Genomic DNA, 57,671 nt, shown 5'->3' on the forward strand with positions numbered 1-57,671 from the left:
TTATATTTCGATCTATGAATATTTCAGGATAGATAATAATTCCTAAGATGATTTCAAATAATTGCAAAACAGATCCTGTCCAACTTCCTGTCGATAACCATCCTGAAATAATCGGTGGTGTCGTCCACGGTAGTAGTACACCGTTTGTATGTGGCACCCATCCCCACGACATTACTAATCCTGAAATTAACGTGTTTACAGTCGGGATAATGATAAACGGAATCGCAATAATTGGATTTAAAACGACTGGTAATCCAAAAATAATTGGTTCATTAATTCCAAAAATTCCAGGTACAATTGCTAACTTTCCTAACTGACGGACACGGTTAGACTTACAAATTACCAACATGACAATCAGAAGTGAAAGTGTACTACCGCCACCACCATACGTCGTGAAAATATCAATGAATGGTTGTGTAAAAATATGTGGTAACGGAAGATGTTTTTGAAACGCCTGTAAGTTGTCCTGAGTCAACACGAAGAAAATTGGTGACCAAACTGAATTGGTGATTGTGGGGCCATTAATACCGAAACACCAAAGCAGACTGGCTAAAAAGTTATATAGAAGTACAGACGGTAAAGAATTACCCACGTTTTTAAGTGGCGCTTGGAGCATTGTATAAATAAAATTGTAAACGGTATCAAAACTGGTTAAACTAAACACAATTCGAATTAAGAAAAATACTAAAATTACGAGTGCACTTGGCAATAAAGCATCAAATGATTGAGAAACAGCTGGTGGCACGCCATCTGGCATTTTGATAGTCCAATGACGTTTCAGCGCAAAACGATACAACTCAACACTAATCAAAGCAATGAAAATACCTAAGAAAATTCCGTTGGGGCCAAGATATAAGGTTTGGACTGCACTAACCGTTTGTTTGCCCACTGTTACAGATGTTGGTGTCAAAATTAGAAAAGAAATAATGGCTACAGCACTAGCATTAACGGCCTGCAAACCTCGATTCTTTCCATAGGCATAAGAAATACCAAAACATCCCAATAATCCTGTAAAACTAAATACCGAGTTAGAAACTGAGCTAAACCATTCGCTCCAGTGGGAACCCAAAATACCGGTCCAAAATTCACTCCATCCTGGAATAGGGAAATTACCGATTAACAGAAAAAATGACGTAACAATAATTAAGGGCGTAATGATCAAAAAGCCATCACGCAAGGAACGAAGCACAACGTTATTACCTAACTTTGTAGCGACTGGCATCAAAATCTTTTCCATTTTATTTTGCATGAGTCTCACTCCATCTATTGATAACAGTATTGTTGTTTAAATTCAGTCATATCCGCCTTGTCTGAAGCTAATTTACACCCCTCGACAATATGGTTTAATGAATCAGACAAACCAGTTCCACCTTTTTTTGGTACCTTAACAATGGTCAATTGTTCTTTATATTCAGCAATTAAATCCGCATTTTTTTCGATTGCTGTCGCCACAATAGCAGGAACTTTGGTATGCGTTTGAAAATGCTCAGCAATTTCACAGGCCATTGTTGAAAATTCCGGATAATCATAAGTTGGACCTAAGACAACCACATCAGCCTTCATTTTTTCTGCCATTTTGGTAAACTTAGTTTGCACCAATTCCGAATTATTCTGATAATAATCTGTCCCACAGTAAAAGGTAGCAATAACTTCTCCTTGTTGACGTTTTAAATTTTTCTCCAAAGTCTCCGCGCTACCCATTGCAATTCGTTTACCACCCAGCTCAGTATCAGCGCGTTCCTTACCACCAAGCCCGGATTGAATTTGATCTAAGATAACGATAACCTTCATAAGATAACCTCCTCAAAAATCAGATTAATTAATATTTTTCCATTCCACTTAATTGATTGGTGCTTTGATTCTTTTTTCATAAGCGTCTAACCACTCCTGCGTAATTGGTGCAATACTTGTTGTATGATCAGGTCCAGGATTGGCCATTAGAATCCGCGGAGCTTTTGTTTCATTCCCAACACTAAACGTGAATTCAACATTAGTTGCTACTCCCCACTCACCATTATGATTCATTGCGACCAGTGAGAACTCACCCGCTTTTCCATAACGCTTTTTAAGTTTTTCAATAAACGGATAAACAGCTTGATCACATGCTTGCTGTGGGCTCTTACCTTCTCCCATTAATCTGACAATCTCATAGGACAGACACCCCTTCATAATGTCTTCACCCAATCCAGTAGCAGCCGCACCCCCAATCTCGCTATCTACATAAAACCCTGAACCAGATAATGGTGAATCTCCAATGCGTCCAGCTTTTTTCATAAACAAGCCCGATGTTGACGTTGCCGCTGCCATTGAACCTTGTTTATCTAGCGTAATTGCACCAACTGTGTCATGTCCATCGTATGGGTTTAGATTTTTCTCTCTCATTTCCGCTAACCGATTTAACCAAATTTTTTTTGCCCGCAGCGTCAACATATTGACAATTTCAAAATTGTTTTGCATTGCGTATTGCGTTGCACCGGTTCCCACTCGAAAACTATTAAAATGCTCGTGACTAAGACTACGGGCTACTGATACAGCGTGTTTGACGTTTTGAATGCCAGCTACTTACTGCACCAATCGCAAAACTATCACCATCCATATAAGCCGCATCCATCTCTACGATGCCTTGTTCATTGGGTAAACCACCATAACCCACTGATTTATAGTACGGATAAGCCTCCACTGTATTTATTAAAGTTTCGACCGCATCACCTGCTTTACCTTGCTTTTTTAAAATATCTTGGGCTTTAATTACCCCTTCATGTGCCATTCGCCAAGTTGCAATTGTTCCGTATGTCATTTAATCATCCTCCATTTGCCCTAAAACCATCATTGATTTCATATAAATTTCCATATTTGTAAAAAGATCCTGTTCGTCCATATATTCATCCTGCTTGTGTGCGATTCCTTTTTGACCAGGGAAAGATGGTCCAAAAGCAATAATATTTGGTACTTTGCGTGCATAAGTTGCACCCGTTGTCGTTACAGGTGTCCCATCTAAACCAGTTACTTGTTCATAAACCTTCGACAATTGTTTAATCCAAACTGCCTCTTTTTTATGCATAACTCCTGGCATTGATCGCACAATTCTAATCGTGCTATTTGGCAAAACATGCGTCTGAATTGCTTGAGTTACTTGATTTTCAGATACCGAAACTGGATAACGAATAGCAATAGACAATATCAACTTACCTGATTTTTTTTCGAGTTGGTAAGGTGTCATAATTAGTTTTCCACTATCATGATCTTCAAATTCAATTCCTAAATTATGCCCATAATGTTCATTGTGCAGACTTGCTAACCAATGAAAATAAGCTCGCATATTTACCGATACATCTGGAATACCATCAATTTTTTTAGCTAACAAAGTAATCGCATTAACGCCTAACTCAGGCGCATTAGAAGGTGATCGTTTTCCAGTAACTTCAATCTCTTGATGTGTCAAAACTGCCTTTATGAGATCAGGCACGTGATCAGAAGATTGTGCTTTCGGATTTAGTATTTGAAAACTATCTAGTTCATCATTCGGAATTGGCGTGGTAATTTCATAACTAACAATGCCCCGCTCACCATACACGGCAGGATACTTACAATCTGGCGTAAATCCGATATCTGGTGCTGACATATGCTTTAAATACCTTTCCATGTCAGCGCTTTCATTTTCCTCGTCAGAACCTAACACTAAACGAATTGTTTTGGCGGGCTTCATACCCATTTCTTTTAATAATTTCATTCCATACAAACAAGCCATACTGGGTCCCTTATTATCTAGAATTCCGCGGCCAAAGAATTTTTTCTCACGTTTAGTCAAATCAAACGGTGAAACAGACCAGTTGCTACCAGCAGGAACTACATCTAAATGTCCAAAAATACCAACATAATGAGTGTCGTCATCCCCCCATTGAATAGATACTGCTGAATTGTCAACAATTTCTGTTTTGAATCCATAACTTTTACCAAGTTGAGCGGCAAACTGCAACGCTTCTTTGGGGCCCTTCCCAAAAGGTGCTTCGAAAGCTGGTTCTCCTTTAACACTTTTAATTTGCAGCATTTGGCGTAAGTCATGTAAAAAATCAATTTTGGTACTATTAATTTTTACCTTTACATCTTGCTTCATCCTCCTGACCTTCTTTCCTAAAGTTTGTTTCGAATCAAAGTTGTCTTAAATCGATATTTGTCCGCCCGATAATAGGAAATATCTAAAAAAATTGGTTTGGAATCCACCGTGTAGGTAACCGACCGTACTTTTAGTAATGGACCGTCGACTGGTACTTTTAGCAATTCACCCACCCGTTTGGAAGTTAACATAGCTTCAACTTCTTGTTGTGAATAGGCAATTTGTTCATGCTTTTCAATAATGGCAAATAATGAACCCGTAAAATCCTTTGCCGATAATCCCGCAACTAAAAACTCTGGAATATAAATTTGTTCTATCGTCATCGGACTATCATCCCAATACCGTCGACGAATTAGTTCGTAAATATTTTTATTCAGATCATCTTTCATTTGCAGAGTAGTTAGAATCTCATCAGTCGGTTGTTCAACTTTTGAAAAAGATAATACTTCCGTATGACTCTTTTTTCCATATGATTCAGATGCCTCGGTAAACCCCTGAAGACCAAAACGGCCACTTTCTACTTTTGGCGTATCCATCACATAAGTACCCTTATGACGACTTTTTACAAGAATTTGAGCTTCAATCAATACATCAATTGCTTTACGAATGGTTAAACGACTGACTTGAAACTCATCAGCTAAGTCATACTCAGAGGGTAATTTTTGTTTTGTTCCGTAACTTCCATCATTAACACGACGCCTGATCACATTGGCAACTTGCTTAAATTTAGCTTCTTTCACGACATCCATCCTTTCTTATATAGTATATACTTTCTAGTATATACTATCACATTTCCATTTAAGTTAAAATTTTAAAGTTCATGAATTTTATCATGCAATCACTTTTATCTTTTAGCTTATTTTGAATCAAAAAATTATTTTAGTTAAATTCTTGCAAAACTTTATTTTTAGATTTATAGTGTATTAGTAAACTAAAACACTAATAAGGAGGAACAATATGAAATTCAATGATAAGATTCCTATTTATTACCAGATCAAACAATATATTTATCGCGAAATTATCATTAATAACTTGCAACCTGGGCAAAAAGTACCCGCCGTGCGTCAATTGGCCGTCACCTTAACTGTAAATGCCAACACCATTCAGCGCGCCTTAAGGGAATTAATCAATGAAAAAGTTTTAATTTCTAGACGTGGTAAAGGCAATTTTGTTACAACTGACGCAGAAACCCTGACTAATTTGAAAAGAAATGTCGTTGAAGATCAGGTAAGCAATTTGTATGATCAATTAGCTGCCTTAAAAATAACACCAGACGAAATGTTGAAATATCTAAATAACTACATTAATTCGCGAAAGGAAGTACACCATGACTGAAATATTATCGATTAACGATCTTTCTTACAAAAGGAACCTAACTAGTATCCTTAAACAAGTAAACTGTTCAGCAGAAAGTGGCAGTATTATTGGCCTTCTAGGTGCTAACGGAGCCGGTAAAACGACTCTCATGCGATTAATAAGTGGCGCAGCTAAAGGGTTTCATGGAGAAATTAGTATCAACGGCAATACCCAAGATATTGAACGCAAACAATTAGTCAGCTTTAGTCATCAACTGGATGGCGTTAACAGTCATGATCGTATGGAAAAAATTGCTGAGTTTTATCAGGCCGTTTATCCAGACTTTTCTGAGAGTGCCTTCAAAAGATTGGCAGAATTTCTTGAATTAGATCTGCACCAACGATTAGGCAATCTCTCTAAAGGAAATCGGATGAAATTTATTATTGCTATCACACTGTCACGTCAAGTTCAGCTTTATCTATTGGATGAACCGTTTGACGGAATTGATAGTATGAGTCGCAAAAAGATCATTGCAAGTATTCTTCAATGGAAGCCCATTGATGCCACAATCTTAATCAGTGATCATCATGTTGATGACGTGGCAAATATTTTGGATGCCGTTTTGATTATTAAAGATAAAAAAATGGTTGTTTCAGAAAAGGCCGATAAAATTCGCGAAGAATACGGTCAAAGTATTGAGGATTACTACGAAAGCATCTATACAGGGGGTAAAGACAATGACTAGTTCAATAAAACTCATGAGAACGATGATCAGACAAAAAAGCTCAAGTGTCCACAAAGTAATTGGTCTTCAATTACTTGCCTTGGTAATTACACTAATTATTCAGTTATGGCAGCAAGGTCATATCAATGCTATGGACCCCGTTGGCTTCTTCGCATCATATGGCATGTTGGCCACCATGGTAATTTTTGTTCTGCTAGCTTTAAGAACTGAGCACATTTGGACAAACAGTGTTTTCCGCCTCATCCCGATTACAGACACGCGCTTATATATTTCTAACCTGCTTTCTACTTTTTTAAATTTTGTGTATTTCTTAATACTGGAAACTATCATTACAGGTCTTCTAGGTTCACTTGATTTAGCTGATTTTAACATGCCCAACACTAGTCATTTATTTGGTTATGTGACCAGTGGAATTGCGTTGATTTTTACCTTACTACTAGTTGGTTGGACTTTTATTAGCATGGTGCACCTTTTGGGTAAAATGATTAGTACTTTTCTACCTGAAACTAAACAAGGATTTATCCAACTTGTACTTTACATTGTCGTCTTCTTTCTCCTCTTTTTCGTTTTAAGTACCATTGATAATACAATTGGAAACTATGTAAATAATTTTTTCTCACCTGTTTACTCTATGGGTACTCTTTATCAAATTATAGGACCCCTCTTTATTTTAAGTGGTTTCATGCTTCTCTGGGTCATCCTGTTTTCACTAATTAACATTTATTTACTTAAATATTGGATTGAAGCCAAATAAAAAAATGAAATGAATTACTCAAACTTAGGTAATTCATTTCATTTTTGTTTGCTTCCAAAATCTCACTTACATTTTGTGTCTAATCAATTTAAGTTTAAAAATATTCCTAAAATCGGACAAATGTAACAGGATAATTGCGTTACTTTTCGCTTCTTAGCAGATACGATAGAAATGGAGGAGAAAATAATGAAATTATCTGATCAATTACGAACATCCCGGAAACAATTACATTTAACTCAACAAGATTTAGCAGTCCAACTTCATGTAACTCGACAAACACTGTCACGGTGGGAAAACGATTTGAGCTATCCTAATCTAGATACTTTAGTTCAAATTAGCCATATTTTAAATCTTTCGTTAGATACGTTATTGAAAGGTGAAAAAAATCCAGTTGTCAAACAAATCAGTACTGATGTCCGTTCCAAGCAAAGGTACAAACATCTATTTGTCGCACTTGTTAGTTTATTTCTACTACTGTTAGCAGTCTTGATTCTTTTAGGCTATGGTCGTGCTACACAAAATGCAGACATTGATCGTCTAAATCCGTTTCTTAAAACGCAAATTGGGTACACGGTTTTACCCACGCCAACTAAAAATCATCAACAAGGCACACGTGTAGATGCATTTGTTTCTGATAATGTTTTTGGCAACGGCAGTTGGTTACAGTTTTATACAGGACAATACACCGCAAAGAAACGTTGGGCTGTAGTTCAACATAAGGGTTCTTATGTTTCTAACACTCGTTTGTTGAAAAAAACACAGATTCCATTAGTCATGCGTGAACAAGCTGGCAGCATTTACACCAAATATAATTATAAAACTGAAGGTCCAAGGACTGGCAAGAAAATTTCTTGGTGGCCATTTGACTAACTTTTAATTTCAAAACTAACCATCTAAAACAAAAAAAGAATTGTTATCGCATAGATAGCAATTTTTTTGTTTTAAGCCACATCCTTTTTAGGATCCTGAGACATCTTCGCTTTCAGTGTCTGTCATAACTCGCGATTTCATCCATGATAAGCCTTTGAATGCTAATGGTTTCATAAATAACCCACGAATAACGTAAGCAATAATAAACGAACGGACCCACATCTGCAATAGTACTTGCATCGTCAAATCATTCAATCCATATCGTTTTAAAACATAGGAATAACGGTATTTTCAATGTCAGTTATTGAAGAACAGAAAAATTCGAAAATTAGAGATTTTGATGTCTAAGTTCCTGTAACGCAATAAAACCAAACACCAGAATGACAACAACTTCGACAACACTACTAAACACATTATCACCACTTAATTGTTGTGTAAAAGAATAATCACTTGTAAACAATGTATTCACAAAAGAAGTTACCATTGCGACCAACATGTTAAAGCCAAAGTACAGTAAAATACTCAAAGTTTTGCCTTTTACAATAATTACTGAAGTCATTAAGATAAACAAACCAGCAACGTAACTTAACACTGCATTAATACTTAATGGTACCATCTGAGGAACCATCAACATACCCATTTCCCTAAACAGTTCATCCCAACCGCCAAGATTACCTACTTGATAAATGATTGTGACAACAGGTACAACCAGCAAGACAAAACTGACGACAATGTTAGCTAAAATCACAGCACCAATTTTGGCAAAAAATAATTTATTACGATTTACACCAGAAGCCACCATCAAAGCCAAAACACGATTTTTATAATCAATCGCAAGTAAGTGAAAGGGATAAATAATACCTAAAAATATTAAATTACTAAAGAATAACAAAATTGCTAAAACGATACTTGTAATCAGAAGTGAAGAATTCAGATGATCATAATTAACGAGTGCAATCGTTGCAATCACGTTTAAACCAAGTAAGATCAATGTAGCAATTAAATAGTATTTATCGCGTAAATATTTAAATAATTCCATCTTAAAAATTAGTCTTGCATTCATTAGTTAATACCTCCTTGTTGATCCAAAACCGATACCTTGGTCATAGCAGTAATCACAATTGCGTTTTCTGCCAACTGAGGGAACACGTTTTGCCACAATTCAGAACTAATATCAATCTTGAAACCAACTTCGGTTTTAACAAACGGAATCGCTTCTGAACTCAATAAAGTTTCAAAAGCTTCATCATTATTAGTTGTAATATGACGATAGGTTTGATGATTATCAGCAGTCAAATCCAGTGTTTTAATTATGCGCCCGTGATCAATTACAAATACCGTTTCACACAAGCTTTCCAAATCCGTTTGAACATGACTGGAAATTAACAATGTATGCTGATCTTTTCCTGTCCATTCACGCAAATAATTCTGAAACCATTTAACGGTATCTTGATCTAACCCACGGAATGGTTCGTCTAAAATTAAAACTTCTGCTGAATTCACAAGTGCAATCAGCAACACCAATTTTTTCTGCATGCCATACGAAAAGGTCTTGACAGGACGATCAAGTACAGACAACAAGCCAATTTCATCAGCCATTTGTTCAACTTTTTTGACATCGTAATGACCCCGTAATCCGGCAAAATATTGAATATTAAACCGTGCTGTATAATCCTTATAAACAGAAAGATCATCAAGGACAATTCCCATTTTAGTCAAAATTGCATTTTCTTTTCTTGGATTATGTCCATCAAAAATAATTTCACCAGAATAATCCGTAATAATGTTAGTTAAACACTTGAAAAATGTGGTTTTACCTGCACCATTGGCTCCCACTAATCCATAAGTATGACCTGGTTCAATTGTTAGTTGATCGATATCTAATGCTTTAAGACTACCGTAACTCTTACCTAGATTTTTAATCGTAATTGTCATCCTATCATCTCCTCGTTATGATTTTATTATATCAGAGACGGATGATCTGCACACTACTATTTAATATAAGTTTTCTATAATTAGCTACATATTTTTAGCATTTTAAGGCTGGCTCATAAAAAATCATTACTCCACACTTTTATACTGAATAGTGGCTCTTGTTTCTAATTTTTTGAATTATTCGTTTAATTAACAATTTACCACGGTAAAGTACCCGCATTCTCTGTAAATGTTCCAGTCTGCGAATCATCTAGTGGTAAACTAGCCAATTTAATAATTTGAGCTGCGCCAGTACCCACATCTTGCATACCAGCCGGTTTATCACTCGTAGTCGACCGTCCACCAAAACTAGTTGCTGTCCACCCGGGATTAACCGCATTAACAGTAATTTGATCTGCAACTAATTCCTTACTCAATAAAATTGTTGCAAAATTAGCTGCGGCCTTTGAAGCTTGATATCATAATGAACTAACCTTATAAAACCGTGAAATCGGATCCGACACAAGACCAAGTGAGCCCATATTACTAGAAACATTAATAATTTTTGCTGGTCTTCCAGCTTTCAATAACGGAATCATAGCCTGCGTTACATCAACAAGACCGAAGAAATTCACATCAAATTCTTTGCGCATCGTATCCGTACTCATTTGAGAAGCTGGTTCATGATTACCTAAAGCAATTCCTGCGTTATTAATCAGGATACTTAAATAACCAAAATCGTTTTTAATTTTTTCAGCAGCCAATTTAATTTGAGCTTTATCTGTGACATCAAGTTGAATAAAATCAGCTTTAATGCCCGCACTGCGCAGTTTTTTGACGGCTTCTTCGCCTCGTTGCTCATTTCTAGCGCCAATCAAAATATGTTGACCCTTTTGCCCTAATCCTTGAGCAGTGGCAAAACCAATTCCCTTATTAGCTCCTGTTATTAACGTAATTACTGTTTTTTTTGTTGTCATAATTTACTACCTCTAATTTTGAATATTATTGTTGAAATTATAGTTGTGCCGGCAATAATCGGCGATATAAATTTAGTGCTTCTGTTTGTGGTATCAGTTTTGGGGGCGAAGCAATTTGTTCAGCAAAATTTAAAATTGCATTTCCCAAAAATTCACTAATAAACTGTTGCCGTGGTTTATCATAGTCTCGTAAAATTAAAATCTGACGAACAACACCACTAAACAGAGCCTGAATTTTTTCATGAGTTGCACTCCATTTTACTAATCTAAGCAACTCAAGATTAGCATAAATTTCAGTAATAATTACCGAACTTGCATTAGTAAAATCAACTTGTTCCAATGCATCAATTTGCTGTTCAAAATCGGCAATCACAATTAAAAATTGTACTTCAATAATGTCGGTTAAGTCCTGATGGTGACGGTAAAAAGTTGCCCTTGAAACATTCGCCATTTCACAAAACTCTTTAACTTCGATTTGATCAAATTTAACATTGTCTTGATATTTTTGAATTAGTGCCTCAAACAACTTTGCCTGACTTCTTTGTTTTCTTCGATCGATTTTCATTTGTGAGTTTAAAAATACTTTTGCCATCTTTATAATGCGACATATATCACGTTATGTCGCTTAACTTCCTTTCAATTATGAATACTGCCCTTTATAATACTAATTGTTAAGTCAAAGTACAAACATTGTCTAATCTAGTAAGGAGTATCGTTATGAAGATTATTACTGTTGAAGAACATTTTGAATCTGCTTAAGCAATTAATCAGCAAATTCTTTTCTACTGAAGAAAATTGGTACCTCTCTTTCTTGAAAGATTAGATGCCTACACTGGTTTAAAAAAACACTTTTCCGATTACTATCGACAAAATGTTTATGTGACTCCTAGTGGCATTTTGAGCAACCCACAATTAAACTTTGTCCTAGCCGAAATGGACGCTGATCACCTTATCTATTCAATTGACTATCCATATAAACAACCAAAAAACTCACGCACTTTTTTAAACAACACAAGTTTAACTTCTACCCAACTTGAAGCCTTTAGTCATGGTAATGCTGAACGTGTTTTTCACTTAAATTAATTAACTAAAAGGAGTAATCATCATGTCATTAAATTCACAACAGGTAAGTAACACCATTAATGAACTACACGAGAACTTTATGCACAGCGGTTTATCAAAACAGCAGGTAGCCGATGACTTACACATTAGTTTAATCAAATTGCAGAAGCTCTTTACGCTCACTCAAAGTTCCTTAAATGATCCCTGGATTTTACGTAATTACCTCATACAAAAAGTTGAAGAAAATGGCAAAAACCCAGTAGCCTTCACTGCCTTGGTTGGTGATTGGCATCAGTACTGGTTCTTAAATAGCCACGTGATTGATCAACGTCAAATGTCAGCAGGTGACAATTAAAGACTGCATTCAACTCTGTTATATAAATAATTTTTTCTAAACGAAAACAGGATTAAGTGAACTGAATATTCACTTGATCCTGTTTTAAGTCCATAGTGTATCATGTTTTAATCTAAAGACGTGTGCTTAACCAATCCATTAATTTATCAGATTCTTGTTGCACATATTTTGGTACCCAATACGTTTGAATATGATGAGCACCCTTGATCAAAAATAATTCCTTATCCATTTCACTAGTTGCTTTAGCATAGGCATCCTCTGTCAAATAAAGTGAATCGGCCGCAGAACCTGCCATCATAAGCAAAGGTACATTAATCAAATTCATATTTGCAGCCGCGTCAAATGCCGTCAATTCTTGTAAATCACTAACTGGATAAATTCCGCCTGCTTTAGGATGCGCATATTGTAAACCATAGTATTCTGCACCCTCACGATACATATCATATGGCAAATTTTTAATTTGTTCTGGGGTCATGTCACCAATACTTGCTGACATTTCAACTTCACCACCCTGAACAGCTTTCTCACGTGCCTTTGAAGCCGCAGTCAAACGAGCTTGAATAGTATTAGCTTCAGAAACACAGAAACCATCCCGACGAACAACACCTGTATTAAATGCAGATAAAGTTGCAATTACTTTAAAACGTTTATCAGTTTGACCCGCAGCTAAGGTATAACCGCCGCCACCGCAAATTCCGAAGGCACCAAGACGAGTATAATCAACTCCAGGAAATACCGAAAGTGCATCAGCCATTCCTCGCACATCTTCAATTCGATATGCTGGTTTATCCGTTAATCGTGGTTCACCACCAGAATTTCCCTGATAAGCAGCATCGGCAGCAATCGCAATGTATCCATTTTCGGCTAATTTTTGTGCAAATAAACCTGCCACCTGTTCTTTCACACCACCATTTGGATGTGCCACAGTCAAAGCCGGATACTTTTTATTGGGATCATAATTTGCGGGTGTATAAATATTAGCATCCACCGTTACATGATTACACAAATAGCTAACGGGGTGGATATTCACCTGACCATCAACGTTTTCAGTGATGGCACCATCATAAACTAATCCCCACTGATTGCCCTTAACTGTCACTCTGTCATTAATTGAAACTGAATTTAAAACAAACTTTGCCATAATTTGACCTCCATTGATTTAATTGTCCTCATCATACGCCCTGTAGTGTGCTACAAGGCAACAATAAAGATTTTTGAATTTCAATCTAGGTTAAAATTAGGATTTTCCCACATTTTTTCAGGTGTTGGGTGTTCTTTATCATTGGCCAAACCTAAGTGATAATCAAAAGTTTCAATTTTGTACTTCAGCATTGCTTTACTTTCTTGCAAAGCAATTATTTTTTGATCAACCTCTGCAAGTTGATTATTGAGAAACTGTTTTTCTTCTTCACGATGATCTTCTGGGGATACTAACATGTCAGTGAATCTTTTTATTGAGGCAACTGAAAAACCAGTTTGACGAAATCGTTTTACCATAAATAACCAATTCAAATCACTTGTTTGATAATCACGATAACCACTTTTGTCACGCCCAACTTTTGGAATGATTCCGGCACGCTCATAGTAATAGATTGTTTCAGTTGGAATACCAATTAATTTTGCTGCATCTTTGATTTTCATTGCTTAACCTCGCCTTACGAATACTAGTCATTTTACAAGTATATCAATGGTATACTCTGGAGCGTACTATAGGTCAAGTGAAACTACTATAAATAAATTTTTGCCAACTTAAACAGCGCTTTGTTTAAATATTGTTTCAGAAAGAAAACGTTAAATTCAATTTTTGGATGTTTGCCGTGAGAATGCTGTTTTTCTAATTTTCAAAAAACAAAAAAGCCGCTATCCCTGTTTTTACGCTGGATAACAACTTTACTTTATTGGGCTCTGGTTGAAAAAAATAAAATACTCACTAATACATACGTAACCTCATTTATAAATTACCTAAAAGCTTTTTTAACATAATGAACGGCTAATATTAACACCGCTACTAAGTATGTTAAAAGATATATAAAAAATTGTACGATTACCTCAAACAAAAAATCATTACCACCATGTGAACTCCAGGCGGGCGCATATTGCATTTGCGCAAAACTCTCACCATTTTTTTCAAAAGCTTTTCGCATATTACTTTTATCTTTATGAATAGTGTGGGTTTGTTTGTAGTGTTCATTAACAATCAAATAAGCTTTGGGAAATAAAAACAAATAATTCAAAAGATTAAGTACATCATATTGACTAATTTTGTAACTAATACCACTAACTTTGCCTACGTGAATAAACAAGAAAACAATTCCAAAATAAACTGCTCCCAAAACTATTGGGATTAAATATTTTTTCAATATTTTTCTCATACATTTACCTATTCTTTCAAGTACGTTGCATTGGTTAAAGCATGATTTCCAAATCTTCCATTTGAAGTCATTATAACATGACATTTATATTTAATTAAGAAAATAGTAATGTGAAATCGCAAAAACGTATTTATAAACATTTGCCCGCGAATAGAAAAATATTTTTATATATCAGGCAAACATCATTGCAAAATCTTTGTGTTAAACCAGTACTAATATTTAGTAATTACTATCCTTTGTGCTTTAAATCAAAGTTTTGACTTTTAGCGTATCAAATTTGGTTAAATGTTTTTACCAGTTTGAATAAAAGTTACAGGATCAAGTTGCGAACTTGAAAAAACTCTTTCCTTAACTTTCAGAACAAAAAAAGCCGCTATCCCTGTTTTTACGCTGGATAACAACTTTACTCTATTGATACTGCTCCGGCTGGGTTCGAACCAGCGACCTCTTGATTAACAGTCAATTATTCTACCACTGAACTACGGAGCAATTACTACGTTTATATTTATATCATAGAATTCACAGACTTGTCAACTAAATTTTAATATTCATTGTTTTATAGCTGCTTTTAAATTCTGCGTTTATCTTCTATGAGATATGATTTTCTTTCAACACTGCATTGAAATCGATCATGATTTTATCGTCTTTTTCCCAAACTTCCCAATGATCCATATCTTCGCCAGGAACAGTGTATCGTTTATTGATATAGTCCTCATAATTAACCACATGGGCAGAATGAGGAATATTCAACTGTAAAATGCGAACCTCTTTAATAAAGTCGCGTTCAGCTGCTAATTCAGCCCTGCCATTCATCATCATGTTTGCAATTTCCTTATACTTTGAACCATCGTTAAGGGTAATTTCTTCAATTAAGGTAAAAGTTTGTTGTCCCATTACTAATCGTACCTCCATCTACTTAGTATAGAGGACTGTCCCGTTATGAAGCAAGTCATTTTTAGATTAATAAAAAAAGAATGTTCCGAATTATAATTCGGAACACACTTTTTGGCATAAGAGAGAAAGAGAATTGATTAAAGGTAGAGGAGATGCACTACTACCTTTCACCAATAATCATACCTTTTTATGTAAGCGGTGTCAAACTATTTTTTGATTTTTATTTCTTGGGTTTTTAAACGTAAAAAAAGAGAATCGAAATAAAATTCCGATTCTCTACCATCTGATGTATACACCATAGAGATGTCCCTCAACTGTGTTCATTTGGGGTAAACAGGAAGAGGAAGTAAATAAATGGTACTTACAATATACCCCATTTTCTCATTTTAGTCTATGATATTTTAATTTTTATTCATAAAATTTTAATGTTGCTAGTTGGTCAAAGCACCACCATAAATCCAGCCAAGCATCTTTCCATTATAATAACAACGATAATACGGTGTTTTGATGCCTTCAATAATTCCTGTCATATCAACCTGAACAGCCTTACCAGCATATGATTTTCCAGAATATCTAAGCTTATAGCCATAGCTACTCTTAGGAATATGCGTAAAGAAATCGTGTCCTGGCACAGATTTAACCTTTTTAGTCATTGACTGACTGGTATACACAGTATTTAAATAGCGCACGTTAGTAAGTGCGCCACCATAAATCCAACCAATTAACTTACCATTTACATAACAGCGATAATACGGCGTTTTAGTACCTGCTCGTTGTGCTTGATCATTAATCGTTACATTTTGCCCTCGATAGGTGGTTCCATAGTGTAATCGTTTTGTTGCGTATACACTATACGTCAAATGATTGTAAAAATCGTTTTTTGGAGCCGTACTTACCTGCGCTACTTTATAAGTTGTTGTATAGGTAGCTACCTGGACAACCGCTGTCGAGTAAATCCAACCAATTAACTTACCATTGTAATAACAACGGTAGTATGGCGTTTTAGCTCCCTGTTTGACACCTTGATCATCAATGGTAATCGTCTTACCCTTATAGGTCGTACCATAATGTTTTCGTTTAGAGCTGTAAGTACTTCCGGGAATGTGATTATAGAAATCGTGACCCGGTTTAAGCTTAACCTGCATCTTTAAATTCTTTTTGGTATATTTAACAGCTGTCCCATCAAGCAAATTATGTAAATTATAGCCCTTAATAATACTAATCAAGGATTTTGCATATGAAGGCGCAGTTGCATAACGGCCCGTTAGATAATTTGCGGCCGCTTCTGGAGTGGAGGCATTCTCTTTCCATGTACCTTTATAATAAGAATGATTCCAATTCAAGCCATTACGCAATACACTACCATTATCGTCCAACGAAGCCTTAACGTTAGGATACTTTCGAAAAGCCGCATTAATATAGTAAAGTTTTCCGCCTGGGGTATACTCAGCTGTCCGCATTGTAACTGACTTACCCTTATATGTACCTTTGATCCCAAAATAATTATTGCCTTGAACGGCTAATTGACTTTGCCCCCAAGCACTTTCACAAGCTGCTTGTGCCATCATCAATGAACCATATAAATTATACTTGGCTGAAACACTTTTTACATCAGGCGTTAACCGCGAAATAAACGCCTGGGGTGAGTCAGCGTGAACTGTTTGTGGACGTAATCCCAAAACAGTTACTGTTGAAAGTAATATTAAAAATGAAACAAATGTTATCCATCGTTTATACATACTGCTTCCCCCGTATCTTAGTCATCTTACGTATAAGTATATAACTTAATTTTTTAAAATTTAATGGCTTTAATTGTTTTGAAATATTCACGAATTATGTTTATCCAGTGAATCGCTTCAAATCAAGCTTTTTCAACCTTCTTCAAATGATTGTAACTAAAACTTAATAATTAAAAATTCTGTTTTTATACAAAAAGAGTGTGGAATAACCACACTCTTAGACTAGTTTAGTTTTTTTCTGATTTTTTTAAATGAGATAATTGTTTGAGAAATTCAAGTTAAATTTATTAAACGAAACGTGCTAAAAGCAATTTTTTCAGCTTAATTCAACTTGTCCAACGATTTAAATAGTGAGTCATTGAATAAGTCGTGTTAATGCTCAAAAATCATTCGTCTTTTTAGCACTCTTTTTATTCCACCGTTACACTCTTTGCTAAGTTTCTTGGCTGATCCACATCATAACCTCGTTCCAAACTTGCATAGTAAGCCAACAATTGTGCCGGCACCACACTCATCAATGGCATCAACAACTCTGAAATTGTCGGAATCACAATGCGATCCTCTTTCTTTGCCAACGCTTCCGACACAATCGTCAAAACCTGGGCACCACGTGACTTTACTTCTTGAATATTGCTTCGTGTATGTCCTGCCGTCTTAGCCTGCGTTATCAGCGCAATAACTGGCGTATGATCTTCAATCAACGCAATCGTTCCATGTTTTAACTCACCCGAAGCAAAGCCTTCCGCCTGGATATATGAAATCTCCTTAAGCTTCAGTGCCGCCTCTAATGCCACAAAATAATCGACGCCACGGCCAATATAAAAAGCATTGCGTGTTTTAGCCAAATCCTGATGGGCAATTTTTTTAAGTTTATCTTTTTCATCAACAATGGATTGAATTCCATTTGCTGCCAAACTCAATTCTCTGCGTACATCGAACTTTTGAGCAAATTCAATTTCTTTGACTTCACCCAACGCCTTAGCCACAACTGCTTCCACCGCAATCTGTGCTGTATAAGCTTTAGTTGAAGCCACCGCAATTTCTGGACCCGCATTCAATAACAATTGATAAGTTGCCTCACGATACAAAGTTGAATTTTCAACATTCGTAATCGTTAAACTTGGTGCATGCCATTCGTTATTCACACGTACCAAAACTTGACGACTATCTGCCGTCTCGCCACTTTGAGTCAAGAAAATAAAAAATGGACGTTGTGATAACATTGGATCCGCATACGCAAATTCAGATGCAACAACCACTTCTGTAGGTATTTGAGTTAATTTTTCAAATAATTGTTTACCAACTAATCCCGCATGATAACTTGTTCCTGCACCAACGATATACAAACGATCTGCGTGCTTCATCGCTGTCAATAATTCTGTAGAAATAGCCGGTTTATCTGTATTTTCCAGATAGGCTTTTTGAATGCGATGCAAAACAGCCGGTTGTTCATCAATTTCTTTTAACATGTAATACGGGTAAGCTCCCCGGTCTGTCTCCTTAGGATCAAGATCCACATGAAATGCTTCTCGTTGAACCTTTTTTCCTGCCTGATCGGTAATTTCAACTGTTTGTGGTGTTACCACAACCATTTCACCATCATGTAATTCCAGAAAGTTCTTAGTCACATGTAGCATCGCCAGTGCATCACTACATACCACGTTAAAGTTTTTGCCTAGCCCAATCAATAATGGACTTTTGTTTTTAGCCACATATAACGTATCAGGTTGATCGCGATCCATTAATAAAAAGGCATAAGACGATCCTTTTAATAAGCTTAAAGTTTTTTTGAAGGCTTGCTTGGTATTCATATTTTCATGAACAACAAAATAATCGACCAATTGAACCACTACTTCAGTATCTGTTTGACTTACGAATTTAACATTATTTAAATACTGTGCTTTTAATTCTTCATAATTTTCAATGACACCATTGTGAACTAAATAAAAACGATTATCTGTAGAAAATTGTGGATGGGCATTTTCAACGCTTGGTACACCATTCGTCGCCCACCTAGTATGTCCTATTCCAGTGGTTCCCTTAATTTGGGAAGTTATTTTACGTTTTAAATCTGCAATTTTTCCTCTAGTTTTAACCAAATGATCTTGTTTTTCACTATTATTTACATAAATTCCAGCTGAATCATAGCCACGATACTCTAATTTTTCTAATCCTGAAACTAAAATTTCAACTGTATCTGTTCTTCCTGTTACACCGACAATTCCACACATAGCTAACATCCTTTACAAATAAGTTATAATTGGTATATATAGATATCAAAAATTGGTACGTTTGAAACATCTACTAATTTATCCCTATTTATAAGGAATGTCAACATATTTTCTTATTTTGGTACTGTTTATTTAAATAATTGGTATAACTAAATAAAACGATAAATAAAATAACCGTTGTGATCAACATTCATTCTGATCGCAACGGTTATTTAAACGGCTCTTAAATACCAACTTCTGTTTTTACAACTTCAACAATTCGATCAACATAAGCGGAAACTTCTTCCTTAGTTGCAGCTTCAGCCATTACCCGTAATAAATCTTCTGTTCCACTAGGACGAACAAGTACGCGTCCCTCACCATTCATTTCAGTTTCAACAGTTTTAATAATTGCTTTAACTTTTTCATTATTTAAAGCTGCTTTTTTGTCTTGTACTTTTACGTTAACTAACTTTTGTGGATAAGTCTTCACTTCTGAAGCTAATTCGGATAATTTCTTACCTGTCTGTTTAACAATGTGCATTAATTGTAAAGCCGTTAACATTCCGTCACCTGTGGTATTAAAATCAAGAAAGACCACATGGCCAGATTGTTCGCCACCCACGTTATACCCATTCTTTAACATTTCTTCAACAACGTAGCGGTCACCAACTTGAGTTTGTACAGAATGCAGATCATTTGCTTCCAATGCTTTATACAAACCAAGATTACTCATAACAGTTGTAACGACCGTATCTTTCTTTAAGCGACCACGTTTGCTAAGATATTTACCACAAATATACATAATTTTGTCGCCATCAACGATGTTGCCCTTTTCGTCAACTGCGATACAACGATCGCCATCCCCGTCAAAGGCCACACCAAGATCAGCACCTTCTTCCACAACAAACTTTTGTAATTGTTCTGGGTGTGTTGAGCCTACATTGGCATTAATATTTAAACCATTTGGCGATGTTGCCATCGTATCAAAATCAGTTTTTAAGTCAGCAAAAATTTGGGACACAAAACCACTAGTTGCGCCATTAGCAGAATCAACACAGATGTGTAGTCCTTCCAAATCATCTGGAATAGTTTGTTCCAAGAATTGAGTATATTTTAATGCTCCTTCTGGATAATCGTTTTCAGTTCCCAAACCTTCTGCAGATGGTCGTGGTAATTCATCTGTTTCTTTATCCAAAAGAACTTCAATTTCACCTTCAAGTTCATCCGAAAGTTTGTAACCATCTGAACCAAAGAATTTAATTCCATTATCCTGAACGGGATTATGTGAAGCCGTGATCATTACACCAGCATCAGCTTCTTGTTTACGAACCAAATAGGCAACTCCGGGAGTTGTGACCACACCCATATTCAAAACTTCAATCCCCACAGACAAAAGTCCAGAGATTAATGCAGATTCTAGTAATTGTCCTGAAATACGAGTATCGCGAGAAACCAGTACCCGTGGTTGTTCATTTTTATTTTCAGCATGTTGTGTTAAAACATAACCACCAGTTCTTCCGAGTTGAAAAGCCATCTCAGGAGTTAAACTTTCGTTTGCGATTCCTCGTACACCATCTGTTCCAAAATATTTTAATGCCATGATTTTCCTCATTCCTATTTTTTAAAAATTTTAATTAACTATTTTTAGAGCTTGAACTACTTGATGAGCTCGAAGATTTTGAACTAGACGAACTTGATGATTTCGTCGAGCTTGATGAACTTGAACTCGTTGTCTTTTGATTATCAGTCTGTGCACTTGTTGATTCATTGCTACTTGAACTACTACTTGACGAAGAAGAACTCGTTGATTTTTGAACCGGAACGGTTACACTAACCGTTTGAGGACTCAAAATAACGTTAACCGTATCGCCCTGATTATCCAGTGCTTGTAATAAGACTTGACTTGTAACATCTTGTTTTGTGTTATTTGGTAAATTAACCTTTGCAACCACTTGTGTAATACGATTAATTTCGGTCACAGAACCTGTTGCCGAAACTGTTTGAGAACGCAAAATGGCTGCTTTGCTTTCATACCCCTTAGCAATTGCATCTTGATTAACTTCCGGTTGAATGGCAAACGTCTTTGTTCGCCGATTAGCAATCGTAACATTGATGCTTTCAGGCTCAAAGCTGTACGAAAGTTCTTTGTTAAGGCCCTCTTCTTTAATACGGACCTTATGTTTACCAAGACCTAATTTACGCAATGAAACATATGCTTTAAAGTTTTGCGTATTGGTAGTTGTCGTCACCAGTGCACTAGGCCCGGTAATTTTAATTTTGACTTTTGACGGGTAGCCACTTACTAAATACTTACTACTGTTTACATCCAATTCAAGTGGTACAGTAAGTGTTTTTGATTTGTTGGCCATTAATGCAGTGTCACTAGAGTTTCCGCCAGTAGACACATTGCCAGAATTCATACGATCTGATTTAACATACGTAAACAGCAGAATAGCTAAAACCAAAGCTAAAATTCGGTAAACCCAACGTTCTTTCCAAAAGCTTTTCATTTCTTTGGACCTCCTTTAAAGAAGGAAGTAACACCCTCCAAGAAGTCTTGAATAATATTATGATTTTCTGGTACTTCATCACTAAGGAATTGATCGCGGAAATAACGTAAGTAATCTTCTTGCGTCATATTACGCAACAATTCATTATCTTTAGTGATGGACACTTCACCAGTTTCTTCAGAAACCACAACCGTGACGGCATCAGTTACCTCACTGATTCCAACCGCTGCACGATGTCTTGTTCCTAGTTCTTTAGGAATCATGGTGCTTTGTGACAAAGGCAGGTAAGCCGCCGCGACGGCTATTTTATTATCTTTAATAATTACTGCCCCATCATGTAATGGTGTATTTGGAATGAAAATATTAATCAACAATTCACCGGTAATATCTGCATCTAGTGCAATTCCAGTTTCAATATAATCTTCCAAACCAGTATCCATTTGAATAGTAATAAGTGCCCCAATTCGGCGTTTGGACATGTATTGAATTGCCTTATCCAAGCCCTCAATCATATGTGTCTCTGCTTCATTTTGTGTCTTGTTTTTGACAAACATTGAGCCACGACCCAAATGCTCCAAGCCACGACGAATTTCGGGTTGAAAAATGACCACCATGGCAATAACGCCCCAGTTGATCACTTGATCCATAATCCACGAAACAGTACTTAACCCAAGCAGAACACTTACCACTTTAATCAGAATAATTACAATTATTCCACGAAAAAGTTGAACGGCTTTTGTCCCCCGCAACAACATGATCAATTCATAAATGACGAACCAAACCACAAGGATGTCGATTAGGTTCATAAAATTATGTAAAGTAATCAGTCGATCCCAAGCAAAATTCATTTATTTTTCCTCCAAACCAATACAAAAATAATTATAGCACAGAGCACCTTAATAAAAACTTCGTAATCCAGTCATTTTATAGCAAAATATTCGTTTGATCTGCTACAATTAAATTAGCGAGGAAAACACTATGACAACAAAGACAAAATGGATCATTCGACTTTGCTATGGCCTGGGATTACTTTACATTGCACTATTTGTGCACCCACCATATCATTTTTTACTTCTTAATACATTTTTAGCCTATATACCAATTGAAATTGCTTTTCATGTTGGTGAAAAACGGCCAAAAAATTCACTAGTTTTTTGGTTGACCATTTTAGTTTGGCTGCTTTTTTATCCAAACGCACCATACTTACTTACAGATCTTTTTCACCTTAGTCTTTTGCATCCCTATGGCAACACTGGATTGATCAGATTGTCCATCTCAATGTGGATTTATTATATCTATATGTTACTGGCAGTTATTCCCAGTGTTATGCTTGGTATGTGGAGTATGACTCAAGTCACGCGATCAATTGTGAAAAGATATCATATCCACCATAAAATTGTCGAAATGGGAATTGTTGGCATCTTCACTACCTTATCCTCAATCGGGATTTTCATTGGCAGATTTTTACGGTTGCACACCATTTACCTGTTAATTAGCCCCGAATGGGTTTTAAAACCCATTTTTAACATGTGGTCGTTACAAATGTTGGCATTCGTTATTTTAATGACGCTCCTTCAAAGTACAATCTATGTTGTCTTACGGGTCATTCGAAATACTAATTAAAAAATATAAATAAAGAGGTCGGAAATTAATTTTTCCCGAGACCTCTTTTAATTTGCTTAAATTTATGGATTAAATGTGTTTAACTGGGAGCTTCCGGCAACGATTCCTAACCTGAATCATTCTTTGCCTTTTTACGTTTATAGCCGAAACGTGTTTAAAAGGGCAGCTTTTTCCGCTTAGCTACGGTGATTAAACGATTCCTAACCCGAATCATTCAACCACCTAGGCTAATGCTCAAAAGCTAAACGCCCTTTTAAACACTCTACTTTTCTCCAATTATCCTAACCTCAGTCTGCAAATGCACACCGAACTTTTCGAAAACCGTCTCCTGCACATGATGGATCACATTCAAATAATCCGTTGCCGTCGCACCACCCACGTTAATAATGAAACCCGCATGTTTTCTTGAAACCTGTGCACCACCAATCTGAAATCCCTGAAGCCCCGACTCGTGAATCAACTTACCCGTAAAATAACCCGTCGGTCGCTTAAACACACTCCCACACGACGGATACTCCAACGGTTGCTTTGAAGCCCTCAATCGATTTAACTCGTCCATCCGAGCCCGAATCTTACCCGCATTTCCGGGTTGCAAATTGAATGTTGCTGACAACACGATATCATCATAATCCTGAATGCTACTGTGACGATAGCCGAAATCTAGCTCGTGGTTTGTCAACGTTCGAATTTCTCCCTGTCGCGTTAAAATCTGTACCTTACTAACCACTTCACTAATTTCGCCACCATATGCACCCGCGTTCATGAAAACAGCACCACCAACACTACCTGGGATTCCGGCCGCAAATTCAACTCCCGTCAAACTAGCTTGATAAGCCACTTCAGTTGTTTCAATCAGCGCTGCACCAGCTTCTGCAGTAACTTGATTTCCAGAAACCTGAATTTCTTTCATTTTAGTCAAAATGACTGTTAAACCACGAATACCGCCATCGCGGACAATCAAATTGCTAGCATTGCCCACCACCGTTAAGGCCATGTCCTGTTGATCAGCCCAGCTTAATAACTGACTAACCTGATCAACAGTTTTAGGAAACGCTAAATAATCAGCAGGTCCGCCAGTTTTGGTATTTGTATATTTCGACAGTGGCTCGTGTTCTAATATTTGAATGTCTGGAAATGTTTCGGTTATCGTTTGCAAAATCATCTGAGTCCTTTCAATTACAATTAATTTCTATTTTAACACTTCAATCTGACGAACGGCATCTCGGCAAATACGGTGACTTTCAATTGCCGATTCTGGTGAAACTGGATTAGACTGTTTACCAGTTATTGCCGCCAAAAACTGACGTATCAGCGGATCAAAACCACGCGTTACTAAAGTTGGTTGCCAATCTGGCGCTACTATTTTTTGCTGTCCCTGCGGCGTATTCAAGGTAAAGGTCTGACAATTTTCAACATTTGCTAAACCATTTTTGGTTTCAATAGCGGCCGTTTCCTCATTTGCACCACCGACTAAATTAATTTCAGCAGTTGCCAAACTATGTTTAGTTTCAAGCGTCACAATTGCTTGATTCAGATTGCCATTAGTTGTAAACAGCTTCAATCTTTGTTCTTCAATGGGTTCATCAAGAAGAAAATTAATCGTATCTACCACATGAATCAGCAAATCATAAATTGCAAATTTAGCTTCTTGCACGCCATTTTCACGTATTTTAGCGCTACGTATGACTTGTTTGTCTGGTAAAGCCTTTAATTTCTGATACAGCGGTACAAAGCGGCGATTGAAACCACAAGTCAAGATTAAATCGTGCTTTTTGGCTAATTCATAAAGTTCTGTCACCTGTTCAAAATTTTCTGAAACAGGTTTATCAACGTATACATTAATATCATGTTCTAATAAACTTTTGATGATTTGATAGTGCGTGAAAGTTGGTGTATGTACAAACACGGCCAACGGCTTTTGAGCAATCAATTCTTCAAGATTCGCTTCACCGTGTGTCACCCCATACTGTTGCATCAATTTAGCTCTTTTATCCGCATTACGCGTACAAAAATGCCATTCAAATTCATCTTGTAATGATGTAATTACTGGTAAATAAGCCTTTTGGGCAATATTACCTAATCCCATAACCCCAATTTTTTTCATATTTCTATCTCCCGTTATTTTTACACTCAGGTTCCTGCATAGTTAATACTATCTTTATCAATTGCTTCAGATTATAATAAAACCACTAGAAATTTTTTACTAAGATTAATTACTTAGCTCAATTTTCTCAAATAACCTCAACTGACTAATTTTGAAAGGATTTTTGTTATGAATTTTGTTGCAATGGATTTTGAAACAGCCTCCGCCAAACGATATAGTGCTTGCTCTTTAGCTCTGACAATTGTGCGCAATAATCAGGTTGCTGATGAATTTTATTCACTCATCAAACCAGATACTGAATTTAACTGGCGCAATGTCCAGATACATGGTATTCATGAAGCAGACGTTGCAGATGCACCAACTTTTCCGCAGATCTGGCAAGTCATTAATCCTCTTTTTCAAACCAACCAATTGATCGTGGCACACAATGCACCTTTTGATAATGGCGTTTTAAAGAGTTGTCTTGAACATTATGACCTTCAACGAACACACTATTTAACTCTAGATACCGTTCGTTCTAGTCGTAAATTTTTCCCGGAATTTGAAAATCATAAATTAGACACCGTTTGTAATCATCTAGGTATTGAACTTAATCATCACCATAATGCCCTCGATGATAGCTTGGCTTGTGCAAATATTCTATTATACGAAGCTAATAATTTTGGTGCCGAACAATTAAAACCATTTGTTCGCATGATTAACTAAATTGCAATTGCATATCTACCGTGGCATAAAAGATTCCATTTTTATCTTGGAATCCTTTTTTATTGGATTGAATTTCTTCAAATCCTAGTTTTTTATAAATATGTCTGGCACCCTGATTTCGTTTCTGAACAGTTAGCATTAATCCAGGTAACCAGCTAAAGCTTTTTCCCCAAGTGATCGTCTCTTCAACCAATGCTGTTCCAAGTCCTTGATTCCAGAAAGATTTCAAAACCGCCACGCCAACTTCTCCTAATTTATGAGTTTCATCTTTCATCACCGTTGCCAGCCCAATTGCTTGATTTTGATATTTTGCCAATAACACCAAGTTTTCGTGGCTTTGCTGAATCAGTTCAAGTTGACATGCTTCAATGTCCACAGTTAATTTTGTCAAATCATCTTCCACGGTAAAGGTTTCCGTTTCCTCATCCAATTGTTTTAAAAGTGTCAAAACTGCACTGGCATCTTCACGAGTGGCTTCTGTAATCGTAACCTCTTCGCTCATTGAATAACCTCTTTTAACTGATCAACCAACTCTTCATAACGCTTGCCTTGTGGTTCAAAAGTTAGAATGCGTTGATTGTCATCCTTTTCATTACGAGCAATCTTTACTTTTAGAAAAGTATCTGGCAAATAATCACGAATAAATTGGGACCATTCAATGACAGAAACACCGCCACCAAAGAAGTACTCATCCCATCCAAGATCATCACCACCACCATCTTCCAGGCGATAGACATCCATATGAAAAAGTGGCATTCGTCCTTCATGGTATTCGTGAATAATTGTAAAAGTTGGACTCTTTACATACCGTTTAATTCCTAAACCTTTAGCCAAACCTTTGGTAAAAGTAGTTTTACCGGCACCTAGATCGCCATCTAATAAAAGCACATCATTGGGATTGAGCATAGGAGCTAATTGCATCCCAATTTTTTCAGTTTGCTGTGCATCATTTGTTTTGATTGTAAACATGAGCTACCTCGTTTGTTGATAATTATGTTTTGCATCGTCCGAAAGTTCCACATGTTCTGGTAATTGCCAATCAATTGGTTTTTCTCCTAAAGCTGTCAAGGCTGCATTCGTTTTTGAAAATGGATGCGAACCAAAAAAACCATGATATGCAGAAAATGGGCTTGGATGAGCAGACTTAATAATAATATTCCGTTTAGTGTCAATTAGTGAAATTTTTGCCTGAGCTGCTTTTCCCCACAGAATGAAAACCACAGGCGTTTCCCGTTCTGAAAGTCTTTGAATGGCAACATCTGTCAGTTGTTCCCAACCTTTGCCTTTGTGTGAGAAGGCTTGACCATTTCGGACAGTCAAAACTGTATTTAACATCAGCACTCCTTGTTTGGCCCACTTTTCTAAATAGCCATGAGAAACTGGTTTAATTCCTAGATCATCTTGCAATTCTTTATAAATATTTTGTAAGGAAGGTGGAATTCGTACGCCAGGCAAAACTGAAAAACTCAATCCGTGCGCCTGATGAGGTTCATGATAAGGATCTTGTCCTAAAATCACAACTTTAACCTGACTAAATGGTGTCCATTCAAATGCTTCAAAAATATGAAACATGTCTGGATGAATCAGTTGCGTACGATATTCTGTTTTTAAAAAATCATGTAAATCTTTATAATAGGCCTTCTCAAATTCGGGTCCTAAAACCTCTTGCCAATCATTATGAATAAACGTTTTCATTTTTACACCTCACCTCCATATTTTAGCATAGCCATAATTGTTTTAATAACATTAAATCCAATGAGTTTTGACTAAAAAAAAACAGGGGTTCATGTTAAACTGAAGATATAAAACCTAGTGAGGACGTGAAAATATGATTTCAATAATTGCTTCTGATATGGATGGAACGTTACTGAATGAAAAAATGGAAGTATCAAGCGAAAACGCTGCTGCCATCAAACAAGCACAAAGTGAAGGCGTCCATTTCATTGTCGCAACCGGACGTCAACGCTCTGAGGCTAAACCTTTAATTGAACAGTTTGGCATTCAAGCACCCATGATTACCTTAAATGGTGCTGCTGTTTATGATGTTGACGGTAAAGCTTTAGATATGGTACCCCTTCATCGCGCTGCAGTTACTCAAATTATGCGTGAACTAAATTTGGCTGACCTCTACTATGAAGTCGTGACAGGTGATGGCGTAGTTTCTAATAGTCGTACTATGCATATTCAAAATCTTGCTCAACTGTTAAGTAATCTTAATCCAGATACGCCTTTCAAACTGGCTGTGTCACTTGCATCAGCACGAGTGGAGTTAATGGATATTTCATACGTTGATAGTTATCAAGAACTAATTGATGATCACAATGTAAGAATTCTAAAGATTATTGCCTTTTCAAATGATGGTCCTAAAAAATTGAAACCCGTTTCTGAAAAAATTAACCAAAAAGTTGAAGTTGCCATAACGTCATCTTCACGAACTAATATTGAAATTAATAATATTCGTGCACAAAAAGGAATTGCTTTACAACATTATGCCGATGAACTAAACATCCCCATGTCACAGGTTATGGCAATTGGTGATAATTTAAATGATGCGTCCATGCTAAAAATTGCGGACACAAGTTATGCCATGGGAAATGCAATTCCAGAAATCAAACAGTTAGCCAATCATCTAACCGTTTCTAACAACGAAAACGGAGTTGGAAAAGCCATTTTGGAACAACTCAAAACCAACCGTCAATAACGGCTTTGTTATGGGGGTAAACACATATGCGCAAGCTTTATGTACGGAACCAGGATGCAACCAATAAGGGAGCTACCGTTGTTCGCGATGACCATAATAATTCGTGCTATTTATTGGTTGGTAAATGGGGAATTCGCCACGATGCTCTATCTGTTTATGATATTCAGGGACATCTCTTAGCTGAAATCAAACAAACTTCAGTGGGCATTTTCCCTAAATTTGATCTGTTCTTTAATGGTAAAAAAATTGGTTCGATTTCTAAGACTTTTGGTGTTTTTCACGAATTCATGTATGTAAATAAATTAAAATGGTTTATTACTGGAAGCTTACGAACCGGTTTACATCATGTCTATAGTGGCCGTAAACGCATTATGACAGTCACACCTGTCATTTTATACGGGGCTGGCTATAATGAACTGTTGATTACTTCTAAGGCTACAGAACCCGTTTGTATTTGTTTAGCTGCCATTCTTGATCATTGGACTCGCAAAGGATCCAAGTCTGATATCAAAAAAGGAGCTGCTCTGCCTGGCTGGCAGCTTTCAAACGGAGAAACTAGTTTTAATAACATGCATAAACACAAAAAAGATAAAAATAAACTTACTGAATAAACGGAGGTTTGCTTTGCAAATTCAAGCAGCACAACTTAAAGATGTTCCACAAATTGTTAAATTAATAAAAGTTATTCTTGAAGAAATGGAACTACCTGCTCTTCATGAATTATCGAATACACAACTTACACAGCTCTTCGAAAAGACTTTTGCTTCTCCAGAATATCAGGGTCAACTTGCTAACTTAATTGTTGCCAAGGATCAAGATGAGGTTTTAGGTGTTATGTTTGGTTACATTGGTCAAAATGAACAGGCACTATTTGATGTATTTAAACGTTACTATTCTGAGTTATCAATTCCCAAAACAACCGTAATCTTTTCAGACGCAGAAGCCGACAAAGACGAATGGTATCTAAACTCACTTTGTGTTTCCGAAGCACACCGAGGTCAAGGTATTGGTACGCAATTACTTAATTACTTACCAACTATCGGTGAACAGGCGCATACACACGAGATTGGACTTCTAGTTGACTTTGAGAATCCACAGGCCGCCAAACTTTATCAACGCGTCGGCTTTAAAAACGAACGTGTTCAAGTCGTTGCTGGTCATCATTACTATCACTTAAAAAAACAAGTTTAACTATTAAAAAATCGAATCCGAACCACCTTAAAAAACTTGGGGCAAAAAATTAATTTTTGCTTCAAGTTTTTGTAGCATTTTGGATTTAATCTATGCTAAAATTAAATGATTTTTGAGATGGGATTTGGAATATGAAAAAAACAAAATACATTAGCTGGCCAGTCTTAGGACTCATGGCCTTCGTCAATGTCATTGGCTTTGACGATATTATTTATAATTTTAAGAACCAGGGCTTGGGTGTCATCACAACATGGATCTTTTTATTTGCCTTATACGTAATTCCCTATGGCTTAATGGTCGGTCAATTAGGTTCAACGTTCAGTCAATCTGGCGGCGGATTGAGTTCATGGGTGCGTGCTACGAGTGGTGACACCCTAGGCTACCTCACTGCTTGGACTTACTGGGCCGCGTCAATACCTTATGTCGTTGATACGGCTAATTCAGTTGTTGTCGCCTTTGGTTGGTTAATCAATGGTAATAATTCCATGGAACAACATATGTCAAACGCTATGTTTGCATTGTTGACCTTCTTAGTTTTTATCATTTTTATTTTTCTACAAAATCATATAAAAAATTCGCTTCAGCTTTTAAACGCGTTGGGTGGTGGTGCCATGTTTATTATGACCATCCTTTTCGTTATCTTGACCGTAGTCAATTTGATGCATGGTGCACACATCGCTTCTGCACCATTGCATGTATCCAACTTTACACCAAAAATTGATTTACATTTCTTCTCAACTTTAGGACTGTTAATTTATGCAACTAGTGGTTCAGAGCTGGTCGCTCCGTATGTAACGAGAATGCGTCATCCCAAACGTGATTTTCCTAAATCAATCATTATGTTAACTGTGATGGCCGGTTTCCTTACAATTTTCGGTTCATTTTCACTTGGTGTTTTCTTCAATGATCATCATTTACCAGCTGATTTGAAAATGAACGGCAGTTATTATGCATTTGATTTTGTTGGTCGTCACATTGGTCTGGGACACTCCATGATGTTTCTATTCTCTATAGCTCAGTTACTCTATATGTTTGCACTATTGGCACTTTTACTAGATGCCATGACCCGCATGTTGATCCTCGATACTGGTAAACGTTTTATGCCGCGTCAACTATTAAAACTAAATCGAAACGGACGACCGATTAATGGCTATCTGCTAACTTCTGGCCTTTCCGCGGCAATTCTTCTAATGGGTGTATTTTTACCCGATATGAATGAAATTTTTAACTGGCTATTGAATTTAAACGGAATCGTTTCGCCTTATGTCACTTGTTGGATCTTTTTTGCCTTTATGCAGGTACGGAAAAATTCACAGAAGTTTCACTCTGACTACGTATTCATCAAAAACGACCGTGTCGCCTATCTGGTAGCTCTGTGGTGTTTTATGATTACCTTTATAGCTGCAACCTTTGGTATTTTGCCACAGGATGTCCCACCAAGCTCCTTTACTTACTGGCAAGAGTTAGTGATGAATATCGTCACACCCGCAATTCTTCTTGCTTTAGGTTTAATCATGCCAACTATCGCTCGCATTCAACGTGAAAAAGCAGAAAAATAATTGTCATTAAAAAAAGCAACTGGGAAAAGTTAATTTTCTCAATTGCTTTTTTGCTTCATTTTGAATTATAAACTCAAAATTCTGTTTTCATTTTAAGCTACCTAAACTATTTTTATCGATAACGTTTAACTGCCTTTGCAATTTCACGCTCCTGATCACGACGTTTAATTGTTTCTCGTTTGTCGTACTCGTGCTTACCTTTTGCAACTCCAATTAAAACTTTCGCAAATCCATGTTTAATATAAACTTTTAAAGGAACAATTGTAATTCCCTTATTCTGAGTTTGTTCAGCCAATTCGGCAATCTGCTTTTTGTGTAAAAGCAGTTTACGATTACGCAAAGGATCATGGTTAAACTGATTTCCTTCTGTATACTCACTAATGTGAATATTCATTAAAATTGCCTCACCATTACGAATTTGAACATAACCATCTTTAAGATTAATTCGGCTAGCTCGAACTGATTTAATTTCAGTTCCAGTTAACACCATCCCGGCCTCATACGTTTGCGAAATTAAATAATCGTGGCGTGCTTTTTTGTTTTGCGCTAAGGCCGAATTTTGAGTTTTCTTTTTAGCCTTTGCCATTTACATCACTCCTACTTTTTACGATCGTAAGTTTTTGAAGTTGACGTAGCCTTGTGAGAATTAGTTGAATGAAATTTCTTAGCAGAATTATTTCGATAAGTACTGGTTGATTTTTTATGGAAATTTTTATTACGACTTCCCTGTCGATTACCTGATTTGAAATTTCCACTGTTTCTAAATTGACGTGGTGGTAACTGAATTTCACTTGTTGGTGTTTTTTCTGGATGCAACAACGCAAAATCAACTTCGCTTTGATCTTTGTCCACTCGAATTAGTTTAACTTCAAGTTCCTGACCAATTTGATAAGTACGGTGCGTATTGCGACCAACCAAAGCCAATTGATTTTCCACATATTCATAATAGTCATCTTTCATCTGACTAATATGAACAAGTCCTTCAACCGTATTGTCCAATTCCACAAATAATCCAAATTTCATAACAGAACTAACAACCGCTTTGAATTCTTCACCGATATGGTCGCCCATATACTCGGCTTTCTTCATACCATCTACATCACGTTCAGTGTCAATTCCGCGTCGTTCTAATTTGGAAGTATGTTCAGCAACTTCTGGAATTCGATCCACATATTGCGCCTTGGATTCTTCACCAATGCCATCTTGTGCGTAATGACGAATCAATCGATGAACAAACATATCTGGATAACGACGAATTGGTGAGGTGAAATGTGTATAATACTGAGCAGCCAACCCAAAATGACCAAGAGAATCTTCCGAATATTTTGCCTGTTTCATACTTCGTAACATCATCACCGAAATCATTGTTTCTTCTTTACTACCGGCAACCTGTTTCAAAACACTCTGCAACATCTTAGGTTTAATATTTTTAGAACTACCCTTCACAGAATAACCAAAGTTGGTTAAGAATTCAAAGAAACTCAACATACGTTCACTATCGGGTGTTTCATGCACACGGTATAAGAAAGGCACTTTTAGTTCAGAATAGTGTTGCGCAACCGTTTCATTGGCTGCCAACATAAAGGATTCAATCATTCGTTCTGAAGTTCCTCGTACACGTACCTTAATATCAATTGGGTGACCAGTTTCGTCAACAATGATTTCTGCTTCGTTATCATCAAACTCGATAGCACCACGTCGCTTACGACGTTTCAACAAAATCTTGTGCAATTCAGCCATTGTTTCAAACATTGGTACTAAATCAGCGTAACGCGCCCGTGTATTTTCATCATGAGCTTCAAGAATCTTATTGACATCAGAATACGTCATTCGTGCATCAGATTTGATTACACTTGGATAAATCTTATGTTGAACAACTTTACCCTCTTCATCCATTTCCATTTCACAAGTCATCGTTAACCGTTCTACGTTGGGATTCAATGAACAAATTCCATTGGATAACTTTCTAGGTAACATTGGTACAACACGATCCGTCAAGTAAACACTGGTACTTCGGCGATAAGCTTCGTGATCTAATGGTGAACCTTCTTTAACATAGTGACTGACATCAGCAATATTAACACTCAAATGATAATGTCCGTTTGCCATCTTATACACGCCAACTGCATCATCAAAATCTTTCGAGTCATCCCCATCAATTGTGACCACCGTTTCAGAAGTTAAGTCTTTACGGCCAGCTTTTTCAGCGTCCGTCACTGTCTCAGGAATTGATTTAATTTCTTCTTTAACATCATCAGGAAATTCATAAGGTACTTCATGTTGGTAAATCACCTGAAGAATGTCAACACCAGGATCATCTTTAAAACCAATTGTTTCGACTGCCAGTCCAGCCATTAATTTAGGATGCTTTAAGTTAGGATACTGCGTAACTTCAGCAGTAATCACCGCACCGTTTTGAGGCTTGATTCCAGAAGCTAACACATCAAAATGATAAGATGCTAATTTCTTATCTTTTAATTCAATTTCGCCAATAACACCATTTTCAGGATCAGCTGCGGCCTGGAAAACACCCACTGCCTGAGTAAAATGACGATCAGTTACTTTAGTTACGACTCCTTCTGGCCCTTTGTCATCACCTGGCTTTGCTGCTCGTGTAATTCGAACGTCAACTTCATCTTGATTGAGCGCAAATGCTGTATGGTCTTCACTGATATAAATATCAGGAACCTCAGGGTCAACTGCAACGAATCCAAAACCACGATCGTTAGCATGAAAAACACCATGTACTAATTGTTGATTAGACTGGATTGGTAATGTAAATTTACCTTGTTCCGTAATATGCACTCGATTTGAACGTTCCATAATTGCCAGCTCTTTTACCAAAATATTAAAAACGCTGGCTCCTTCTAAATTTAATTGTTGAAAAATTTCTTCAGCAGTAAAACTATCTTTTGGATGTTGATTTAAAAAGCTGCTTACTGAAGCTTGTAGTTTATTTGTTTCCATACTTTACCTCAAATTTTATATTGTTTTAAACCTTAATTAAAAGCCTCCTGCAAAACACAGGAGGCTTAATCGTTAGTGTGATGAAACGTAGACCATTGCGATCGCAACCGCAAAGAACACAATTCCGAGAACTAACGTGACTTTTTGCATAAACGCTTCGAATCCACGTGGCTTTGATTGGGCAAAAAGGTCATCCGCACCACCCGTAAGAGATGATAACGCATTATCAGTTTTTGCTGGTTGCATCATAACCGAAATGATAATCAAAACGGAAACAATCAATAATATTGTCATTAATAAATTATACAAGTAGCGACCTCCTACCTAAACTTGTAGTATATCCTCTATATTTTATCATAGTTTAGCTTTTTTTCCAGTCTTATGGCTAATTTTCCATAATTCAAGCCTACTTTGTTTGAACCGGAAGACGATCTAATAAATGCAAAAGATTTCCCCGATTACGATGACCAGTTGTGACTACCAAAGTATCACCTGCAATTAACAATGTATCACCATGAGGAATAATTTCGCGTTCACCACGGCGGATCGCAATTAATAAACTATTCTGTGGCCATTGAAAATCACGAACTTGATGACCAACCATGTAAGAACCTACAAACAGTGGGAATTCTACCCGATCCAATTTTCCACCTGCATGTGGCATCGTTGGTTGCACTATTTTATGTAGTAATGATTCATAAATTGGTGCACCGCCCAATATATCAACTACGATATACGCAGTAATTGAAACCACCGCTAACGGCATTAAATGATGAAGCGTTCCTACCATCTCTGTAATTAAAAGAATCGCAGTAAAAGGAGCCTTTCCGATTCCAGCGAAATATCCAGCCATAGCAATAATAATAAAATTGACTAAATAAGCTGATGGCATTAATCCTAACTGAATCATCGTTTTCCCATAAATTGCACCCAAAATGGCACCCAATGATAGAATCGGTAAGAAAATTCCTCCTGGTAAACCAGATCCATATGAAATCATAGAAAATATAAATCTTAAAGCAAAAATACCAATCAATACAATCAATGTTGGTGAATGCGCAGCAATTGCTAAAATGATGTTATTTCCACCACCCATTAATTGAGGAATGAAAAGGCCAATGGGAATAATCAAAATAAAAGGTACGATGCCAAATAACCAATTTGGTAACCTTGTTAAGTAAGTGTACCAATCATTCATTTTCAATAAAATTCGTTGGTAAAAGAATCCCATTCCGCCAAGAAAAATCCCCAGTAATAACAGATGCGGATACATGGTAAGTGGCAAAGTCCGAGCATAAACAATATGTAAAACAGGAGTCAATCCAAAAAAGACTGTAGAAACAAAGTTTGAAACAATTGCACTAGCTAATGCTGTTGTCCATATTAATGGTGAAAAATTGTGATAAACTTCTTCAAGCACAAATAATGTACTTGCAATGGGCGCATTAAAGGCAGCAGACAATCCTGCTGCTGCCCCACTGGCAATAAGAACTCGCCGTTTCAATTCCGTTTGATGAGTTGCTTGTGCATAACCTTGTGCAACCGTTGCGCCTAATTGAATTGAGGGCCCTTCACGACCTAAGAACAATCCAGAACCAATTGACAGGATGCCGCCAACAAATTTTCGCCATAGTACTGGCCACCAAGCATACTCCAAGTTTCCAGATAATTGTCCTTCTACTTGAGGAATTCCGGATCCTTTTATTTCAGGATACTGCCGACCCATGTAACCAACCACAATAGCGACAAGAAGCATTAGCAGTAACCAAACCGGAATTAATGCAGGAGTCATCAAAAGGTACTTATAAACCACTAACATTAATTTCAATCCATTCACAATACTTAAACGAAAAATACTGACCACTAATCCAGCAATGGCACCTGTAAGGCATCCCTGTAAAATATAAGTTAAACGTGTTCGATCAGGACTTTGTTTTTTAGTCGGTTGTGCTTGCCACTGCATATTTTTTCACTTCTCATTTTATAATTTTTAGAACATTACTATTTAGTTTAGCACGAAACTAAATCGCTCGGTAATTTTCTAAAATTAAAGAACAGCTAACCATTTCAATATTAGGTCAGTAAAAACACAGACAAACTAGGGCTCAACAGAATATGGTAAACACTACTTCTTTCGATAAGGCTGATGTCTAAATAATTGAGCCGCTTTAACTGCATCTTGCCAACCTGAATATAGATTCTGACGCTCTTCTTCATTCATATCCGGTAAAAATACTTGTCCAGTTTGATAAACTTTTTTAATATCTTCAATGTCCTTCCAAAAACCAACCCCTAGTCCAGCTAGGAAGGCTGCACCCAAAGCAGTGGTTTCAAGGTCTGCCGCGCGATCAATTTCGATTCCCAAAATATCTGCTTGAAACTGCATTAAATAATTATTACGGGAAGCACCACCATCAACCTTGAGCATTGGAATCTTAATACCCGCATCATGTTTCATTGTATCCACAACATCTCGCGTTTGATATGCCAATGCCTGTAACGTCGCTTTTATAAAGTCGTTTTTAGTCGTCCCTCTAGTAATACCAAAAACAGCCCCACGAGTAACAGAGTCCCAATATGGTGCTCCTAGGCCAGTAAATGCAGGTACAACATAAATTTCGTTGCGATCAGTAGATGCATTAGCAGCCTGTTCGGAATCACCAGAATTTTTAAGTAATTGCATTCCGTCTCGCAACCATTGAATGGCTGATCCAGCCACAAAGATACTTCCTTCAAGGGCATAGTAGATCTGATTGTTAATTCCATAAGCAATTGTAGTAAGTAAGTTATGATCGGATAACTGTGGTTTTTTACCAGTATTCATCACAACAAACGCACCAGTTCCATAAGTATTTTTTATCATTCCGGGTTCAAACGCCATTTGGCCAAACAACGCAGCTTGTTGGTCACCGGCCATACCAGAAATTGGGACGCTGCTCCCATAGAAATGATAGTCTTTAGTTTGCCCATAGATCTCTGAATTAGACTTTACAGTTGGTAATAGAGCGCGAGGAATATTTAACAGCTTTAGAATATCGGTATCCCATTTTAAGTCATGAATATTAAATAACATTGTTCGACTAGCATTAGAGTAATCTGTCACATGCACATCCCCACCAGTTAATTTCCAAACTAGCCAGGTATCAATGGTGCCAAACAATAACTCCCCATTTTCAGCTCGTTGTTGAGCATTAGGAACGTGATCCAAAATCCACCTAATCTTGGTTGCTGAAAAATACGCATCCACAATTAAACCAGTTTTTTGATGAATTTCCTGTTGATAGCCAGCCAATATTAATTCATTTGCAATATCTGCTGTTTGGCGCGATTGCCATACAATTGCATTATAAATTGGTAAACCGGTTTTTTTATCCCATATAACCGTTGTTTCCCGTTGATTAGTAATGCCAATGCCACTAATTTGAGAAGGTCGAATTCGTGATTTAATTAAAGCATCCGCAATCGTCGATAAGACTGCTTCCCAAATTTCATTGGCATCATGCTCCACCCACCCTGGATTTTGGAAAATTTGTTTAATCTCTCGTTGTGCATCCACCACCTTTTGACCATGATGATCAAAAATGATTGCTCGTGTACTTGTTGTCCCCTCATCAATTGACAGTATGTATTTTTCGGTCATGATATAACTCCATTTTTCTGTAATTTTAAAATGATTTCACTAAGTTTGCAGCTAAAATCAACGCCTTTTCGTGTGCTGCTGCTCCCCAGTCACGTTCATGATAGTTTTTAACGTTTGCTAAAGAATCGGCCGTAAAGAAAACTTGCCCAAAAACAACGTGTCGAAATTGTGCACATGCTGCCAAAGCTGCACATTCCATTTCGACAACTTCGCATCCTTGTAGCTTTCGTTTTTGAATTAATTTAGGAGTTTCACGAAAAAAACCATCAGTTGTCCAAGTTTTAACTTCATGAAAGCGTAAATGTTGACTAATTAAACTTTTTTCAATTTTCTCGATCGTCTGCTGATTCAATTTAATCACATCACTCTTAGGCACGTAATGAAAAGAGGTTCCTTCATCACGCAATGCGATCGTTGGTACTAAAAATTCATTTTCTGGGATATCCGTTAACACACCGCAACTACCAACACTTATAATTTGCTTCACACCAAAATAAATTAAAAAATCCAAAAATTGAGTTGCGGCAGGTGCTCCCAGTGGCGCCTGTGCAACAGTAACCAATTCATCTTGAAAATCACATTCATAGACTGGAAAAGATTTCGTAATCGTTTCAAAAATTCCAATTTGTTTACCATTATAGTCTTGCACAAATTGTACAATCTCAGTTTCATTTAAAAAAGGAAAAATTGCCTTATTGTGAAAGTGAAACGGACCGTCATGACTTGGCATCAATACAGCTTCCTGCTGGTCATCAAAATCAAAAAGCGCTAAATTGTCTGACATATCAAACACCTACTTTGAAGAGTTTGTTTCTATTCTACACTTTTTTACTTTTAACAAACACAAAAAAAGAGCTCTTCGAAAAAATCCGAAAAGCTCCTTCTAAAACACATTTTTAAATGAAATTACTTATTTGTAATTGCATTACGTGCTTGTTCACTTAAGTTGTAGAATGCATGGATACCCTTGTATTGAGCAACTTCACCCAATTGATCTTCAATACGCATCAATTGGTTGTACTTAGCAATACGTTCCGTACGGCTCATTGAACCAGTCTTAATTTGACCAGCATTCAAAGCAACAACTAAGTCAGCAATTGTAGTATCTTCTGTTTCACCAGAACGATGTGAAACGATTGCTGTATAGCCAGCTTCTTTAGCCATTTCGATAGCATTAACAGTTTCTGTCAATGTACCAATTTGGTTCAACTTGATTAAGATGGCATTACCAACACCCATCTTAATTCCCTTAGCAAGGTAGTCAGTGTTTGTAACGAACAAGTCATCACCAACAATCTGAACTTTCTTACCAAGTTTTTCAGTAGCCATTTGCCAATCTTCCCATTCGTTTTCATCCAAAGGATCTTCGATAGAAACAACTGGGTACTTGTCAACAATACTATCAAGTAAGTCAACAAATTCTGATGCAGTATATGACTTGCCGTCACCCTTTAAGTCATATTTCTTTGTCTCAGTGTTGTAGAATTCTGATGCAGCACAATCAAAGGCAATTGCAATATCCTTACCTGGTTTGTAGCCAGCACGCTTGATAGCTTCAACAAGAATTTCAAATGGTTCCTCGTTGTTCTTCAAGTCAGGAGCAAATCCACCTTCATCACCAACAGCTGTAGAGTATCCTTGTTCGTTTAACAAGTTCTTTAAGTTGTGGAATGTTTCTGATGACCAACGAATTGCTTCTGTAATTGTTGGTGCGCCAACAGGCATGATCATGAATTCTTGGAAGTCAACATCGTTATTAGCATGTTTTCCACCGTTGATAACGTTCAACATTGGTGTTGGTAAAACATGTGCGTTGAATCCGCCTAAGTAGTTGTACAAAGGAATTTGGAGTTCATCAGCAGCAGCACGTGCAGCAGCTAAAGAAACACCAAGGATTGCATTAGCACCTAATTTAGCTTTGTTTGGTGTACCATCAAGCTTAATCATAGCTTGGTCAATTGCTAATTGGTCAGTTACTTCATAACCAACAATTTCCTTAGCAATTAACTTATTAACATTTTCAACAGCTTTGGTTACGCCTTGGCCCATGAACTTGCTCTTGTCGCCATCACGAAGTTCAACAGCTTCATGTTCACCAGTTGAAGCACCAGAAGGAACGATTCCACGGCCAAAGCCGCCATCTTCTGTATATAATTCAACTTCAACAGTTGGGTTACCACGTGAATCTAAAACCTGACGTGCATAAATATCAGTAATAAGTGACATATTGTAATTTCTCCTCACTAAATTTAGTAAATTCTGTTACAAATCAATTGTATTACAAAACTGCTCTAAAATTAAGCGTTAAACTTAACTAATTCTAAGAATGATTCTGGAACAAGACTTGCACCACCGACTAAGCCACCATCGATGTCATCTTTACCCATTAATTCTTTAACATTAGCAGGCTTTACACTACCACCGTATTGAATACGAACTTTGTCCGCTGTTGTCTGGTCATACAACTTAGCAACAGTTTCACGAAGAACATGACAAACTTCTTGAGCTTGATCACTTGAAGCAGTCTTGCCAGTTCCAATTGCCCAGATTGGTTCATATGCAATTACAAGTGAAGCAACTTGTTCTGCAGATAAGCCTTTAAGTGCATTGGTGATTTGGCCAGAAACCCAGTCATTGGTTTGACCAGCTTCACGTTGTTCAAGAGTTTCACCACAGCAAATAATTGGTAACATATTGTTAGCAAAAATTGCTTTAGCCTTTTTGTTAATATCTTCATCAGTTTCTTTGAAATATTGACGACGTTCTGAATGACCAATAATGACGTAATCAACACCCATTTCAGAAAGAACTTTAGGTGAAGTTTCACCAGTAAAAGCACCTTCGTCTTCAAAGTAACAGTTTTCTGCAGCAACTTTTAATTCAGAGCCCTTTGCAGCATCTAATAAGGCTTGTAAGTCAACAGCAGGTGCACCGATAACAGATTCAACTTTGCTACTTGCAGGTAAGTCAGCCTTAACTGCATTTACAAACTCAGTTGTTTCCTTAGGGTTCTTATTCATTTTCCAATTTCCAGCAATAATTGGTGTACGCACAATAATACTTCCTTTCATTAATAACAGATTTCAGTTATGTAACAGCAAAGAGCCTGAAATGTTTTTCAAGCTCACTGTTAACTTATTTGTCTGAAATAGCTGCAATTCCTGGTAAAGTTTTACCTTCAAGGTACTCAAGTGAAGCACCACCACCAGTAGAAATATGAGTCAACTTATCGCCAACGCCAAGTTGTTTAACAGCAGCAGTTGAATCACCACCACCAACAATTGTAGTTGCATCTGATAATGTGCCTAAGAACTTACCAACTTCAAGAGTTCCTTTAGCATAGTTACTCATTTCGAATACACCCATTGGGCCATTCCAAACAACAGTTTTAGCATCTTTCAAAACATCTTCAAATGCTTTGATTGATTTGGGTCCGATATCAAGTGCCATGTAGCCATCAGGAATATCTCCCTCAACAACTTTGCTTGGCACATCGTTATCAAATTTTTCAGCAACAACATTGTCAGTAGGAAGCACGATCTTGTCGCCAGCTTTAGCTAAAATTTGTTTTGCTAAATCAATCTTGTCTTTTTCAACAAGTGAGTTACCAATTTTAAGGCCTTTAGCTGCATAGAAAGTATATGTCATACCACCACCGATAATAACTTTGTCAGCTTTATCAAGTAAGTGATCAATGACACCGATCTTATCAGAAACCTTAGCACCACCCAGAATAGCAACAAATGGATGCTTTGGATTATCAACAGCATTACCTAAGAACTTGATTTCCTTTTCCATTAAGAAACCAGCAGCAACTGGCTTGTTAGCAGCTTTCATAGCTGTTGCAATACCAACGTTTGAGGCATGCTCACGATGAGCTGTACCAAATGCATCATTGACGAATTCATCGCCAAGTGAAGCCCAGTATTGACCCAATTCAGCATTATTGCCGCTTTCTTTCTTACCATCAAGATCTTCAAAACGAGTGTTTTCGAATAACAAAACATCGCCGTCTTTCATATCAGCAATGGCATCCTCTAATTGTTTGCCACGTGTTGCTGGTACAAATGTTACAGGTTTGCCCAAAAGATCTGACAAACGTTGTGCAACTGGACGCATGGTTAAGGCTTTCTTGTCATCCTCAGTCTTAACACGGCCAAGATGTGAGAATAAGATTGCTTTACCATCATGTTCAATAATATATTTAATGGTTGGTAATGCAGCCACGATACGGTTATCATCACCGATGACACCATCTTTTACAGGGACGTTAAAATCAACACGCATTAAAACTTTTTTGTCTTTAACGTCTAAATCTGAAACTGTTAATTTAGCCAAAGTTTATTCCTCCTGTTTAAGAAATTTCATGTATTTTTAAATTAAAAAAGGCGGAGGAAGTTTGCCTCCCTCCGCCTTAAACCGTTAGACGGTTTTGAAATCTGCAAACTTAAAGATTAATTAAATCCTAGAGAGTAGCAAACTTCAATAAAGTACGTACCATTTGGCAAGTGAAGCCGTATTCGTTGTCGTACCAAGCAACAGTCTTAACTAATTGTTTGTCTCCAGCGGTTGTAACTTCAGTTTGTGTTGGGTCAAAGATTGAACCGAAAGTAGTTCCGATAACGTCACTAGATACGATTTCATCTTCGTTGTAACCAAATGATTCGTTGTTTTCAGTATGTTTCTTAATTGCAGCATTAACTTCGTCAGCTGTAACGTTCTTACCTAAGATAGATACTAATTCAGTCAATGAACCATCAACAACACCAACACGTTGTGCATGTCCTTGTAATTTACCATTCAATTCTGGGATTACAAGACCAATAGCCTTTGCAGCACCAGTTGAATGAGGAATTGTGTTAACACCGGCAGCACGAGCAGCACGTAAGTTTCCACCACGAACTGGGCCATCAAGTAACATTTGTGTACTTGTGTAAGCATGGATTGTTGTCATTGTACCTACTTCAATACCAAATTCTTGGTTTAAGAAGTAAGCCATAGGTGCTAAACAGTTTGTTGTACATGAACCAGCAGAAACAATCTTGTCATCTGCAGTCAAAACGTCATCATTAACGTTGTAAACAACAGTCTTAAGGTCGTTACCAGCAGGAGCAGAAATCAGAACACGTTTTGCGCCAGCATCCAAATGAGCTTGTGATTTTGCCTTTGATGTATAGAAACCTGTACATTCAAGAACAAAGTCAACACCGTCAGCTTTAACCCATGGAATATCTTGTGCTTTAGGTTCTGCGTAAACACGGTATTTCTTGCCATCAACGATGATGGAGTCTTCTGTTGCGCTAACCTCACCAGGGAAAGTACCATGTGTTGAGTCATACTTCAATAAGTGTGCCAACATTGCTGGACTTGTCAAATCATTGATAGCCACAACTTCGATATCATTTGACTTTGCGCCTAATTCATAAATACGACGGAAAGCTAAACGACCGATACGTCCAAAACCATTAATACCAATCTTTACAGTCATACTAAGATTTCCTCCTTTAGGAATCCAAAAAATAATTTTTTATTTTAAAAAGTGATATTTGTAAACAAACATTACTTTTTTAAAATCAAGTTTGCGGCACCTTCGTCAGTAATTAAATAAGTCTGATGAGGTGCTAAATTCATGTATGAGCGAATTGCTTGGGCCTTTGTATGACCACCTGCAATCGCAAAAACATGATCGATAGATTGAATACGCTCTAATTGTAAACCAATTCGAGGTACTCGGTAGACGATTTCGCCTTGCTGATTATAAAAGCATCCAAATGCTTCTCCGACCGCTTTTTTTTGTTCAAGAAGTTGAAGAATGTTAGGATCAACTTCTCTTCTTTCGGCCATTTCATCAGCTCGTCCAATGCCGTGAATCACAACATTGCTTTGTTCAATTAGTTGAAGAACTAGTTGAACACTTGGCTCCTCTAATAACGGTTGATAACTTTTCTCACTTAGCTTTTCTGGTACGTACATGGATTGGCTTTCGCCATGCGTGCGTTGTGCCATAATTGAGCAAACTGTATTAGCTTGCATTGCTAATGATTGTCCCATACCGCCACGTCCAGGAACAAACGTAAGCCGCCGTTTGGTGGATAATTCTGGTGAGAACTCCTTGGCAACTTGTGCCATGGTGTTACCACCCATAACCACTATTACATTATTACCCTCTGGCAAGATTTTTGCAAGTGTATCGTTTAGAATTCCTCCCAAACTAGCAAATACCCGATCTTGCGCATCGCAATCACCAGAAACGATAAAACAACGATCGATATTAAGCAATCGTGCCAAGTCTCTTTCAGACTGCTGTAAGCCAAGCATGTCATTAACCATATCACCTAAGCCATCCAAAACTGAACGGCCTTCCTTAGTTAATGTCATTCCTGCCGGTGAGGATTGAATCAAGTCCAGTTGCCTAAGCATATCCGTGTGAGTTCTTAACCCTCGCTCGCTCATATCAAGATGAACTGCCAATCCTCGTCTACCAATGGGAGCCATTAAAGCGATCGTCCGTAGAACCGAAAAACGCTTTAAAAACACATCTACCATATCTGGTGCGATGGCTTCCAGCCATTTCAACTCATTTTGCATGATCTTTGCTCCCAATTGGGACGTCTAGCGTCCATACGTGTCAACTGACGACCCAACAGATTCAAAATAAATGGCATACAGACCTGAACTTCTTCAGTTGTATACCCCTTTACTTACATATTGAATTATATCAGGAGCCACCTTGTATTGCAACTCAAACCCTTAGATTATCTATTGCTAATTCTTGCAAAATCTCTATTCATAGCGTTTGCGTGCACTGGAAGATCCTATGTTTAAACTCTCTCGATATTTTGCCACCGTTCTTCTGGATACCACAATATCTTTTTCTGCTAATTTTTTTACAATTTTAGCATCAGATAAAGGTTTGCTTTTATCTTCTTCATGAATAAATTTCTGCAAGAGTTTTTTTACTGAGTCAACTGATAATCCTTCAGGAGAAGCGTCCGTTTTGGCAACAGCGCTACTAAAAAATGATTTTAATTCATAAGTACCAAACCGCGTTTGCAGATACTTTCCATTAACTGAACGACTAATTGTGGACTCATGTAAACCAAGTTTTAAGGCCACGTCTTGTAGTAAAAGTGGCCGTAATTCTTTAGTTTTTTCTAAAAAGAAGTCTTGTTGATAATTCAGTAAAACTTTGCCTACACGGAGAATTGTACTTTCTCGTTGTTCCAAACTACGTGAAATCCAATCAAATTCACGTTTCTTTTCTTTTACATAATCTGTAACCTCTGTATCTTTTCGCTGCAACATTTTTTGAAAATATTGTCTTTGAAAATGAACTTTAGGTTTAGCTGCTCTCGATGTATAAATACTTAATTTTCCAGCCTCGTTTTTTACAATTAAATCCGGAAAAATATACTGAGATCCTTCAGAGTTAAAGAGTGCTCCTGGTTTTGGTGTCAATGTACGGACGTAATCAAAAACTGTTTGAATTTCTTCAAGCGTTACATTTTGTTTTTTTACAATGTTTTGCCATTTTCGATTAGCCAATTCATCAAAACAATTTTTTAGAATATCCACTGCTGCTTGCGGTGCCCAGTCATCATTTTCTGCTTGTAACAATAAACACTCTTGCAGATCCTTAGCCCCGACACCTGGTGGATCCAGTTGCTGAATAAGTGTAATTGCATCAACAATTTCAACCTTATTAGCACCTGTTTTAGTCATAGCATCTTGAACAGACATCTTAAGATAGCCATTGTGATCAATTGATTCTAATAGAAACAAAACCAAGTTACGTAGAGGCGTATCCCGCATTGTTAAATGTACTTGATCTAATAGGTACTCAAATAGTGATTGATGGGTATCATCTGGAATTTGATTCATATAGTTTTCATCTACGGACTGACCAGATGAGGTCTTCCTGGCCCCACTAACAAATTCTTCATGAGTGGTGGCCACAGTAATCAACGGGTTTTCAAGTGCTTTTTGATCTAAAAATTTCTGTAATTCTTCAACGTTATATTGAAGTATTTGAATCGATTGTTGCAACGTTTGCGTCATTGCTAAACGTTGTACTTGTTTTTGCCTTTGATGTAGGCCTTGTTGAAGCGCCAAACAAATCACCTCGTTTAAATAAACTTGTGTTTTCAATATTAATAAAGTAAAATTAATAAGTAATTTGCGCCGTTAGTGTAGTGGATCGCACGTGAGATTCCGGTTCTCGAAACGCGGGTTCGACTCCCGCATGGCGCATTTTTTTATACCCTAAAACTTACTAAAAACTAAATTTCTAAATCATATACTGAATTTTTAAATGAATACCTGTACCTCTTCCAATAGTTTCAAACTGAAGTTCTAATCTCATATGAAAAGGTATTCATTAGTTATTCAATTATTTAACACCTGTGGGCATAAGTCAACCAAAACCATTTATAAGTGATAAGTTTCATTACCATAACTAATTTGAATCGGCCTATTTTTTAACTAGGTTTGTTGTTAAATTATGAACCTTTAATCAGATGAGTTAAATTGTTTGACCTTTTTTGACCATAGAGGTAAGCTGTAAACATATTAGCGATGAACTAATAAAATTAATGTGAATTTTAAAGGGAGGCTACTAAGTTATGAACTTGGTTCCAACAGTTATTGAACAATCATCACGTGGCGAACGCGCTTATGATATTTATTCCCGCTTATTAAAAGACCGTATCATTATGCTTTCCGGCCCAATTGATGATGATGTTGCAAACTCAATCATTGCACAACTCTTATTCCTAGATGCTCAGGATTCTGATAAAGATATTTATCTTTACATCAACTCTCCAGGTGGTGTTGTGACTGCCGGACTTGCCATTTATGACACTATGCGTTTCATCAAATCTGATGTACAAACTATTGTCATGGGTATGGCAGCATCGATGGCCAGCGTCTTGGCTTCTTCTGGTACAAAGGGTAAACGATTTGCATTACCTCATTCAGAAGTATTGATTCATCAACCTTCTGGCGGTGCTCAAGGACAACAAACTGAAATTGAAATTGCAGCAACCGAAATTTTGAAGACTCGTAAAGAATTAAACCAAATTTTGGCAGATAATTCTGGACAACCTCTGAAGAATATCAACCGTGATACTGAACGTGATCATTACTTCACAGCTCAAGAGGCCGTTGATTACGGTTTGATTGACGCTATTATGCAAAACAATTCAGACTTAAAGTAATTGAGTAATTAAAAATGAGATTAGGATATTTTTCCTAACCTCATTTTTTGTTAACTTTTAAGCTGCTCGGAGTAACAAGCATCCAAAAATAAGCACATTCCTACTGCGGGATTTCTTCCGCCTACGGAACGTGCCTTTTCTATTCTTTACTTGTTAAACTTCAGGACGGCTCAGAGTAACAAGTATCCAAAAATAAGCACATTCCTACTGCGGGAATTCTCCCGCCTACGGAACGTGCTTATTTTTGGATACTTATCGTTACTCTTCGCCCACTCTTTTATGCCCTTAACTTTTCCGCATACTCATTTAATTTACGCAAGCGATGATTAATTCCTGACTTTGAAATGGCCCCACTCGGTATCAACTCACCCAGTTCCTTCAAACTCACTTCCTGGTTAGCCAACCTTGCTTCCGCCACCTCTTGAAGCTTGGGCGGCAAACTACCAATACCCACAACCTCATCAATATACTTAATATTATTAATTTGCTTGCTGGACGCATTCGCAACCTTTGACAAATTAGCATTCTCGCAATTAACCAACCGATTTACCGAATTGCGCATATCTCTTAATATTCGAATATCTTCAAATTTAAGCATCGAATTCGTTGCCCCAATCAAAGATAAAAAGTTAGCAATTTGTTCTGCTTCCTTCAAATAAACAATGTATCCACTTCGTCTTACCGTCGAGCGTGCATTTAAATCATAGCGATTCATCCAATCCATAATCATCGCATTGTGTGTTTCATAAAGAGAATAGATCTCTAAATGATAGCGACTTGTTTCCGGATTATTGACCGACCCTCCTGCTAAAAACGCGCCTCGTAAATAAGAACGAATTTCGCCTTCGGTCGTTAATAGATCATCTGGAACCTTCTCATTAATTTGATAACCGTTCGTTAAAATCGACAAATCAGTTAAAATTGCCTCCGACTTTGTCATCAAACGTACAATGTACAAATTGTTTTTCTTTAATTTCATTTTGCGTCGAACAATCAATTCACCCTCAACAGAATAAAAATCTTTTAAAAGTGCATAGATTCTTCGTGCAATGGCAGGGTTTTCGGTTTGAACGCTTAAAACTAACTGATGATGCGCCAAATTAATCGACCCATTCATTCGAATCAAAGCCATCAATTCAGCCTTTGCGTTTTCCTGATGAACTTTAATTCCGGTTAGTTCTTTTTTTACTTCACTGGCATACGACACGAAAATCCCTCCTTTCACAAGCTATTAATCACAAGTTTTAGGATTTCCTGCAACATTAAAAAGTTCTTCTGCGACACGATCACCATCATGAAAGGCCCCATGATCACGTAAACAAAGAAAATCATCAGAAACTACCCGACAATTTTGTGCCCGTAATCCCTTAAAATCTGAACGAACCTGGGTTGAATATTCATCATAACGATTGTAATCCATATAATTATCCGGAACCTTTGCTGTGTTCACTAGTACGGTGTCCACAAAGTTTTGACCTAAATGACGGTTTAAAACAGCCACATGATCTGAATCAGTGAAATTGTCAGTTTCACCCTTTTGAGTCATGATGTTACAGATATAAACCACCTCCGCCTTAGTTTTCAAAACTGCATCCCCAATATTGGAGATCATCAGGTTAGGCAAAATACTTGTGAATAAACTTCCGGGTCCAAGAACAATTTCATCGGCCGCCAAAATGGCATCAATGGCTTCTTGCACTGCATGGGGTTTTTCGTTGGCATTCCAAGACGTTGGTTCTACCCAAACACGTTTAATTGTTTTATGAGCAGCTGTAATTTCTGATTCTCCAGCTAACTGGGTGCCATCTGTAAATTCTGCATGAAGCACTAAAGGTTCATTAGATGCCGGATAAATATGTCCGTCTACTTTCATCATTTCAGAAAGTTCTTGTACCGCTGTAAAAATGCCTGACTTCATCTCTGACAAGGCTGCGATAATTAAATTACCAATCGCGTGTCCAGACAAGAAACTGTCATCACTTTTGAAACGATATTGAAAAATATCCAGTTCCAGTTTAGGCAGATCCGAAAGCGCAGCAATCACATTACGAATATCACCAGGCGGCACAACATTCACATAATTTCGAATAACGCCAGATGAACCACCATCATCGGCAACCGTTACTACTGCCGTAATATCGGCATTTTGTTTTTTTAAACTTTTTAAAATAACAGGTAATCCTGTTCCTCCGCCAATTACAACGAACTTTGGACGGTTTTTTGCTGCTTGTTTCTTTGTCATGACCGGTTCACAGTTTCCTTTCGTTTGTTCACGTCGCGATGTTGGACGTGAACGGTATAATCGGCGTTTAAATCGTCGGCGATTCTTTGTGCAATCGCAACTGATCGGTGTTGTCCACCAGTACACCCAATCGCAATTGTGACGGTGGATTTACCCTCTTTTTGATAACCGGGCATCACATAACGTAACAAAGAAATAAAATGACTATAAAACTTTTCTGTTACGGGCTGATTCATTACAAAATCATAGACTGGTTTATCCAAACCCGTTTTATTTTTTAGTTTTGGAACGTAATATGGATTAGGTAAAAAACGAACATCCATTACAATATCAGCATCAATTGGTAAACCGTATTTGAAACCAAATGAAACAACTTCAATATGAAAGTTACCAGTTGCGCCTTCCGTACCAAAGGTTTCAAAGATTTGTTCGCGTAATTCACGTGGTGTCATGCTAGTCGTATCAATGACATACTGTGCATTCGACCGAATGGGTGCTAATAATTCCCGTTCTTTTCGAACACCATCAACAACACGGCCTTCCATGGCTAATGGATGTGATCTTCTGGTTTCCTTGTAACGAGATACTAGTTCTTTATCAGACGTATCTAAAAATAGAATTTGTGAAGCAATTGCTGGTGACCCTTCATCTTCATCAGTGAGCATGTGTAAGATTTGATCATAAAATGCTCGCGAACGTAAATCAATGACTAAAGCCACTTTATTAATTTTTCCAGATTCTTTTACAAGTTCCCAAAATTTAGGCAATAAAGCTGGCGGCATATTATCTACACAAAAGAAGCCCAAATCTTCAAAGCTTTGCATAGCTACTGTTTTGCCGGCACCACTCATTCCAGTAACAATTACTAATTGCATTTTTTCATCCGTCATTATAAATCCCCCGATCGTGATTACTAATTATAGCACACCGGGTGTGCCATTTTAAACGAAACTAGTCATGTTTACCAAATTAATAAAAAATTCGAAGTTATCCTCAATCAGATAACCTCGAATCTATTTTTTTACTTGTTTCTCCGTGCAAACGCAATTATTATTGCGTTTATTCCAAAAATCACTAAATAAAATCCAACGATGGCATTTAAAGTCAATATCGTCAACATTGGTCGGAATAATAACATAATGGCCACAATCAGTAAAAGTAAATCGATGATGACTGATAACCAATAGATGCCATTACCAAAGACTTTCAAATGACTGCTAACAACTAAACGCTCAATTACATCCATGAGGAACCAAAAAGCAAATAAATAACTTAAAACTGTCACAGCACTCGGAATATCAAAAATAAATATTGCACCTACCACAATATCAAGAATACCTAATACAAGCACAATATTAGCTCTCATTCCGGTAGCTCTTTTTAGTCGATGATAACCCCCAATTGTGGTGATCCCACGCACAATTGCCGCGATTCCAAAAACAATTGCTAAACTCGTTATGGCAACTTGAGGTAGTCGAAAAACAAAATAACCTGCAATTAAGAAAATGACGCCAGTAATTAATTCAGACCAGTCAAATCCCCATTCATTTTCACGTTTCATTTGCCTCCACCTTCCTTAATTAACCCAATTTATCTGCTTTAGTTTCTGAAAGTTCTCTAGTACGTTTTTTATCGCGTTCCAAGATTGGTTTTAAATACTGACCTGTGTAACTTTCTTTTACTTCTGCTACTTGTTCCGGTGTTCCTGTAGCTACAATCGAGCCACCGCCAGCACCACCTTCTGGTCCAAGGTCAATCAAATAATCAGCTGTCTTAATAACATCCAAATTATGTTCAATAACTAACACTGTGTTGCCCTTATCGACCAATCGTTGTAGGACTTCCAATAAGCGTTTGATATCATCCGTATGCAATCCAGTTGTTGGTTCATCGAGAATATAAAAACTTTTTCCAGCAGATTGTTTGTGTAACTCGGAAGCCAATTTCATTCGTTGCGCTTCACCACCAGACAAAGTTGTAGCGGCTTGCCCTAATTGAACATAACCCAAACCAACATCAACAATTGTCTGTAGCTTTCGACGAATCTTAGGAATTGGTGCAAAGAAAGCTAGTGCCTCTTCAACTGTCATCTCTAAAACATCCGCAATATTTTTGCCCTTATACTTAACTTCAAGTGTTTCAGAGTTATACCGTTTTCCTTTACATACTTCGCAAGGCACGTAAACGTCAGGCAAAAAGTTCATTTCAATCTTTAAAATTCCGTCACCTTTGCAGGCTTCACAACGACCACCCTTAATATTAAAACTGAATCGGCCCTTGTGATAACCACGCAACTTAGCTTCATTCGTCTGAGCAAACAGTCCCCTGACATCGTCAAAAACACTGGTGTATGTTGCTGGATTACTTCTTGGTGTCCGTCCAATTGGACTTTGATCAATATTAATTACTTTTTCAATATTTTTTACGCCGGCAACTGAACGATACTTGCCTGGTTTCTCAGAATTGCGATTTAGTTTTTGTGCCAAGACTCGTTTTAAAATCATATTAACTAACGTTGATTTTCCTGATCCAGAAACACCAGTAACGGCAATAAACTTTCCAAGTGGAAAATCGACGTTGATTTTCTTGAGGTTGTTTTCGGCAGCACCTTTAATCGTGATTTTTTTGCCGTTTCCTTTGCGCCGATTCAACGGCACTGGAATAAATTTCTTTCCCGCCAAATATTGCCCAGTCAAAGAAGTTGATACTTTCTCAACTTCAGCTGGTGTTCCGGCAGCCATTACCTTACCACCATTGTCACCAGCACCTGGCCCAATGTCAATCAAATAATCTGCTGCTCGCATGGTATCTTCATCATGTTCTACAATGATCAATGTATTACCTAGATCACGCATCTTTTTTAAAGAACCAATCAACCGATCATTATCACGCTGATGCAGCCCAATTGAAGGTTCATCCAAAATGTACAACACACCTGATAAATTCGAACCAATTTGTGTCGCTAATCGAATTCTTTGAGCTTCGCCACCAGATAAAGTCCGGGAAGCCCGACTCAGCGTCAGGTACTCAAGACCAACGTTTCTAAGAAATGATAATCGATCACGAATTTCTTTCAAAATCGGTTTGGCAATGGCACTTTCTTGTTCAGATAATTCAACATGATTAAAGAATTTAATCGCATCATCAATTGGAAGAGCCGACACTTGACCAATATGATCACCCATTACTTTGACACTAAGCGCTTTGCGATTAAGTCGATAGCCATGACACGTTTGACAAGTTAACTCACGCATATATCCACGCATTACATCACGGGTAAAGTCACTGTTAGTTTCACGATAGCGCCGGTCAACGTTTTCAATAACACCCTCAAAAGCAACATCAACATCACGAACACCACCAAAATCATTTTCATAATGAAAGTGAAATGGTTTACCATTTGATCCATGTAAAACTGTTTTTTTATCCGCATTACTTAACTCTTCAAATGGGGTATCCATGTCAATATTAAATGCTTTGCACGCTTGCTCTAACATACTTGGATAATATTGTGAGCTAATCGGATTCCAAGGTGCTAGTGCACCCTCACGCAAGGTTTTAGTTTGATCAGGAATAACCAGGTCCATATCAACTTCCAGTTTAACGCCCAACCCGTCACAGTCTGGACAAGCCCCAAATGGTGCATTAAATGAGAATAACCGTGGTTCCAACTCACCAACTGTAAAGCCACAAAGAGGACATGAATAATGCTCAGAAAACAATAATGGTTCTCCACCAATGACATCGGCCGTTGCGTAACCACCACTTAACCGTAAAGCCGCTTCAAAGGAATCAAATAAACGAGAACGAATTCCCTTTTTAACTACAATTCGATCAATCACGATTTCAATCGTGTGCATTTTACTTTTATTTAAGTCTAATTCTTCTTCAATGTCATGAATTTCGCCATCCACACGCACCCGTACAAAACCTTCGCGTTTAATTTTTTCAAAGATTTTTTTATGCTGTCCTTTTTTTGCACGAACAATTGGGGACATTATTTGTAGTTTAGTGCGTTCTGGCAACTCTAATACTCGATCCACCATTTGTTCTACCGACTGACTTGTAATTTCAGTACCGTCATTAGGACAAATCGGATGACCAACCCGCGCCCATAAGAGACGTAAGTAATCATTAATTTCTGTAACCGTTCCTACTGTAGAACGTGGATTTTTGGAGGTTGTTTTTTGATCAATCGAAATAGCCGGACTCAATCCATCAATTGAATCAACGTCTGGTTTATCCATTTGACCTAAAAATTGACGAGCATAGGCAGACAGACTTTCTACGTAACGTCTTTGTCCTTCTGCATACAATGTATCAAATGCTAAAGAACTCTTACCAGATCCAGAAAGTCCGGTAATCACAACCATTTTATTTTTTGGAATTGTGACATCAATATCTTTTAAATTATGTGCTCTAGCTCCATGAATGACAATTTTGTCGTTTGCCAAATCAATACCCCCTTAACCCATTTCGGTTTTTAATTCCATTATTGTATCACGTAGTGTGGCAGCTGTTTCGAAGTCTAACTTCTTGGCAGCTGAACGCATTTGTTCAGTTAGATTATCAATCATTTGTTTCTGATCTTTTTTAGACATATCATCAAAATCAGTTTCTAAGAAATCATCTTTTTTACCAGTATCCGCAGTCTCTTTTGTTGGTGCAATTAAATCACGAATCGATTTCTTAATTGTGTGTGGCGTAATGTGATGTTTCTCATTATAGGCTTCCTGAATCTTTCGACGTCGTGCGGTTTCATCAATTGTTTCTTGCATTGATTGCGTGACACTATCCGCATACATAATAACTCGGCCATGTTCATTTCGGGCCGCTCGACCAGAAACCTGGATCAAGGAACGTGTATTACGCAAGAAGCCTTCCTTATCTGCATCTAAAATCGCCACAAGGGATACTTCCGGTACATCAATGCCCTCACGAAGCAAGTTAATTCCAACCAACACATCATATTTACCCGTTCGCAGATCTCGAATAATTCGCGTTCGTTCAAGCGTTTTAATGTCACTGTGGAGATAAGCAACCTTAATACCCAATTCCTTCAGGTAGTCAGTTAGATCCTCAGCCATTTTTTTAGTTAATGTGGTCACAAATACCCGCTCATTTAAGTCGGCACGCTTGTTAATCTCACCAACTAAATCGTCCATCTGTCCCATAATTGGTCGAACTTCAATTTCTGGATCAAGCAAACCGGTTGGTCGAATAATTTGCTCAACCACATGATTAGTTTGTTCCTCTTCATAAGGTCCTGGTGTTGCGGACATATAAACAATTTGATTCACATGTTGCTCAAATTCCTTCAAAGTTAAAGGACGGTTATCTAGTGCACTTGGCAAACGAAATCCATAATCAATTAATTGTTGCTTTCGTGCCTTATCACCATTGTACATGCCACGAACCTGCGGCATAGTTACGTGTGATTCATCGACTACCATTAAGAAATCCTTAGGGAAAAAGTCTAGCAATGTATAAGGTGGCTCTCCCGGTTTACGACCGTCCATAAAACGAGAGTAATTTTCAATTCCGTTGGTATATCCCATTTCACGAAGCATTTCAACATCGTAAGTTGTGCGTTGTTTAAGGCGCTGTGCTTCTAATAATTTACCTTCAGATTCTAAAACTTTCAATCGATCTTTTAGCTCTGCTTCAATTCCTTGAATGGCCACTTCCATTTGATCTTCGTTAGTCATAAAATGGGTCGCCGGAAAAATGGCCACATGCTCACGATCACCAACAACCTCACCTGTTAAGGCATCTACTTCTCGAATTCGATCAATTTCATCCCCGAAAAATTCCACTCGCAGCGCATGTTCATCATGTGACGCCGGAAAGATTTCCACAACATCTCCGTGGACACGAAAACGACCCCGTTGAAAATCAATATCATTACGTTCAAACTGAATATCAACTAATTTTCGTAATAATTGATTGCGCTCAATCTCCTGTCCAACTCGCAACGATACAGTATGATTTTTATATTCAGTTGGATCACCTAATCCAAAAATACTTGAAACAGAAGCCACCACAATCACATCATTACGTTCCAACAATGAACTAGTTGCGGAATGTCGCAATTTATCAATTTCATCATTAATGGAAGAATCTTTTTCAATGTACGTATCACTAGATGGTACGTAAGCCTCGGGTTGATAATAATCATAATAACTCACAAAATACTCGACAGCGTTATGAGGGAAAAATTGTTTAAACTCTCCATAAAGCTGACCCGCCAATGTTTTGTTATGTGACAGAATTAAGGTTGGTTTGTTAACCTGTTGAATCACATTTGAGATAGTAAAGGTTTTACCAGTACCAGTTGCCCCTAACAAAATCTGTGCCTTTTCACCTGCATCAATTCCAGAAACCAACTGCTGAATTGCCTTAGGTTGATCACCAGTTGGCTTATATTTTGAAACTAAGTCAAATTTATTGTTATCAGTACGATCTATCATTGAGAAGACTCCTCCATTTCGTTCACAAAAAAAGGAAAGCGATTGCCTTCCCTTTCAACAATGTATTCAATTTTAACATACCGAACATACTTTCGCTATAATCTTGTTTAATTAATAATTTGGCGAGTAATTTCGCCTAGTTTAGCCTGATCAGTAAATTTTTCTCGCAGCAAATCTGGTAACACTTCGTTCAAAAAGTATTGTACGGAAGCTAACTTTTTAAACTTCACAATCGTACTCAAACTTTCTTTATAAATCTCTTCATAAGTTGTTTCCGGATTTCCTTTTTGAATTTCGCCAAAGGATTCATACAATAAATCGACTTTATCAGCCACCGATAAAATTTGTCCTTCTAAAGTGTCATCCTTGCCTTCAGAAAGGCGACGACGATAAGCAGTTCGAAACTCTTCTGGAATTTCAGTATTGACAAAACTTTCTGATAAAGAATCTTCAACATCTGCTAACATCGCACGTAATTTTGGTGTTGCATACTTTACTGGTGTCTTAATATCCCCAATAAACCGCTCGTTGTAATCATGATTCAAAGCTTTTTCATAAAGTGATTTCCAATCAACTTTCTTTCCTGCATTTTCTTCCACATCACCCAAGAATTGCGCAATTTGAGTAACTTTAAAGGAATGTTCTGCAACTGAATGCTTTTGATATTTGAAAATCCCAGGTGCACGCACTAACGTTTCTAGATTGCTTAAACTTTTAATATATTGGTGAATTCCCATCAGTGGCCTCCTAGCTATTTTTCATACCTAATTCGGAATTAGGCTTCAATAAATGCATCAAGTGCTTTTTCAAACGCCGCAATTTTTTTCTGAGCCTCTGCATTATCTGATCCCACAGTACCTACATAAAATTTAACTTTAGGTTCTGTACCAGATGGCCGAATAGCAATCCAGGTTCCATCCTTAAGTTGATACTTTAAAACATTTGAAACAGGTAGTGCAATTTTTTTGCTTGTACCATCAGTAAAAGTTGTCACCTGCTTTTCAAAATCCTCTAAGGCAGTTACAGGTTGACCTGCAAAATCAGCTGGTCGCTCTTCACGGAATTTAGTCATTAAGTCGGCCATTTCAGTCTTACCATCTACACCAGGAAAGTCTTTTGAAATTGTTTTTTCTGCATAATAACCATATTTAGCAAAAAGATCCTGCAGGCCATCATAGAGTGTCTTGCCTTGCTTACGATAATAAGCAGCAATTTCAGCTAACATCACGATTCCTTGAATAGCATCTTTATCACGCACAAATGGTTTAATCAAATAACCATAACTTTCTTCAAAGCCAAACATAAAGGTGTGTTCATGCGTTGTTTCATAGTTTTGAATCTGATCCGCAATAAACTTAAAACCAGTTAAAACATTGACCATTCCGACACCATGATCAGCAGCAATTTTGGTTGCTAATTCGGTTGAAACGATTGATTTT

55 protein-coding genes, 2 tRNA genes and 2 pseudogenes (1 of these 59 running past the window's edge) are annotated in these 57,671 nt (G+C 37.3%); 14 read left to right on the forward strand and 45 right to left on the reverse strand.

The window, feature by feature from the left end; genetic code table 11:
• The 5 genes and pseudogenes from IV87_RS06525 to IV87_RS06545 all read right to left on the reverse strand — a co-directional run.
• On the reverse strand, window positions 1-1,249 hold a 1,249-nt coding region (locus IV87_RS06525), incomplete at its 3' end, for a PTS sugar transporter subunit IIC (protein ID WP_057806675.1).
• 14 nt (window positions 1,250-1,263) lie between these two features.
• Window positions 1,264-1,791, reverse strand: a complete 528-nt coding sequence (locus IV87_RS06530) for a GrdB-related putative oxidoreductase (RefSeq protein ID WP_057806676.1) — start codon at window positions 1,789-1,791, stop codon at window positions 1,264-1,266.
• A gap of 48 nt (window positions 1,792-1,839) precedes the next feature.
• Window positions 1,840-2,797, reverse strand: a pseudogene (locus IV87_RS06535) (glycosylasparaginase).
• On the reverse strand, window positions 2,798-4,114 hold the full coding sequence (locus tag IV87_RS06540; RefSeq protein ID WP_057806677.1) for a Sapep family Mn(2+)-dependent dipeptidase: 1,317 nt from the start codon (window positions 4,112-4,114) through the stop codon (window positions 2,798-2,800).
• Between the two features lie 17 nt (window positions 4,115-4,131).
• Entirely contained in the window at window positions 4,132-4,854 is a 723-nt protein-coding gene (locus tag IV87_RS06545; RefSeq protein ID WP_371862114.1) for a GntR family transcriptional regulator, LSA1692 subfamily, read from the reverse strand.
• A 217-nt stretch (window positions 4,855-5,071) separates the two neighbouring features.
• Here IV87_RS06545 and IV87_RS06550 point away from each other — a divergent pair, with 217 nt between their 5' ends.
• From IV87_RS06550 to IV87_RS06565, 4 genes are all read left to right on the forward strand, one after another.
• Complete coding sequence (locus IV87_RS06550) at window positions 5,072-5,449, forward strand: GntR family transcriptional regulator (RefSeq protein WP_057806679.1); 378 nt, start codon at window positions 5,072-5,074, stop codon at window positions 5,447-5,449.
• On the forward strand, window positions 5,442-6,155 hold the full coding sequence (locus tag IV87_RS06555) for an ATP-binding cassette domain-containing protein (RefSeq protein WP_057806680.1): 714 nt from the start codon (window positions 5,442-5,444) through the stop codon (window positions 6,153-6,155). Before IV87_RS06550 ends, IV87_RS06555 begins: the two co-directional genes overlap by 8 nt.
• Window positions 6,148-6,909, forward strand: coding sequence for a hypothetical protein (locus IV87_RS06560; RefSeq protein WP_057806681.1), 762 nt, complete (start codon window positions 6,148-6,150; stop codon window positions 6,907-6,909). The genes IV87_RS06555 and IV87_RS06560 overlap by 8 nt, the downstream gene beginning before the upstream one ends.
• A 186-nt stretch (window positions 6,910-7,095) precedes the next feature.
• Window positions 7,096-7,779 carry a helix-turn-helix domain-containing protein gene (locus IV87_RS06565; RefSeq protein ID WP_057806682.1) on the forward strand — a complete coding sequence of 228 codons (684 nt, stop codon included), beginning with the start codon at window positions 7,096-7,098 and terminating at the stop codon, window positions 7,777-7,779.
• Between the two features lie 87 nt (window positions 7,780-7,866).
• On the opposite strand, the gene IV87_RS11060 is transcribed toward IV87_RS06565, so the two are convergent.
• From IV87_RS11060 to IV87_RS06585, 5 genes and pseudogenes are all read right to left on the reverse strand, one after another.
• Entirely contained in the window at window positions 7,867-8,019 is a 153-nt protein-coding gene (locus tag IV87_RS11060; RefSeq protein ID WP_156407375.1) for a hypothetical protein, read from the reverse strand.
• 88 nt (window positions 8,020-8,107) lie between these two features.
• Window positions 8,108-8,842 (reverse strand): ABC transporter permease, encoded by a 735-nt coding sequence (locus tag IV87_RS06570; RefSeq protein WP_057806683.1) that lies wholly within the window; start codon window positions 8,840-8,842, stop codon window positions 8,108-8,110.
• Window positions 8,842-9,714, reverse strand: coding sequence for an ABC transporter ATP-binding protein (locus IV87_RS06575; RefSeq protein WP_057806684.1), 873 nt, complete (start codon window positions 9,712-9,714; stop codon window positions 8,842-8,844). The genes IV87_RS06570 and IV87_RS06575 overlap by 1 nt, the downstream gene beginning before the upstream one ends.
• Window positions 9,715-9,911: 197 nt before the next feature.
• Window positions 9,912-10,670, reverse strand: a pseudogene (locus IV87_RS06580) (SDR family oxidoreductase).
• Between the two features lie 37 nt (window positions 10,671-10,707).
• Complete coding sequence (locus IV87_RS06585; protein WP_074693913.1) at window positions 10,708-11,262, reverse strand: hypothetical protein; 555 nt, start codon at window positions 11,260-11,262, stop codon at window positions 10,708-10,710.
• Window positions 11,263-11,465: 203 nt separating this feature from the next.
• Between IV87_RS06585 and IV87_RS06590 the strand changes: the two genes are divergently transcribed.
• Window positions 11,466-11,753, forward strand: a complete 288-nt coding sequence (locus IV87_RS06590; protein WP_057806686.1) for an amidohydrolase family protein — start codon at window positions 11,466-11,468, stop codon at window positions 11,751-11,753.
• A 22-nt stretch (window positions 11,754-11,775) separates the two neighbouring features.
• Window positions 11,776-12,087: a DUF2316 family protein gene (locus IV87_RS06595; protein WP_057806687.1), complete on the forward strand. Its 312-nt coding sequence runs from the start codon at window positions 11,776-11,778 to the stop codon at window positions 12,085-12,087.
• Window positions 12,088-12,199: 112 nt separating this feature from the next.
• Here IV87_RS06595 and IV87_RS06600 read toward each other — a convergent pair whose 3' ends face one another.
• The 10 genes from IV87_RS06600 to cdaA form a co-directional block, all read right to left on the reverse strand.
• The gene (locus IV87_RS06600; protein WP_057806688.1) at window positions 12,200-13,228 is read right to left on the reverse strand and encodes an alpha/beta hydrolase; all 1,029 of its coding nucleotides are present in this window, start codon (window positions 13,226-13,228) and stop codon (window positions 12,200-12,202) included.
• Window positions 13,229-13,308: 80 nt separating this feature from the next.
• Window positions 13,309-13,728, reverse strand: a complete 420-nt coding sequence (locus tag IV87_RS06605; protein ID WP_057806689.1) for a MerR family transcriptional regulator — start codon at window positions 13,726-13,728, stop codon at window positions 13,309-13,311.
• 317 nt (window positions 13,729-14,045) lie between these two features.
• Window positions 14,046-14,447, reverse strand: coding sequence for a hypothetical protein (locus IV87_RS06610; RefSeq protein ID WP_057806690.1), 402 nt, complete (start codon window positions 14,445-14,447; stop codon window positions 14,046-14,048).
• A 429-nt stretch (window positions 14,448-14,876) separates the two neighbouring features.
• A tRNA-Asn gene (locus tag IV87_RS06615) sits at window positions 14,877-14,948 on the reverse strand.
• Window positions 14,949-15,047: 99 nt separating this feature from the next.
• Window positions 15,048-15,353, reverse strand: coding sequence for a hypothetical protein (locus tag IV87_RS06620; protein WP_057806691.1), 306 nt, complete (start codon window positions 15,351-15,353; stop codon window positions 15,048-15,050).
• Window positions 15,354-15,784: 431 nt separating this feature from the next.
• On the reverse strand, window positions 15,785-17,092 hold the full coding sequence (locus tag IV87_RS06625; RefSeq protein ID WP_057806692.1) for a glucosaminidase domain-containing protein: 1,308 nt from the start codon (window positions 17,090-17,092) through the stop codon (window positions 15,785-15,787).
• A gap of 410 nt (window positions 17,093-17,502) precedes the next feature.
• Entirely contained in the window at window positions 17,503-19,323 is a 1,821-nt protein-coding gene (glmS, locus tag IV87_RS06630; RefSeq protein WP_057806693.1) for a glutamine--fructose-6-phosphate transaminase (isomerizing), read from the reverse strand.
• Window positions 19,324-19,546: 223 nt separating this feature from the next.
• On the reverse strand, window positions 19,547-20,905 hold the full coding sequence (gene glmM, locus IV87_RS06635) for a phosphoglucosamine mutase (RefSeq protein WP_057806694.1): 1,359 nt from the start codon (window positions 20,903-20,905) through the stop codon (window positions 19,547-19,549).
• A gap of 34 nt (window positions 20,906-20,939) precedes the next feature.
• Window positions 20,940-21,815 carry a CdaR family protein gene (locus tag IV87_RS06640; protein ID WP_057806695.1) on the reverse strand — a complete coding sequence of 292 codons (876 nt, stop codon included), beginning with the start codon at window positions 21,813-21,815 and terminating at the stop codon, window positions 20,940-20,942.
• The gene (cdaA, locus tag IV87_RS06645) at window positions 21,812-22,663 is read right to left on the reverse strand and encodes a diadenylate cyclase CdaA (RefSeq protein WP_057806696.1); all 852 of its coding nucleotides are present in this window, start codon (window positions 22,661-22,663) and stop codon (window positions 21,812-21,814) included. The genes IV87_RS06640 and cdaA overlap by 4 nt, the downstream gene beginning before the upstream one ends.
• A gap of 130 nt (window positions 22,664-22,793) precedes the next feature.
• Between cdaA and IV87_RS06650 the strand changes: the two genes are divergently transcribed.
• On the forward strand, window positions 22,794-23,438 hold the full coding sequence (locus IV87_RS06650) for a DUF1361 domain-containing protein (RefSeq protein ID WP_057806697.1): 645 nt from the start codon (window positions 22,794-22,796) through the stop codon (window positions 23,436-23,438).
• A 262-nt stretch (window positions 23,439-23,700) separates the two neighbouring features.
• On the opposite strand, the gene murB is transcribed toward IV87_RS06650, so the two are convergent.
• Together murB and IV87_RS06660 are read right to left on the reverse strand one after the other, a co-directional pair.
• Window positions 23,701-24,600, reverse strand: coding sequence for a UDP-N-acetylmuramate dehydrogenase (gene murB, locus IV87_RS06655; protein WP_057806698.1), 900 nt, complete (start codon window positions 24,598-24,600; stop codon window positions 23,701-23,703).
• A gap of 27 nt (window positions 24,601-24,627) precedes the next feature.
• Complete coding sequence (locus IV87_RS06660; RefSeq protein ID WP_057806699.1) at window positions 24,628-25,542, reverse strand: Gfo/Idh/MocA family protein; 915 nt, start codon at window positions 25,540-25,542, stop codon at window positions 24,628-24,630.
• A 168-nt stretch (window positions 25,543-25,710) separates the two neighbouring features.
• Between IV87_RS06660 and IV87_RS06665 the strand changes: the two genes are divergently transcribed.
• Window positions 25,711-26,247, forward strand: coding sequence for a 3'-5' exonuclease (locus IV87_RS06665; RefSeq protein WP_057806700.1), 537 nt, complete (start codon window positions 25,711-25,713; stop codon window positions 26,245-26,247).
• Here the strand turns inward: IV87_RS06665 and IV87_RS06670 are convergent.
• From IV87_RS06670 to IV87_RS06680, 3 genes are read right to left on the reverse strand one after another with little or no spacing between them, the layout of a single operon-like run.
• A complete protein-coding gene (locus tag IV87_RS06670; RefSeq protein ID WP_057806701.1) occupies window positions 26,240-26,749 on the reverse strand; it encodes a GNAT family N-acetyltransferase in 510 nt (169 codons plus the stop codon). The genes IV87_RS06665 and IV87_RS06670 overlap by 8 nt on opposite strands.
• Window positions 26,746-27,216, reverse strand: coding sequence for a tRNA (adenosine(37)-N6)-threonylcarbamoyltransferase complex ATPase subunit type 1 TsaE (gene tsaE, locus IV87_RS06675; protein WP_057806702.1), 471 nt, complete (start codon window positions 27,214-27,216; stop codon window positions 26,746-26,748). The genes IV87_RS06670 and tsaE overlap by 4 nt, the downstream gene beginning before the upstream one ends.
• Window positions 27,217-27,219: 3 nt before the next feature.
• On the reverse strand, window positions 27,220-27,942 hold the full coding sequence (locus IV87_RS06680; RefSeq protein ID WP_057806703.1) for a uracil-DNA glycosylase: 723 nt from the start codon (window positions 27,940-27,942) through the stop codon (window positions 27,220-27,222).
• Window positions 27,943-28,075: 133 nt separating this feature from the next.
• Between IV87_RS06680 and IV87_RS06685 the strand changes: the two genes are divergently transcribed.
• The 4 genes from IV87_RS06685 (at window position 28,076) to IV87_RS06700 (ending at window position 31,698) form a co-directional block, all read left to right on the forward strand.
• Window positions 28,076-28,948: a Cof-type HAD-IIB family hydrolase gene (locus IV87_RS06685; protein ID WP_057806704.1), complete on the forward strand. Its 873-nt coding sequence runs from the start codon at window positions 28,076-28,078 to the stop codon at window positions 28,946-28,948.
• Window positions 28,949-28,974: 26 nt separating this feature from the next.
• Window positions 28,975-29,559, forward strand: coding sequence for an LURP-one-related/scramblase family protein (locus IV87_RS06690; RefSeq protein WP_057806705.1), 585 nt, complete (start codon window positions 28,975-28,977; stop codon window positions 29,557-29,559).
• 13 nt (window positions 29,560-29,572) lie between these two features.
• Entirely contained in the window at window positions 29,573-30,139 is a 567-nt protein-coding gene (locus IV87_RS06695) for a GNAT family N-acetyltransferase (protein ID WP_057806706.1), read from the forward strand.
• Between the two features lie 131 nt (window positions 30,140-30,270).
• The gene (locus IV87_RS06700) at window positions 30,271-31,698 is read left to right on the forward strand and encodes an APC family permease (RefSeq protein WP_057806707.1); all 1,428 of its coding nucleotides are present in this window, start codon (window positions 30,271-30,273) and stop codon (window positions 31,696-31,698) included.
• Between the two features lie 112 nt (window positions 31,699-31,810).
• On the opposite strand, the gene smpB is transcribed toward IV87_RS06700, so the two are convergent.
• The 12 genes from smpB to rpoN form a co-directional block, all read right to left on the reverse strand.
• The gene (gene smpB / locus IV87_RS06705) at window positions 31,811-32,284 is read right to left on the reverse strand and encodes an SsrA-binding protein SmpB (RefSeq protein WP_057806708.1); all 474 of its coding nucleotides are present in this window, start codon (window positions 32,282-32,284) and stop codon (window positions 31,811-31,813) included.
• Window positions 32,285-32,295: 11 nt separating this feature from the next.
• Window positions 32,296-34,665: a ribonuclease R gene (rnr, locus tag IV87_RS06710; protein ID WP_057806709.1), complete on the reverse strand. Its 2,370-nt coding sequence runs from the start codon at window positions 34,663-34,665 to the stop codon at window positions 32,296-32,298.
• A gap of 72 nt (window positions 34,666-34,737) precedes the next feature.
• On the reverse strand, window positions 34,738-34,974 hold the full coding sequence (gene secG, locus IV87_RS06715) for a preprotein translocase subunit SecG (RefSeq protein WP_057806710.1): 237 nt from the start codon (window positions 34,972-34,974) through the stop codon (window positions 34,738-34,740).
• 97 nt (window positions 34,975-35,071) lie between these two features.
• Window positions 35,072-36,628, reverse strand: coding sequence for a ClC family H(+)/Cl(-) exchange transporter (locus IV87_RS06720; RefSeq protein ID WP_057806711.1), 1,557 nt, complete (start codon window positions 36,626-36,628; stop codon window positions 35,072-35,074).
• A gap of 162 nt (window positions 36,629-36,790) precedes the next feature.
• On the reverse strand, window positions 36,791-38,305 hold the full coding sequence (gene glpK / locus IV87_RS06725) for a glycerol kinase GlpK (protein WP_057806712.1): 1,515 nt from the start codon (window positions 38,303-38,305) through the stop codon (window positions 36,791-36,793).
• 25 nt (window positions 38,306-38,330) lie between these two features.
• Complete coding sequence (locus IV87_RS06730) at window positions 38,331-39,089, reverse strand: nucleoside phosphorylase (RefSeq protein WP_057806713.1); 759 nt, start codon at window positions 39,087-39,089, stop codon at window positions 38,331-38,333.
• A gap of 122 nt (window positions 39,090-39,211) precedes the next feature.
• On the reverse strand, window positions 39,212-40,531 hold the full coding sequence (eno, locus tag IV87_RS06735; RefSeq protein WP_057784285.1) for a phosphopyruvate hydratase: 1,320 nt from the start codon (window positions 40,529-40,531) through the stop codon (window positions 39,212-39,214).
• 71 nt (window positions 40,532-40,602) lie between these two features.
• Window positions 40,603-41,358 carry a triose-phosphate isomerase gene (gene tpiA, locus IV87_RS06740; RefSeq protein WP_057806714.1) on the reverse strand — a complete coding sequence of 252 codons (756 nt, stop codon included), beginning with the start codon at window positions 41,356-41,358 and terminating at the stop codon, window positions 40,603-40,605.
• 82 nt (window positions 41,359-41,440) lie between these two features.
• Window positions 41,441-42,643 (reverse strand): phosphoglycerate kinase, encoded by a 1,203-nt coding sequence (locus IV87_RS06745; RefSeq protein ID WP_057806715.1) that lies wholly within the window; start codon window positions 42,641-42,643, stop codon window positions 41,441-41,443.
• Between the two features lie 127 nt (window positions 42,644-42,770).
• Complete coding sequence (gene gap, locus IV87_RS06750) at window positions 42,771-43,793, reverse strand: type I glyceraldehyde-3-phosphate dehydrogenase (RefSeq protein WP_057806716.1); 1,023 nt, start codon at window positions 43,791-43,793, stop codon at window positions 42,771-42,773.
• A gap of 71 nt (window positions 43,794-43,864) precedes the next feature.
• Window positions 43,865-44,893: a sugar-binding transcriptional regulator gene (locus IV87_RS06755; RefSeq protein ID WP_057806717.1), complete on the reverse strand. Its 1,029-nt coding sequence runs from the start codon at window positions 44,891-44,893 to the stop codon at window positions 43,865-43,867.
• A 195-nt stretch (window positions 44,894-45,088) separates the two neighbouring features.
• A complete protein-coding gene (rpoN, locus tag IV87_RS06760; protein ID WP_057806755.1) occupies window positions 45,089-46,417 on the reverse strand; it encodes an RNA polymerase factor sigma-54 in 1,329 nt (442 codons plus the stop codon).
• 66 nt (window positions 46,418-46,483) lie between these two features.
• Here rpoN and IV87_RS06765 point away from each other — a divergent pair.
• Together IV87_RS06765 and clpP are read left to right on the forward strand one after the other, a co-directional pair.
• Window positions 46,484-46,555, forward strand: a tRNA-Arg gene (locus tag IV87_RS06765).
• A 371-nt stretch (window positions 46,556-46,926) separates the two neighbouring features.
• A complete protein-coding gene (clpP, locus tag IV87_RS06770; RefSeq protein WP_057806718.1) occupies window positions 46,927-47,520 on the forward strand; it encodes an ATP-dependent Clp endopeptidase proteolytic subunit ClpP in 594 nt (197 codons plus the stop codon).
• Between the two features lie 277 nt (window positions 47,521-47,797).
• Here clpP and whiA read toward each other — a convergent pair whose 3' ends face one another.
• The 8 genes from whiA to IV87_RS06810 all read right to left on the reverse strand — a co-directional run.
• Window positions 47,798-48,727, reverse strand: coding sequence for a DNA-binding protein WhiA (gene whiA / locus IV87_RS06775; protein ID WP_057806719.1), 930 nt, complete (start codon window positions 48,725-48,727; stop codon window positions 47,798-47,800).
• A 24-nt stretch (window positions 48,728-48,751) separates the two neighbouring features.
• Window positions 48,752-49,762, reverse strand: a complete 1,011-nt coding sequence (locus tag IV87_RS06780; protein WP_057806720.1) for a gluconeogenesis factor YvcK family protein — start codon at window positions 49,760-49,762, stop codon at window positions 48,752-48,754.
• Complete coding sequence (rapZ, locus tag IV87_RS06785; RefSeq protein ID WP_057806721.1) at window positions 49,759-50,652, reverse strand: RNase adapter RapZ; 894 nt, start codon at window positions 50,650-50,652, stop codon at window positions 49,759-49,761. Before rapZ ends, IV87_RS06780 begins: the two co-directional genes overlap by 4 nt.
• Window positions 50,653-50,783: 131 nt before the next feature.
• Window positions 50,784-51,323, reverse strand: a complete 540-nt coding sequence (locus IV87_RS06790) for an HdeD family acid-resistance protein (protein WP_057806722.1) — start codon at window positions 51,321-51,323, stop codon at window positions 50,784-50,786.
• 19 nt (window positions 51,324-51,342) lie between these two features.
• Window positions 51,343-54,216 carry an excinuclease ABC subunit UvrA gene (uvrA, locus tag IV87_RS06795; RefSeq protein ID WP_057806725.1) on the reverse strand — a complete coding sequence of 958 codons (2,874 nt, stop codon included), beginning with the start codon at window positions 54,214-54,216 and terminating at the stop codon, window positions 51,343-51,345.
• Between the two features lie 12 nt (window positions 54,217-54,228).
• A complete protein-coding gene (gene uvrB, locus IV87_RS06800) occupies window positions 54,229-56,232 on the reverse strand; it encodes an excinuclease ABC subunit UvrB (protein ID WP_057806727.1) in 2,004 nt (667 codons plus the stop codon).
• Between the two features lie 107 nt (window positions 56,233-56,339).
• Window positions 56,340-56,969 (reverse strand): HD domain-containing protein, encoded by a 630-nt coding sequence (locus IV87_RS06805; protein WP_057806729.1) that lies wholly within the window; start codon window positions 56,967-56,969, stop codon window positions 56,340-56,342.
• 38 nt (window positions 56,970-57,007) lie between these two features.
• A protein-coding gene (locus tag IV87_RS06810) for a phospho-sugar mutase (protein WP_057806731.1) crosses the window boundary here: on the reverse strand, window positions 57,008-57,671 show its end. 1,064 nt of this gene lie beyond the right edge of the window; only the last 664 of its 1,728 coding nucleotides appear in the window; its start codon lies off the right edge, out of view; its stop codon occupies window positions 57,008-57,010.

Source organism: Pediococcus ethanolidurans, assembly GCF_001437405.1.
Lineage (GTDB): Bacteria > Bacillota > Bacilli > Lactobacillales > Lactobacillaceae > Pediococcus > Pediococcus ethanolidurans.

Coding starts and splice junctions, on each gene's coding strand:
- IV87_RS06530 (WP_057806676.1), bottom strand. CDS start 1,791: ATGAAGGTTATCGTTATCTTAGATCAAATTCAATCCGGGCTTGGTGGT.
- IV87_RS06540 (WP_057806677.1), bottom strand. CDS start 4,114: ATGAAGCAAGATGTAAAGGTAAAAATTAATAGTACCAAAATTGATTTT.
- IV87_RS06550 (WP_057806679.1), top strand. CDS start 5,072: ATGAAATTCAATGATAAGATTCCTATTTATTACCAGATCAAACAATAT.
- IV87_RS06555 (WP_057806680.1), top strand. CDS start 5,442: ATGACTGAAATATTATCGATTAACGATCTTTCTTACAAAAGGAACCTA.
- IV87_RS06560 (WP_057806681.1), top strand. CDS start 6,148: ATGACTAGTTCAATAAAACTCATGAGAACGATGATCAGACAAAAAAGC.
- IV87_RS06565 (WP_057806682.1), top strand. CDS start 7,096: ATGAAATTATCTGATCAATTACGAACATCCCGGAAACAATTACATTTA.
- IV87_RS11060 (WP_156407375.1), bottom strand. CDS start 8,019: ATGCAAGTACTATTGCAGATGTGGGTCCGTTCGTTTATTATTGCTTAC.
- IV87_RS06570 (WP_057806683.1), bottom strand. CDS start 8,842: ATGAATGCAAGACTAATTTTTAAGATGGAATTATTTAAATATTTACGC.
- IV87_RS06575 (WP_057806684.1), bottom strand. CDS start 9,714: ATGACAATTACGATTAAAAATCTAGGTAAGAGTTACGGTAGTCTTAAA.
- IV87_RS06585 (WP_074693913.1), bottom strand. CDS start 11,262: ATGGCAAAAGTATTTTTAAACTCACAAATGAAAATCGATCGAAGAAAA.
- IV87_RS06595 (WP_057806687.1), top strand. CDS start 11,776: ATGTCATTAAATTCACAACAGGTAAGTAACACCATTAATGAACTACAC.
- IV87_RS06600 (WP_057806688.1), bottom strand. CDS start 13,228: ATGGCAAAGTTTGTTTTAAATTCAGTTTCAATTAATGACAGAGTGACA.
- IV87_RS06605 (WP_057806689.1), bottom strand. CDS start 13,728: ATGAAAATCAAAGATGCAGCAAAATTAATTGGTATTCCAACTGAAACA.
- IV87_RS06620 (WP_057806691.1), bottom strand. CDS start 15,353: ATGGGACAACAAACTTTTACCTTAATTGAAGAAATTACCCTTAACGAT.
- IV87_RS06625 (WP_057806692.1), bottom strand. CDS start 17,092: ATGTATAAACGATGGATAACATTTGTTTCATTTTTAATATTACTTTCA.
- glmS (WP_057806693.1), bottom strand. CDS start 19,323: ATGTGTGGAATTGTCGGTGTAACAGGAAGAACAGATACAGTTGAAATT.
- glmM (WP_057806694.1), bottom strand. CDS start 20,905: ATGGCATTAAAATATTTTGGAACAGATGGTGTACGAGGAATCGCAAAC.
- IV87_RS06640 (WP_057806695.1), bottom strand. CDS start 21,815: ATGAAAAGCTTTTGGAAAGAACGTTGGGTTTACCGAATTTTAGCTTTG.
- cdaA (WP_057806696.1), bottom strand. CDS start 22,663: ATGAATTTTGCTTGGGATCGACTGATTACTTTACATAATTTTATGAAC.
- IV87_RS06650 (WP_057806697.1), top strand. CDS start 22,794: ATGACAACAAAGACAAAATGGATCATTCGACTTTGCTATGGCCTGGGA.
- murB (WP_057806698.1), bottom strand. CDS start 24,600: ATGATTTTGCAAACGATAACCGAAACATTTCCAGACATTCAAATATTA.
- IV87_RS06660 (WP_057806699.1), bottom strand. CDS start 25,542: ATGAAAAAAATTGGGGTTATGGGATTAGGTAATATTGCCCAAAAGGCT.
- IV87_RS06665 (WP_057806700.1), top strand. CDS start 25,711: ATGAATTTTGTTGCAATGGATTTTGAAACAGCCTCCGCCAAACGATAT.
- IV87_RS06670 (WP_057806701.1), bottom strand. CDS start 26,749: ATGAGCGAAGAGGTTACGATTACAGAAGCCACTCGTGAAGATGCCAGT.
- tsaE (WP_057806702.1), bottom strand. CDS start 27,216: ATGTTTACAATCAAAACAAATGATGCACAGCAAACTGAAAAAATTGGG.
- IV87_RS06680 (WP_057806703.1), bottom strand. CDS start 27,942: ATGAAAACGTTTATTCATAATGATTGGCAAGAGGTTTTAGGACCCGAA.
- IV87_RS06685 (WP_057806704.1), top strand. CDS start 28,076: ATGATTTCAATAATTGCTTCTGATATGGATGGAACGTTACTGAATGAA.
- IV87_RS06690 (WP_057806705.1), top strand. CDS start 28,975: ATGCGCAAGCTTTATGTACGGAACCAGGATGCAACCAATAAGGGAGCT.
- IV87_RS06700 (WP_057806707.1), top strand. CDS start 30,271: ATGAAAAAAACAAAATACATTAGCTGGCCAGTCTTAGGACTCATGGCC.
- smpB (WP_057806708.1), bottom strand. CDS start 32,284: ATGGCAAAGGCTAAAAAGAAAACTCAAAATTCGGCCTTAGCGCAAAAC.
- rnr (WP_057806709.1), bottom strand. CDS start 34,665: ATGGAAACAAATAAACTACAAGCTTCAGTAAGCAGCTTTTTAAATCAA.
- IV87_RS06720 (WP_057806711.1), bottom strand. CDS start 36,628: ATGCAGTGGCAAGCACAACCGACTAAAAAACAAAGTCCTGATCGAACA.
- glpK (WP_057806712.1), bottom strand. CDS start 38,305: ATGACCGAAAAATACATACTGTCAATTGATGAGGGGACAACAAGTACA.
- IV87_RS06730 (WP_057806713.1), bottom strand. CDS start 39,089: ATGTCAGACAATTTAGCGCTTTTTGATTTTGATGACCAGCAGGAAGCT.
- eno (WP_057784285.1), bottom strand. CDS start 40,531: ATGTCACTTATTACTGATATTTATGCACGTCAGGTTTTAGATTCACGT.
- gap (WP_057806716.1), bottom strand. CDS start 43,793: ATGACTGTAAAGATTGGTATTAATGGTTTTGGACGTATCGGTCGTTTA.
- IV87_RS06755 (WP_057806717.1), bottom strand. CDS start 44,893: ATGCAAAATGAGTTGAAATGGCTGGAAGCCATCGCACCAGATATGGTA.
- clpP (WP_057806718.1), top strand. CDS start 46,927: ATGAACTTGGTTCCAACAGTTATTGAACAATCATCACGTGGCGAACGC.
- IV87_RS06780 (WP_057806720.1), bottom strand. CDS start 49,762: ATGACAAAGAAACAAGCAGCAAAAAACCGTCCAAAGTTCGTTGTAATT.
- rapZ (WP_057806721.1), bottom strand. CDS start 50,652: ATGACGGATGAAAAAATGCAATTAGTAATTGTTACTGGAATGAGTGGT.
- IV87_RS06790 (WP_057806722.1), bottom strand. CDS start 51,323: ATGAAACGTGAAAATGAATGGGGATTTGACTGGTCTGAATTAATTACT.
- uvrB (WP_057806727.1), bottom strand. CDS start 56,232: ATGATAGATCGTACTGATAACAATAAATTTGACTTAGTTTCAAAATAT.
- IV87_RS06805 (WP_057806729.1), bottom strand. CDS start 56,969: ATGGGAATTCACCAATATATTAAAAGTTTAAGCAATCTAGAAACGTTA.